Origin of the sequence: Roseovarius sp., assembly GCF_048262375.1 — a bacterium.
GTDB lineage: Bacteria > Pseudomonadota > Alphaproteobacteria > Rhodobacterales > Rhodobacteraceae > Roseovarius.
On record NZ_JBLXFE010000007.1, the window covers coordinates 110820 to 167865 of the forward strand.

Annotated in this window: 54 protein-coding genes, 1 tRNA gene and 1 pseudogene (2 of these 56 only partly in view); 37 read left to right on the plus strand and 19 right to left on the minus strand. The window is 59.8% G+C overall.

Features of this window, described 5'->3' with window-relative positions; translation table 11 throughout:
• From ACN0SW_RS10075 to ACN0SW_RS10095, 5 genes are all read right to left on the minus strand, one after another.
• A protein-coding gene (locus ACN0SW_RS10075) for an ABC transporter permease (protein ID WP_417727797.1) crosses the window boundary here: on the minus strand, positions 1-492 show its 5' portion. Its footprint begins 399 nt before the window's first position; 492 of the gene's 891 nt are visible here — the first part of the coding sequence; the start codon lies at positions 490-492; its stop codon lies beyond the left edge, outside the window.
• Positions 489-1577, minus strand: coding sequence for an ABC transporter ATP-binding protein (locus tag ACN0SW_RS10080; protein ID WP_417727798.1), 1089 nt, complete (start codon positions 1575-1577; stop codon positions 489-491). The genes ACN0SW_RS10075 and ACN0SW_RS10080 overlap by 4 nt, the downstream gene beginning before the upstream one ends.
• 78 nt (positions 1578-1655) lie before the next feature.
• Positions 1656-2696, minus strand: coding sequence for an ABC transporter substrate-binding protein (locus ACN0SW_RS10085; RefSeq protein ID WP_417727799.1), 1041 nt, complete (start codon positions 2694-2696; stop codon positions 1656-1658).
• A 95-nt stretch (positions 2697-2791) separates the two neighbouring features.
• Complete coding sequence (locus tag ACN0SW_RS10090) at positions 2792-4114, minus strand: NAD(P)/FAD-dependent oxidoreductase (protein WP_417727800.1); 1323 nt, start codon at positions 4112-4114, stop codon at positions 2792-2794.
• 115 nt (positions 4115-4229) lie between these two features.
• Entirely contained in the window at positions 4230-5708 is a 1479-nt protein-coding gene (locus ACN0SW_RS10095; RefSeq protein ID WP_417727801.1) for a PLP-dependent aminotransferase family protein, read from the minus strand.
• Positions 5709-6043: 335 nt separating this feature from the next.
• On the opposite strand from ACN0SW_RS10095, the gene ACN0SW_RS10100 reads away from it, so the two are divergent.
• From ACN0SW_RS10100 to modC, 4 genes are all read left to right on the plus strand, one after another.
• Positions 6044-6427: a winged helix-turn-helix domain-containing protein gene (locus ACN0SW_RS10100; protein ID WP_417727802.1), complete on the plus strand. Its 384-nt coding sequence runs from the start codon at positions 6044-6046 to the stop codon at positions 6425-6427.
• A gap of 69 nt (positions 6428-6496) precedes the next feature.
• Entirely contained in the window at positions 6497-7282 is a 786-nt protein-coding gene (gene modA, locus ACN0SW_RS10105) for a molybdate ABC transporter substrate-binding protein (protein ID WP_417727803.1), read from the plus strand.
• A gap of 3 nt (positions 7283-7285) precedes the next feature.
• Positions 7286-7984, plus strand: a complete 699-nt coding sequence (modB, locus tag ACN0SW_RS10110; protein WP_417727804.1) for a molybdate ABC transporter permease subunit — start codon at positions 7286-7288, stop codon at positions 7982-7984.
• The gene (modC, locus tag ACN0SW_RS10115; RefSeq protein WP_417727866.1) at positions 7984-9066 is read left to right on the plus strand and encodes a molybdenum ABC transporter ATP-binding protein; all 1083 of its coding nucleotides are present in this window, start codon (positions 7984-7986) and stop codon (positions 9064-9066) included. The genes modB and modC overlap by 1 nt, the downstream gene beginning before the upstream one ends.
• 13 nt (positions 9067-9079) lie before the next feature.
• Here modC and ACN0SW_RS10120 read toward each other — a convergent pair whose 3' ends face one another.
• Entirely contained in the window at positions 9080-9766 is a 687-nt protein-coding gene (locus ACN0SW_RS10120; protein WP_417727805.1) for a GntR family transcriptional regulator, read from the minus strand.
• Between the two features lie 126 nt (positions 9767-9892).
• Between ACN0SW_RS10120 and ACN0SW_RS10125 the strand changes: the two genes are divergently transcribed.
• The 7 genes and pseudogenes from ACN0SW_RS10125 (at position 9893) to ACN0SW_RS10155 (ending at position 16437) form a co-directional block, all read left to right on the plus strand.
• Complete coding sequence (locus tag ACN0SW_RS10125; RefSeq protein WP_417727806.1) at positions 9893-10591, plus strand: aspartate/glutamate racemase family protein; 699 nt, start codon at positions 9893-9895, stop codon at positions 10589-10591.
• 21 nt (positions 10592-10612) lie between these two features.
• The gene (locus ACN0SW_RS10130; RefSeq protein ID WP_417727807.1) at positions 10613-11989 is read left to right on the plus strand and encodes an NCS1 family transporter; all 1377 of its coding nucleotides are present in this window, start codon (positions 10613-10615) and stop codon (positions 11987-11989) included.
• Between the two features lie 82 nt (positions 11990-12071).
• Positions 12072-13160 (plus strand): annotated as a pseudogene (gene puuE / locus ACN0SW_RS10135) (allantoinase PuuE); the annotation flags it as partial.
• Between the two features lie 62 nt (positions 13161-13222).
• A complete protein-coding gene (locus tag ACN0SW_RS10140) occupies positions 13223-13720 on the plus strand; it encodes an ureidoglycolate lyase (protein WP_417727808.1) in 498 nt (165 codons plus the stop codon).
• On the plus strand, positions 13717-14535 hold the full coding sequence (locus ACN0SW_RS10145) for a bifunctional allantoicase/(S)-ureidoglycine aminohydrolase (protein WP_417727809.1): 819 nt from the start codon (positions 13717-13719) through the stop codon (positions 14533-14535). Before ACN0SW_RS10140 ends, ACN0SW_RS10145 begins: the two co-directional genes overlap by 4 nt.
• Positions 14536-14633: 98 nt before the next feature.
• Complete coding sequence (locus tag ACN0SW_RS10150) at positions 14634-16076, plus strand: NCS1 family nucleobase:cation symporter-1 (protein ID WP_417727810.1); 1443 nt, start codon at positions 14634-14636, stop codon at positions 16074-16076.
• Between the two features lie 285 nt (positions 16077-16361).
• Positions 16362-16437, plus strand: a tRNA-Val gene (locus ACN0SW_RS10155).
• Positions 16438-16795: 358 nt separating this feature from the next.
• Here ACN0SW_RS10155 and ACN0SW_RS10160 read toward each other — a convergent pair.
• On the minus strand, positions 16796-17677 hold the full coding sequence (locus ACN0SW_RS10160; RefSeq protein ID WP_417727811.1) for a helix-turn-helix transcriptional regulator: 882 nt from the start codon (positions 17675-17677) through the stop codon (positions 16796-16798).
• A 306-nt stretch (positions 17678-17983) separates the two neighbouring features.
• Between ACN0SW_RS10160 and ACN0SW_RS10165 the strand changes: the two genes are divergently transcribed.
• Positions 17984-20923 (plus strand): invasin domain 3-containing protein, encoded by a 2940-nt coding sequence (locus tag ACN0SW_RS10165; protein ID WP_417727812.1) that lies wholly within the window; start codon positions 17984-17986, stop codon positions 20921-20923.
• 445 nt (positions 20924-21368) lie between these two features.
• Positions 21369-22343: a quinone oxidoreductase family protein gene (locus ACN0SW_RS10170; protein WP_417727813.1), complete on the plus strand. Its 975-nt coding sequence runs from the start codon at positions 21369-21371 to the stop codon at positions 22341-22343.
• A gap of 21 nt (positions 22344-22364) precedes the next feature.
• Here ACN0SW_RS10170 and ACN0SW_RS10175 read toward each other — a convergent pair whose 3' ends face one another.
• A complete protein-coding gene (locus tag ACN0SW_RS10175; RefSeq protein ID WP_417727814.1) occupies positions 22365-23465 on the minus strand; it encodes a mandelate racemase/muconate lactonizing enzyme family protein in 1101 nt (366 codons plus the stop codon).
• A gap of 230 nt (positions 23466-23695) precedes the next feature.
• Between ACN0SW_RS10175 and ACN0SW_RS10180 the strand changes: the two genes are divergently transcribed.
• The 17 genes from ACN0SW_RS10180 to ureG all read left to right on the plus strand — a co-directional run bounded on the left by ACN0SW_RS10180 (position 23696) and on the right by ureG (position 39178).
• Positions 23696-24757: an extracellular solute-binding protein gene (locus ACN0SW_RS10180; protein WP_417727815.1), complete on the plus strand. Its 1062-nt coding sequence runs from the start codon at positions 23696-23698 to the stop codon at positions 24755-24757.
• Between the two features lie 55 nt (positions 24758-24812).
• Positions 24813-25916: an ABC transporter ATP-binding protein gene (locus tag ACN0SW_RS10185; protein WP_417727816.1), complete on the plus strand. Its 1104-nt coding sequence runs from the start codon at positions 24813-24815 to the stop codon at positions 25914-25916.
• Positions 25916-26773 carry an ABC transporter permease gene (locus tag ACN0SW_RS10190; protein ID WP_417727867.1) on the plus strand — a complete coding sequence of 286 codons (858 nt, stop codon included), beginning with the start codon at positions 25916-25918 and terminating at the stop codon, positions 26771-26773. Before ACN0SW_RS10185 ends, ACN0SW_RS10190 begins: the two co-directional genes overlap by 1 nt.
• A 1-nt stretch (position 26774) precedes the next feature.
• Positions 26775-27635, plus strand: coding sequence for an ABC transporter permease (locus ACN0SW_RS10195; RefSeq protein WP_417727817.1), 861 nt, complete (start codon positions 26775-26777; stop codon positions 27633-27635).
• Between the two features lie 323 nt (positions 27636-27958).
• A complete protein-coding gene (gene urtA / locus ACN0SW_RS10200) occupies positions 27959-29239 on the plus strand; it encodes an urea ABC transporter substrate-binding protein (RefSeq protein WP_417727818.1) in 1281 nt (426 codons plus the stop codon).
• Between the two features lie 67 nt (positions 29240-29306).
• Positions 29307-31280: an urea ABC transporter permease subunit UrtB gene (gene urtB, locus ACN0SW_RS10205; protein ID WP_417727819.1), complete on the plus strand. Its 1974-nt coding sequence runs from the start codon at positions 29307-29309 to the stop codon at positions 31278-31280.
• 3 nt (positions 31281-31283) lie between these two features.
• Positions 31284-32468, plus strand: a complete 1185-nt coding sequence (urtC, locus tag ACN0SW_RS10210; protein ID WP_417727820.1) for an urea ABC transporter permease subunit UrtC — start codon at positions 31284-31286, stop codon at positions 32466-32468.
• Positions 32465-33205 carry an urea ABC transporter ATP-binding protein UrtD gene (gene urtD / locus ACN0SW_RS10215; protein WP_417727821.1) on the plus strand — a complete coding sequence of 247 codons (741 nt, stop codon included), beginning with the start codon at positions 32465-32467 and terminating at the stop codon, positions 33203-33205. Before urtC ends, urtD begins: the two co-directional genes overlap by 4 nt.
• A 3-nt stretch (positions 33206-33208) precedes the next feature.
• A complete protein-coding gene (gene urtE, locus ACN0SW_RS10220) occupies positions 33209-33904 on the plus strand; it encodes an urea ABC transporter ATP-binding subunit UrtE (protein ID WP_417727822.1) in 696 nt (231 codons plus the stop codon).
• 129 nt (positions 33905-34033) lie between these two features.
• Positions 34034-34846, plus strand: a complete 813-nt coding sequence (locus ACN0SW_RS10225) for an urease accessory protein UreD (RefSeq protein ID WP_417727823.1) — start codon at positions 34034-34036, stop codon at positions 34844-34846.
• Positions 34847-34858: 12 nt separating this feature from the next.
• Entirely contained in the window at positions 34859-35161 is a 303-nt protein-coding gene (locus ACN0SW_RS10230; protein ID WP_417727824.1) for an urease subunit gamma, read from the plus strand.
• 12 nt (positions 35162-35173) lie between these two features.
• Positions 35174-35332, plus strand: coding sequence for a hypothetical protein (locus tag ACN0SW_RS10235; RefSeq protein WP_417727825.1), 159 nt, complete (start codon positions 35174-35176; stop codon positions 35330-35332).
• A complete protein-coding gene (locus tag ACN0SW_RS10240) occupies positions 35329-35634 on the plus strand; it encodes an urease subunit beta (protein WP_417727826.1) in 306 nt (101 codons plus the stop codon). Before ACN0SW_RS10235 ends, ACN0SW_RS10240 begins: the two co-directional genes overlap by 4 nt.
• Before the next feature lie 66 nt (positions 35635-35700).
• Positions 35701-37410 carry an urease subunit alpha gene (ureC, locus tag ACN0SW_RS10245; RefSeq protein WP_417727827.1) on the plus strand — a complete coding sequence of 570 codons (1710 nt, stop codon included), beginning with the start codon at positions 35701-35703 and terminating at the stop codon, positions 37408-37410.
• Between the two features lie 9 nt (positions 37411-37419).
• Positions 37420-37887, plus strand: a complete 468-nt coding sequence (locus ACN0SW_RS10250) for an urease accessory protein UreE (protein ID WP_417727828.1) — start codon at positions 37420-37422, stop codon at positions 37885-37887.
• Positions 37888-37889: 2 nt separating this feature from the next.
• Positions 37890-38519 (plus strand): urease accessory protein UreF, encoded by a 630-nt coding sequence (locus tag ACN0SW_RS10255; RefSeq protein WP_417727868.1) that lies wholly within the window; start codon positions 37890-37892, stop codon positions 38517-38519.
• Positions 38516-39178 carry an urease accessory protein UreG gene (gene ureG / locus ACN0SW_RS10260; protein WP_417727829.1) on the plus strand — a complete coding sequence of 221 codons (663 nt, stop codon included), beginning with the start codon at positions 38516-38518 and terminating at the stop codon, positions 39176-39178. The genes ACN0SW_RS10255 and ureG overlap by 4 nt, the downstream gene beginning before the upstream one ends.
• Here the strand turns inward: ureG and ACN0SW_RS10265 are convergent.
• The gene (locus ACN0SW_RS10265; RefSeq protein ID WP_417727830.1) at positions 39175-39996 is read right to left on the minus strand and encodes a TetR/AcrR family transcriptional regulator; all 822 of its coding nucleotides are present in this window, start codon (positions 39994-39996) and stop codon (positions 39175-39177) included. The genes ureG and ACN0SW_RS10265 overlap by 4 nt on opposite strands.
• On the opposite strand from ACN0SW_RS10265, the gene ACN0SW_RS10270 reads away from it, so the two are divergent.
• Together ACN0SW_RS10270 and ACN0SW_RS10275 are read left to right on the plus strand one after the other, a co-directional pair.
• On the plus strand, positions 39988-41112 hold the full coding sequence (locus ACN0SW_RS10270; protein WP_417727831.1) for an efflux RND transporter periplasmic adaptor subunit: 1125 nt from the start codon (positions 39988-39990) through the stop codon (positions 41110-41112). The genes ACN0SW_RS10265 and ACN0SW_RS10270 overlap by 9 nt on opposite strands.
• A gap of 23 nt (positions 41113-41135) precedes the next feature.
• Complete coding sequence (locus tag ACN0SW_RS10275) at positions 41136-44240, plus strand: efflux RND transporter permease subunit (RefSeq protein ID WP_417727832.1); 3105 nt, start codon at positions 41136-41138, stop codon at positions 44238-44240.
• A 35-nt stretch (positions 44241-44275) separates the two neighbouring features.
• Here ACN0SW_RS10275 and ACN0SW_RS10280 read toward each other — a convergent pair whose 3' ends face one another.
• Positions 44276-45889 (minus strand): GMC family oxidoreductase, encoded by a 1614-nt coding sequence (locus ACN0SW_RS10280; protein ID WP_417727833.1) that lies wholly within the window; start codon positions 45887-45889, stop codon positions 44276-44278.
• 116 nt (positions 45890-46005) lie between these two features.
• Here ACN0SW_RS10280 and ACN0SW_RS10285 point away from each other — a divergent pair, with 116 nt between their 5' ends.
• From ACN0SW_RS10285 to ACN0SW_RS10300, 4 genes are all read left to right on the plus strand, one after another.
• Positions 46006-47241, plus strand: a complete 1236-nt coding sequence (locus ACN0SW_RS10285; RefSeq protein ID WP_417727834.1) for a TRAP transporter substrate-binding protein — start codon at positions 46006-46008, stop codon at positions 47239-47241.
• 98 nt (positions 47242-47339) lie between these two features.
• Entirely contained in the window at positions 47340-48008 is a 669-nt protein-coding gene (locus ACN0SW_RS10290; RefSeq protein WP_417727835.1) for a TRAP transporter small permease, read from the plus strand.
• Position 48009: 1 nt separating this feature from the next.
• On the plus strand, positions 48010-49368 hold the full coding sequence (locus tag ACN0SW_RS10295) for a TRAP transporter large permease (protein WP_417727836.1): 1359 nt from the start codon (positions 48010-48012) through the stop codon (positions 49366-49368).
• A gap of 13 nt (positions 49369-49381) precedes the next feature.
• The gene (locus ACN0SW_RS10300) at positions 49382-50146 is read left to right on the plus strand and encodes an IclR family transcriptional regulator (protein ID WP_417727837.1); all 765 of its coding nucleotides are present in this window, start codon (positions 49382-49384) and stop codon (positions 50144-50146) included.
• Between the two features lie 7 nt (positions 50147-50153).
• Here ACN0SW_RS10300 and hemF read toward each other — a convergent pair whose 3' ends face one another.
• From hemF to ACN0SW_RS10345, 9 genes are all read right to left on the minus strand, one after another.
• Positions 50154-51044: an oxygen-dependent coproporphyrinogen oxidase gene (gene hemF, locus ACN0SW_RS10305; protein ID WP_417727838.1), complete on the minus strand. Its 891-nt coding sequence runs from the start codon at positions 51042-51044 to the stop codon at positions 50154-50156.
• Between the two features lie 28 nt (positions 51045-51072).
• A complete protein-coding gene (locus ACN0SW_RS10310; RefSeq protein ID WP_417727839.1) occupies positions 51073-51873 on the minus strand; it encodes an SDR family NAD(P)-dependent oxidoreductase in 801 nt (266 codons plus the stop codon).
• A gap of 45 nt (positions 51874-51918) precedes the next feature.
• Complete coding sequence (locus ACN0SW_RS10315) at positions 51919-52911, minus strand: class I SAM-dependent methyltransferase (protein WP_417727840.1); 993 nt, start codon at positions 52909-52911, stop codon at positions 51919-51921.
• A gap of 1 nt (position 52912) precedes the next feature.
• On the minus strand, positions 52913-53230 hold the full coding sequence (gene clpS / locus ACN0SW_RS10320; protein ID WP_417727841.1) for an ATP-dependent Clp protease adapter ClpS: 318 nt from the start codon (positions 53228-53230) through the stop codon (positions 52913-52915).
• A gap of 124 nt (positions 53231-53354) precedes the next feature.
• Positions 53355-54029, minus strand: a complete 675-nt coding sequence (locus ACN0SW_RS10325) for an SOS response-associated peptidase (protein WP_417727842.1) — start codon at positions 54027-54029, stop codon at positions 53355-53357.
• Positions 54030-54389: 360 nt separating this feature from the next.
• Positions 54390-55046 (minus strand): nitrile hydratase subunit alpha, encoded by a 657-nt coding sequence (nthA, locus tag ACN0SW_RS10330; RefSeq protein ID WP_417727843.1) that lies wholly within the window; start codon positions 55044-55046, stop codon positions 54390-54392.
• Entirely contained in the window at positions 55036-55314 is a 279-nt protein-coding gene (locus ACN0SW_RS10335) for an SH3-like domain-containing protein (RefSeq protein WP_417727844.1), read from the minus strand. The genes nthA and ACN0SW_RS10335 overlap by 11 nt, the downstream gene beginning before the upstream one ends.
• Positions 55307-55645 carry a ScnB-like protein gene (locus tag ACN0SW_RS10340; RefSeq protein WP_417727845.1) on the minus strand — a complete coding sequence of 113 codons (339 nt, stop codon included), beginning with the start codon at positions 55643-55645 and terminating at the stop codon, positions 55307-55309. Before ACN0SW_RS10340 ends, ACN0SW_RS10335 begins: the two co-directional genes overlap by 8 nt.
• 40 nt (positions 55646-55685) lie before the next feature.
• On the minus strand, positions 55686-56738 hold the full coding sequence (locus ACN0SW_RS10345) for a flagellar motor switch protein FliG (RefSeq protein ID WP_417727846.1): 1053 nt from the start codon (positions 56736-56738) through the stop codon (positions 55686-55688).
• Positions 56739-56862: 124 nt separating this feature from the next.
• Here ACN0SW_RS10345 and rnr point away from each other — a divergent pair, with 124 nt between their 5' ends.
• On the plus strand, positions 56863-57046 hold the 5' end (the start) of the coding sequence (rnr, locus tag ACN0SW_RS10350; RefSeq protein ID WP_417727847.1) for a ribonuclease R. It continues 2072 nt past the right edge of the window; 184 of the gene's 2256 nt are visible here — the first part of the coding sequence; the start codon lies at positions 56863-56865; the stop codon falls past the right edge of the window.

Sequence of the window (57046 nt, forward strand, 5' to 3'; positions counted from 1 at the left end):
GGTGCCGGTCATATTGTGCACAATCTTGAGCGGCTCGTCCCAAAGACCCAGCGAGATTGCCCAATTGTTGATCAGACCTTGCTTTTGCAGCAGCACCAACCACGCATAGGTGCGCACCAAGAGCGAGGTCCAGAACGGCAAAAGCACGGCGATGAGACAGAGATTGGCCAGCCTGTTGGACAGTTGCGACATGAAATAGGCCAGTGGATAGCCGATCAGAATGCACAGCCCGGTGGTCAGAAGGCTAACCTGAAATGTGGTGACAAAGATCCGCGTATAAGAGCGACGGCTGATCAGCCGCGCGTAGTTTTCCAGCGAAAACTGACCGTTCGCGCCAATGAACGACACATAAAACAGCCAGCCCACAGGAATGATCAGGATCACGAGAATGAGCAGGATTGCAGGAGAACTCAGACCAAAGAGCTTGAGCCATTCGAGCCGCTCGTCGCGGCGCAACCCGTCTTGGTTAAGGCGTGCGGTCTGCGAGGTCATGCGCCGCTCCCGTCGATCAGCACCGTGTCTTCGGGGGCCAGTGTCAGGGTAACGCTGTCGCCCACCTTGGGCAGAGATGTCGCATTGCTGCCACGCACCGCCCCGCGCAGTGTGATCGTCTCGCCGGTCTGTAGCCGTGCGTTCAACAAATAGCTGTCGCCCTGATAGACCACATCGCTTGCGGTGGCTGCGAAATTGTTGGCCCCCTCGCGCGGCCCACCGGGCGAGAGCACGACACGTTCCGGCCGGATCATCAGTTGCAGTTCCGGCACATCGGGCAATGTTCCGGAGTAAATCAGCGGGACGCCGGAAAAGGCCACGTCGACACCGCTGCGGCTGACAGGCAGAAATGTGGAATCACCGATGAAATCGGCAACAAAGCGATTGGCGGGATGCTCGTAGAGGTCGCGCGGCGTTGACAGCTGCATGATGCGCCCATGGTTCACCACGGCGATCCGATCCGACATGGTCAAGGCCTCACGCTGATCGTGGGTGACATAGACGGTGGTCATGCCAAGCTGTTCGTGCAAATGGCGCAGCTCGATCTGCATCTGGTCGCGCAACTTCTTGTCGAGCGCCGACAGTGGTTCGTCCATCAACAGAATGCGAGGTTCAAAGACAATGGCGCGGGCCACGGCGATGCGCTGTTTCTGTCCGCCCGACAACTGGTCGATGCGCCGGTTGCCAAAGCCGCCAAGTTGAACCGTCTCAAGTGCCTTTTCGACACGTTCGGCAATCTCTGCCTTGGGCCGTTTGCGCAGGCGCAGTGGGTAGCCCACATTGCCTGCCACGGTCATATGAGGAAACAGCGCATAGCTCTGAAAGGTCATGCCGACATCGCGCAGATGGGGCGGGGTGCGGATGACCTCACGGTCGCCGAACCTGAGACTGCCGCAGTCGGGGCGGGTAAAGCCCGCAAGCACCATCAGCAGCGTGGTTTTGCCAGACCCGGACGGGCCCAAAAGCGTCAGGAATTCACCACTCTTGACCTCGAGCGACACGTTGTCGAGTGCATTAACCGATCCGTAGGTCTTGGTGATATTCTGCACTGAGATGGGCAGCGCTTCCGTAGTGTTGAGGGTCAAACTGTAGTCCTCCGCATGCGTCCTATGGCACAGACGGGCGCCGCAGCGCCCGACTGATCTTATATGGCAACAACCAAGTTACTCGGTCAGCATTTCCTGATACATCTCTGCGGCAATGGTTTCCCATTCCGCATACCATTCAAGCGAGACCGGAAGTTGCAGAGCCGCATTTTCAGGTGAGGAAGGCAGGTTGGCTGCTACATCTGCACTGATTTCGCCGGTGCTGTATGCGGCTTTGTTGGTCGGGCCGTAGGTGATGTATTTGGGCAGATCGTCCTGATACTCCGGCTTGGAGATTTCGGCCAGAAACTGCATCGCGGCATCCTTGTTCGGTGCGCCCTTGGGAATTGCGAAACAGTCATAATCCAACAATGCCTGATTGAAGCTGTAAGCCACCTTGGCCCCATCGGCGGCGGCATTGTCAAAACGGCCATTCCAGCCGGTTGTCATGTCCACCTCGCCGTCCTTCATCAACTGGGCGTGCTGCGCGCCGGAGGACCAGAACACCGAGATATTGGGCCGCAGTTCGCGGATCTTGTTGAGCGCGCGCTCAATGCCCTCTTCAGAGCTCAGCACCTCGTAGACCTGATCCAGTGGCACGCCGTCCGCCATCAGAGCCGGTTCCAAAGCGCCTGCGACAGAGCCGCGATAGGCGCGCGAGCCGGGGAATTTTTCGACGTCAAAGAAATCTGCCCAGCTCTGTGGGCCATCCGCGCCATAGGTGGCAGTGTTCCATGCATAGACCGTGGAGAACACATCGCCGCCGACGCAGAATTCGGAATAGAGGCTTGGGTAGAAGTTGGACACGTCGATCACATTGTAGTCCAGCGGCTCTAACAGCCCCTCTGCCCCCGCGCGCGCCGCAGAGCCAGAGCCGCTGGCGACGATATCGAGGGTCACTTGCCCGGTCGAGACCTGAAGGCGCACGTCAGCCATGCCGCCATAGGTTTCCTGCTTGACCGTGACGCCGGTCGCTGCGGCGGCTGGCTCGAACAGGGCCTTGCTTTGTGCGTCCTGATAAGAGCCGCCCCATGACGCGACCGTTATCTCTGCCCCCAGAGCAATGGTTGCGCTGCCAAGAAGCGTGGCTGCAACGGTGAGTGAAAATGTTTTTCTCATCTTGTCTTTCTCCTGTTGGAATGCCGCGAAATGGCGACGTTTGCCGAGTGTTGTCATGTTTCGCTGACCCGGCATGTGCAGCGAAATTTCTAGGGCTAGGACGAGTTCGCGATCGCAGCCCGTCGGGTCTGAAGCCTGTCCACCCATCGGTACCAAGCGACGGTAGCAGGCAGAAACCATGGCTTGCCCGTGTAAAGCGGGCGGGTCGGATGCGGCAGGTCGTCAAAGGCGGTCTGCCCCTCTGCGAGACCGAGCACTTTTTGACCCATGCGCATGCCCAGATAACCGGCCATCGACACACCCGAGCCACAATATCCCATGGCATAATGCACCCCGTCATGGATGCCGGTATGGGCCATCTCATCAAAGCTGTAGGCCACGGTGCCATGCCATGAATGCGATATCGCATAGTCCCGCAACTGCGGAAAAATGCGGACCATGCTCTCAAAAAGCAACGGTGCGCTGACCGAGGTATCGGTTTCCGCCGCCGAGACCCGACCGCCAAACAGGACCCGCCGCCGGTCGGGTGACGCGCGGTAATAATACAGCACCTTGCAGGTATCGCTGGCGATCCGGTCGGTTGGAAACAGCTCGTTCATCAACGTTTCGGGCAATTCCTCGGTGGCGATGATATAGCTGCCGATTGGAATGACGCGCCGCTGTAACCATGGGGTCAAGGCCCCGGTATAGCCATTGGTGGCCACGATCACGTCGCGCGCGCGCACCTCGCCTTTGGCGGTTTGCACGCGAAAGCCTGTGCCGGTGTGTTCGATCCGGCCGACGGGACAATGCGCCACCACCTCAGCGCCCGCCTTGAGGGCCGCCATCAGCAGGCCGAGATGATACTTGGCCGGATCCAGCGAGCAATGTTTGGTGTAGGCCACCCCGCCATAGTAGCTATCGGTGCCCAATTCACGATGCTGTTCCGCGCGCGGCACGGCAAAGCTCTCGATGCCCTCATCCTTGCGCATCCGGTCTGCATCACGCACCAGCGCCTCATAATGGGCGGGCGTATGGGCCGCGTGAAATCGGCCTGCGCGCTTGAAATCGCATGCGATGCCCTCTGTCTCGATGAAGTCACCGATCCAGGCCAACGCCTGTTCGCCTTCGCCGCGCACTGCGCGTGCTTTCTGAGCTCCGAATTTGGCCGTCAGCTTTTCAAGCGAGGGTTTTACGCTGGTGCTGATTTGCCCGCCGTTGCGGGTGCTGCATCCGAATCCAGCGGCTTCGGCGTCGATCACCAGCGTCTTGCGCCCGCCGCGTGCGGTTGCGATTGCCGCACTCAGCCCGGTATAGCCCGACCCGACGATGAGCACGTCCGTCTCGCGCGGCGGATCAACGGGCAAGACCGGCATCGGGCCGACCTGATCATGCCAATAGGGATGGTGTTGGGTTATTTCGGATGTCGTTCGGGCCATCGCGTTACTCCGTTTGCAGCGCAAGCCAAGGCGGTGCCCTGCAGGTGCGAAGGTTAACGCTAGGGCAGCATTGGATATTCTTTCATATCCATTTTGACAAAAAAAACATACCAATTTAACGCAGGGCGGGCAGGCTTCGCAGGATCTCCATTCCGCGCCGGATGTCCTCGGGGGGGGCGCTGCCGAATCCAAGGACCAGCCCGGAACGGTCGATGGGGCTGAGACAGTATTTCGAAATCGGAGCGAGGACGACGCCGCGTTCTGCCGCTTGCGCCACGACTTTTTGTGCGTCGATTCCCGGATCAAGATAGGCCGGGGTGTGGAATCCGCTGGTGGTTTCCTGCACCGCGACACTTTGCGGCAACATCTTACTTGCCTCCATCAACGCTTCGTAGCGCGCCTTGTACAGCCGTCGCATCAGCCGAATATGGGTGGCGAAATGCCCCTCATCCATGAAATCGGCCACAATGGCCTGAGTTGCTGTGGGTGGGCCGCTGGCCCAGAACCGGAACATGCGATCGAACGCCTCAATCAGCTGTTCCGGCACCAAGACAAAGCCCAGTCGAAGCGACGGGAAGAGCGATTTGGAAAACGTGCCGACATAGAGCACACGCCCGGAAGTGTCGGTGCTGCGCAACGCAGGCTGGGGCGCGTTGCCATAGTAGAATTCCCCGTCGTAATCATCCTCGACGATCAGCGCTTGCGCTGCCTCTGCGGCCTGCAACAACTCGAACCGGCGGGTCAGTGACATTACATGACCCAGTGGTTGTTGGTGCGAAGGGGTCACAAACGCTAACCGGAAATGCGGCGCTTTGGCCAATCCGTCAGACACAATAATTCCCTCATGATCCACATCCACCGGCACCAATTCGGCACCTTCGGACAAAAGGGCGTTGCGCGCGCCCGAGGCCCCGGGGTTTTCCATCCAGACCCGATCCCCGGGATTGAGCAGCAGCCGACCGATCAGCGCAAAGGCATGCTGCGCGCCTGAGGTGATAAATACCTGTTCATGGTGGCATTGGATGCCCTTTAGCACGCTTAAATGCATGGTGATGGCCCGGCGTAAAGGTTCGTATCCCTTTGGCTGTCCGTAGCCCATCACCGTCCCCCGCGCCCCGCGCAGATGCCGCGCCGACAGGCGCGACCAATGCGCCATTGGAAAGGCGTCAAGTGCAGGCAGCGCCGTCACAAAGGCGCGCGCCTCATGTGGCAGCCAGTTGCGTTGGGCATAGGTCTTTTCGGCATGGCTGATGGTGTAGGAAACCCGTGGTTTTGCTGCGCCGGTATCGGGGGCATTGCCCGGAACCGGCGCTGGGCGCTGATTCTCAAGAGTGCCACTTACATAGGTGCCGGCCCCCACCCGCGACACCAACATGCCCTCGGCCACCAACCTGTCCACCGCGTCAATCACCGTGGTGCGCGACACGCCCGTCTCACGCGCCAATGTTCGCGTTGCCGGTAACCTCTCTCCGGCGCGCAACCCGCCTGAGAGAATGATGTCGCGCATCGCCATATAAAGCTGCACGCTCATGCCCTTGTGCGAGGACCGGTCGATTTGGATCGAGGACAAAAGCGCCCCGCCTGCCTGCTTCATTTCTCAATCCTCAAAATTGGTATGGCGATGATAGGAAAATATAAACATGAAACAAGCCAATTTATTGCCGCCCTGCAGTCGACCTGCAATGCGTTCCGAAAGCCCCCTAACATCCCTCGCGGTGCGCGGTGCACACGGGGTCCGCGTTTCGCCCGTGATGTCGCGCCCAAGAAAGCTGCGACCCTTGCTGGGGCTGTTCACCTCTGTAGTGCCGCTGATTTGACCATTATATCCTATCGGAAATATCCGGAGGGCGGGATGCCTGTCCAAGAGGCTCTGGATTGCTCTGTGATATCACTTGCGCGGGTGAGCGTGGCTTTGGCATAAGCTTTGCCATGGCAACGACAGACGCATCCCAGATCGCTACCCCAAGCCTTCGCATCCGCATTGTGTTTGGCGAAGATGCCATGCTGGGCCCCGGAAAGGCTGATCTGCTGGAGCGGATTCGCGAAACGGGTTCTATTGCGGCGGCGGGACGCGCCATGTCTATGAGCTATAAGCGGGCTTGGATGCTGGTTGACGAGATGAACAATGCGTTCCGTGATCCTTTGGTGGACTCGACGCGTGGCGGGGCAAAAGGGGGCGGCGCACGATTGACCGAGGCAGGCGAAGAGGTGTTGGTCAATTATCGCAAGCTTGAAGATATCATGGCAGAGGCGGGTGCGGCCCGGATCGGGGTCATTCGGTCCATGCTCAAGGATATTTCCGAGGGAAAATAACGCTTGATCGTGCTGGGTTCAGTTGCGATATGTTTTCCTGGCTATATCAACCTGTTGGGAGCCAGCCCCATGTTTCGTTTCACATTGCTGCGTTCCCGGTCCTGCGCCGCCAGTCTTGCGGCAAGCTTTGTCGCACTTGCCCCTGTGGCGGGCCACGCAGACGAGGTTGTCGTATTCGCGGCGGCCTCAATGGCCAATGCGCTGAGTGAAATTGAAAAGAATTTCGAGGTAGCGAGCGGGCATGAGCTGATTGTGTCGCTTGCAGGGTCCTCAGCCCTTGCGCGCCAAATCCAGCAGGGCGCGCCCGCGGACGTCTTCATTTCCGCCAGCCCCGATTGGATGGACAGGGTCGAGGCGGATGGGTTGATCGAAGAGGGCTCTCGGTTCGATCTCTTGGGCAATCGTATCGTGTTGGTCGCCTTTGGCAAGGCTGACCCGGTCGAGATCGGACCGGACCTTGATCTGGTGGGGCTGTTGGGGGGCGGGCGGCTGGCCATGGCGCTGGTCGAGGCGGTGCCTGCGGGCATCTATGGCAAGGCGGCGCTGGAAAGTCTGGGGCTCTGGCACGATCTCGGGCCGCAGATTGCGCAGGCCGATAATGTGCGCGCCGCCCTCGCCTTTGTCGCAACGGGCGAGGCGCCTTATGGTATCGTCTATGCCACCGATGCGGCGGCAGAGGAGCGTGTTAGCATCGTTGGCACCTTCCCCGAGGACAGCCATCCGCCCATCGTCTATCCGGTCGCGGATCTTGCCAACCGTGACACCCCGGCCGAGGCGGACTTTCTTGCCTATCTGCGCGGCACCGAAGCGCGGGCCGCGTTTGAGCGGCAGGGCTTTGCCCTACTGGTGCAATAGCCCATGACCGACTGGCTGACTTTTGCGGAATGGGACGCGGTGCGCTTGTCGTTGCGGGTGGCCTTCTGGGCGACGCTCGTCAATATTCCGGTGGGCATACTGCTGGCCTATGCACTTGCGCGCGGGCGCTTTCCGGGGCGCAACCTGTTGAACGTGGCGGTGCATCTTCCGCTCATCATGCCGCCGGTGGTGACGGGATACCTGCTCTTGCTGGGCTTTGGCGCACGCGGACCCATCGGCGGCTTTCTGGAGAGCACCCTTGGCATCAGCTTTGCTTTCAGATGGACGGGCGCCGCGTTGGCGGCTGGTGTCATGGCGCTTCCTTTCATGGTGCGCGCCGTGCGGCTGTCGATCGAGGCGGTGGACCCCAGGCTGGAACAAGCGGCGGCCACGCTTGGGGCCTCGCGGATCTGGGTATTTCTGACGGTAACGGTGCCATTGATCATTCCGGGCATCGTCGCGGGGACCGTGCTGACCTTTGCCAAGGGCATGGGGGAGTTCGGCGCGACGATCACCTTTGTTTCCAACATTCCGGGCCAGACCCAGACCATCCCTCTGGCGATTGATCTACTGCTGGAAACGCCGGGGGGAGAGGCGCGTGCCGCACGGCTGGCAGGGCTGTCGATAGCGCTGGCGGCGGCGGCGCTTGCCCTGTCAGAGTGGCTTTCACGGCGGGTCGCGGCCCGCGTGGGGGGGCTATGATGCTGGATGTCTCGATCCGCCACGCCCTTGGGGCCTTTACGGTCGATGTGCAGTTTCGCGCGCCGCCCGGTGTGACGGTTCTTTTCGGGCGCTCCGGCTCTGGCAAGACGACGATTGTCAACGCTGTGGCGGGGTTGCTCATGCCCGACGAAGGGCGGATCGTGTCGGGTGGGCGGGTGCTGCTTGATCCCGGGGCCGGGGTTCGTCTGAAGCCGCATCGCCGACGGTTGGGGTATATCTTTCAGGAGGGGCGGCTATTCCCGCATCTCACCGTACGCCAGAATTTAGGCTATGGCGCGTGGTTCGCGCCCAAGGGGGCTGTGCGCGAGGATATGGGGCGGGTGGTCGATCTTTTGGGCCTCGGCGCGCTTCTCGACCGTCGCCCCGGTGCGCTCTCGGGGGGGGAAAAGCAGCGGGTCGCCATTGGCCGAGCGCTTCTCTCGGCGCCGGGCCTCATCCTCGCTGATGAACCGCTCGCCGCCTTGGACGAGGCGCGCAAGGCCGAAATCCTGCCTTATTTCGAGCGGCTGCGCGATGCGGTGAGTGTGCCGATCCTCTATGTCAGCCATTCCGCGTCAGAGGTGGCGCGACTGGCCACCACGGTGGTGGCGCTTGAAGCGGGCCGAGTGATCGCGCAGGGGCCCGCCGCCCAAGTGCTGGGAAATCCCGCCGTCCTGCCTGCCGGTGCGCGCGAGGCGGGCGCGGTGCTGAGTGCGCGGGTCATAGCCCATCACGCCGATGGGTTGTCAGAGCTTGAGGCGGGCGGCATCCCCCTCTTTTTGCCAAGAGTCGCCGCAGCACCCGGTGCCAGCCTGCGTATCCGCATCGCCGCCCATGACGTGATCCTGTCGCGCACCCGGCCTGAGGGTCTTTCGGCGCTCAACATCCTGCCCGGGATCATCCACGAAATCCGCCCCGGCGGCGGGCCCGGTGCCATCGTGGCCCTTGATACCGTGGCGGGCCGGGTGCTGGCCCGCGTCACGCGCCGTTCGGCCGGGGTCTTGGACCTAGCGGTGGGTCAAGAGGTGCATGCCGTGGTCAAGGCGGTCGCGGTTGCCACTACGGATATCGGTGCGGCCTGAACCTTTGCAGGTGTCACCCCGCCGCGCGGTCCGGGGGAAAGATCATTGACAGCGGTCCTACCCTCGGAGCCTCTTGGCCAAACTCGATCTCGCCTTCGATGTGCCGTAGGTGGCGATCCACCATCTCTTGCGCGGTGATCTCGTCACGGTCGGCAATGCTCTGGACGATGCGTGCATGTTCGTCGTCAGAGCATTGGCTGGAATTGTTCGAGCCATAGAGCCCGATGATCAGCGAGGTGCGCATGGTCAATTCCGCTAGGTAATGTTCCAAGACCGAATTGCGCCCGATCTGGGCCAGCAGCATATGAAAGGCGCGCGAGGCGCGAATCGCCTTGGGGCGATCATTTTGTTGCCTGATCTGGTCTTCGGCTGCCAGATGCGCCCGCAAGCTGTCGATATCTGCCTCGTTGGCACGCCGCACCACGTTGCGGATGATCGTCGCCTCTATGGCCCGGCGTGCCTGAAACACGTCGCGGGCCTCATCCTCTGAAGGGGTCGAGACAAAGGCCCCCCGGTTCGGGATCAAATCAACCACCTGATACGCGGCCAAGGTCGCAAGCGCGCGGCGTACATGCGCGCGATTGCAGGAAAAAAGATCGCTGAGTGCCTGTTCGCCCAGTTTCGTTCCGGCCCGAAGCCGCTGGTCCGATATGGCGTCCAGCACATGCTCGACGAGCACATTTTCGGGCGTTTCGGACATATTCGGGCTCCCTGCGTTGTTTCTCGGAAAGTGCCATTTTTGATGATCGGAATCGACCATAAAAATTGTCTATTTAAATTGTTAACAATTTGTGTTAATAAAATGGAAATTCAAGTGGAGGAGCTTATGAAAATCTTTGTCATCAACCCCAACTCTACCACGAGCATGACCGACAAGATCGCCGCCTCTGCGCGGGCGGTCACGGCGCCCGGTGTCGTGATTGAGGCGCGCTCGGGAGTGGGGGCACCGGCCAGCATTGAAGGGCATTACGATGAGGCGATGGCGGTGCCGCGCCTGCTGGCGCAGGTCCGTGAGGCCGAGGCGCAGGAGGCCGATGCCATTGTTGTGGCCTGCTTTGACGATCCCGGCATAGGGGCGTGCCGCGAGATTGCAACGGGTCCGGTGATTGGGATCTGTGAGGCCGCAGTTAAGGCCGCAAGTATGATCGCCACCTCCTTCAGCGTGGTGACGACGCTGCCGCGCTCGGTACCGATCATCGAGGAGTTGGTGCGCCGCTACGGGCTGGATCATCAATGCCGCCGCGTGCGCTCGGCCGCCATTCCGGTTCTGGCGCTGGAAGAGCCCGGATCGAATGCCCGCCAATTGGTGCGCGCCGAAATCCTCAGGGCGATCGAGGAGGATCGTTGCGAGGCCGTGGTTCTGGGCTGTGCCGGCATGGCCGACCTTGCCGCATGGCTGACGGAAGAGACCGGTATTCCCGTCATCGACGGCGTGACGGTGGCCACAAAATTCGCCGAAGCCCTGATCGGGGCGGGGCTGAAAACCAGCAAGATCGGCGCCTACGCGCCACCAAACCCGAAATAATGCATCTCAGGGAGGAGAGACATGACAATTTCCGATACAAACGGGGCCGCTATACCGCATGAGAGGCATATGCCCGAGGTGATCGAACACAAGGGTCTGGGCGAGGAATCGCTGGCCCCACAGAAAACGCGGATCATGGACCCGTGGTCCTATCTCTTTGCGTGGCTGGGTGGGTGTGTGTCGATCGGCACCTTCACCATCGGTTCGGGCCTTGTGGGCACGCTCAATCTGCTACAGGTGTTTCTGGCCATCGCCATCGGCTGCACGGTGATTGGCCTTGCGCTGATGATCAACGGGGCGGCAGGCCATAAATACGGCATCCCGATGATGGTGCAATTGCGCTCGGCCTTTGGGTTTTCGGGCGCGCGCGTTCCGGCGCTGGTGCGCTCTGTCCCCGCGCTTGTCTGGTTCGGATTTCAAAGCTGGATTGGCGCAGGCGCGCTCAATCTGGTGAGCGAGACACTGTTTGGCTATTCCAATATCGTTGTGTTCTTTGTCGGGTTTCAGGCGCTGCAGATCATGCTGTCAGTGCTGGGGTTCCACGGCATCAAGTGGCTGGAAAACATCGGGTCTGTGTTCATCATCGGCGCGCTGATCTACATGTTCACCTCTGTTATTGGTAAATATGGCGACGAGATCAGCACCAACTTGATCAATGTCGAGGGCACATGGGGTGCGCCGTTCTGGGGGGCGACCATGCTCTTTCTTGGCATCTATGCCACGATGATGCTGAACGTCTCGGACTACAGCCGAGAATTGCGGCAGGATGTCGGGCGGGTGCGCCAAGTGGTGATCTACGCCAACTCGATCCTGCCTGCGACGCTCTTCATGGGGCTGATCGGCCTCATGGTGTCGAGTGCCACCGGCGAGGTCGATCCGATCCGCGTCTTCTCGAACGCGGTCGATAACAAGCTCTTGCTCGTCATCACATTGCTGTTCATCGCTTTTGCGCAGGTGACGACGAACATTCTCAACAATGTCGTGCCACCCGCCTATGCGCTGATGGATGTGTTCAAGCTGAGCTACAAGACCTCTGCCGTGCTGGTCGGTCTGCTGGCCTTTGCCACCTTCCCTTGGGAATTGGTCAAGAACGAATCCGCTGCCGGTCTAAACCTCTTTATCCAGACCTATAGCGCCTTCCTGGGGCCGATCTTTGCGATCCTCGTGGTGGATTACTATGTGCTGCGCCGTCAGACGCTCGATCTTGATAAACTCTATGACGAGACCGGCGATTATGCGGGCTATAACCCCGCCGCCCTGATTGCCATGGCGGTGGGTGTGGTCGCGGCGCTGACCTTCTCGGCGGTGTCATGGTATGCCAGCCTGATCCCGGCGGGTGTAACCTACTACTTGCTGATGCAGCATCTGCCCGCCGCGCGCCGGTTCCTCGACCGCTGAGGCGGACCAGACCTGAGCAGGGGGCGTCACGCGCCCTCTGCCGCACGATTTTCCTGAACAAACCCGACCCAAAGGTGCAGTGATGACCCGCTATCCCAGAGACCTGCGTGGCTATGGCCCCCAAACCCCTGACCCCAAATGGCCCGGTGGGGCAAAGATCGCGGTGCAATTCGTACTGAATTACGAAGAGGGCGGCGAGAATTGCCTGTTGCATGGTGATGCCGCCTCAGAGGCGTTTCTGTCAGATATTCCGGGGGCGGCCCCATGGCCCGGACAACGCCATTGGAACATGGAGTCAGTCTACGACTATGGAGCGCGCGCCGGATTCTGGCGGCTCTATCGCCTCTTTACCGGGGCAGAGATACCGCTGACGATTTACGGAGTTGCCTCGGCACTGGCGCGCAGCCCCGAACAGGTGGCCGCGATGCAAACAGCCGATTGGGAGATTGCCAGTCACGGGCTGAAATGGGTCGAGCATAAGGACATGCCCGAGGCCGAGGAACGCGCCGCGATTGCCGAGGCAGTGCGCCTGCACACCGAGGTTGTCGGAGAACGTCCGCGCGGCTGGTATACGGGGCGGTGCAGCGTCAACACCGTGCGTCTTGTCGCCGAAGAGGGCGGGTTCGACTATATCTCGGATTGCTATGATGACGACCTGCCGCATTGGCATGAGTTCGGAGCGCGCGATCAGCTGTTGATCCCCTACACGCTCGAATGTAACGACATGCGCTTTGCCGCCTCGCCCGGTTGGGTGACCGGCGGCGATTTCGAATCCTACCTGACCGACACCTTTGATACGCTCTATGCCGAGGGGCAGGCGGGCGCGCCCAAGATGATGACCGTGGGCCTGCATTGCCGCCTCATTGGCCGCCCCGGCAAGATCGCGGGCCTGCGCCGTTTCCTCGAGCATGTTCAGAGCCATGCAAACGTATGGTGCCCGCGCCGGATCGACATTGCAGAACACTGGGCGAACACCCATCCGCACGGCCGCCGCGAGCGGCCCAGCCAGATGGACCGCGCCCGCTTTGCCGAGGTGTTCGGCCCGCTGCTCCCCGCCCCGTGGATCGCGGACCGCGCATGGCAGATGGAGCTTGGCCCGGCCCATGACAGCGCGGTGGGGTTGCTCAATGCCTTCAGCCGTGCGCTGCGACAGGCCACACCGTCAGAGCGCGGCCCTCTCAGCTGCGCGCAGCTTGAGGCTGACACCCTGCCCCGGTTGCAGGCGCTCTTGCCATGAGCGGCGCGTGCATCGTGGCTGAGCCGCTGACCGCGCAGGCCTTTGCCCCTTACGGTGATGTGCTCGAAGTGGCGGGCGCGCCCGACCGGATGATCAACGCAGGTCTTTGTGGGCGCTTTCACGACCGGGCCCGGCTCGAGTTTCTGGAGGGGCGCGCCGGGATCAGCCTGTTTGAGGCCAAGGCGCGGTATCTGCCCTATACGCTCGACCTGATGGAGCGGCATCCGATGGGCTCTCAGGCTTTTGTGCCGCTCGACGGGGTGCCGATGCTGCTTTGCGTGGCTGGGGATGAGGGCGATCGCCCCGCCGCCCTGCGCGCTTATCTGAGCCAGCCGGGGCAGGCGGTCAATCTCCTGCGTAATGTCTGGCACGGCGTACTGGCCCCCATCGGGCGTGCCGGGCGTTATGCCGTGATCGACCGGATCGGCCCCGGCGACAATCTAGAAGAAGTCCATTTTGACCAGCCTCTGACCGTGAAAGGACCGCGCCCATGACTCAGCGCAGCTATTACGCCCCCAAAGGGGGCCTGCCGCCGCAAACCCAGCTTTTGACCGGACGCGCCGCCTTTACCGAGGCCTATGCCGTCATCCCGCGTGGCACCATGAGCGACATCGTAACGAGCTATCTGCCCTTCTGGGACAAGGCGCGGTTCTGGGTTCTGGCGCGGCCCCTCTCGGGCTTTGCCGAGACTTTCTCGCAATATATCGCCGAGGTGCTGCCGGGCGGCGGATCAGACCACCCCGAGACCGAGGAGGGCGTCGAGGCGGCGCTTTTTGTTGTCGAAGGCGCGCTGCGGCTGACCATTGAGGGGCAGGCGTATGACATGACCGAGGGCGGTTTTGCCTTTATCCCGCCGGGAACCGTGTGGACGCTGCACAACGCCGGTGAGACCCCTGTCAGGTTCCACTGGCTGCGCAAGGCGTATCAGGCGGTCGCCGGTCTCGATCACCCTCCGGCCATGGTCGTAAATGAAAACGACATCGCCCCGGTGCCGATGCCCGACACCGATGGCGGTTGGGCCACGACGCGTTTCATGGACCCTGCCGACCTGCGCCACGACATGCATGTGACGGTCGTCACCTTCCAACCCGGCGCGGTGATCCCCTTTGCTGAGACCCATGTGATGGAACACGGGCTATATGTGCTGGAGGGCAAGGCTGTCTATCGGCTCAATCAGGATTGGGTCGAGGTCGAAGCGGGCGATTTCATGTGGCTGCGCGCCTTTTGTCCGCAGGCCTGTTACGCGGGCGGGCCGGGGCCGTTTCGCTATCTGCTCTACAAGGATGTGAACCGGCATATGACACTCTGAGCCTCCGTGTGGGGGCGCTGCCCCCACACCCCCGAGGTATTTAGGGCCAGATGAAACGTCACGGATAATCTAGAATTCGATCGGTCAGGGAGGAAAAAATGACAGCAATCGAACACGGGCATGTGCCCAAAGGCAATACGATGGACCCCGAGGGCAATACCCTCAACCCGGTCGGGGCGGATGAGAAAACATGGGGCTGGTTCGCCATCTTCAACGTCTGGGCGAATGATGTGCAGTCGCTCTTTGGCTACTCGCTGGTGGCCTCGCTCTTTATCTCTTACGGGGTTAGCGGCTGGACCGCTTTTGCCGCCCTCATCGCAGCCGGGCTCTTTACCATGTGGATGGTCAACCTCTCGGGGGCTGCAGGCGAGAAATATGGCATCCCCTATCCGGTGCTGGCGCGTGCCAGCCTTGGCACCAGCGGTGCAAAACTGCCTGCGATCCTGCGCGCGACGGTGGCGGTGTTCTGGTACGGTGTTCAGGTCTATTTCGCCTCGACGGCTGTCGCGCTTCTGATCCGGTCGATCACCGGGGCGAGCGGCGGCGCGGAGATCCTTGGGTTGACGGGCATCGACTGGGTGTCATTCGTGATCGTCTGGGCCTTTCACATTGTGATCTTCTGGCGCGGCATGAACTGGGTCGAGACCTTTCTCAACATCGCGGGGCCATTCGTTTATCTGGTGATGATCGGTCTCGTCATCGTGCTCTGGCAACGCTCTGACGGACAGCTATTGTCCGCTGCGGGCACCATATTTGCCAATCCGGACGCAACCTTTGCCAGCGAATTCAACGGCTTTGTTGCCATCGTCGGCACTATGGTGGCCTATTTCGCGGCGGTGATGATCAATTTCAGCGACTTTTCCCGCTATGCCAAGGACAAGCCGACCATGCTCTTGGGCAACCTCACCGGCTTGCCGCTCAATATGATCCTGTTCTCGGCGCTGGCGCTTTTGACCACGGCTGGGGCGGCGGTGGTGTTCGGCGAGGAAATCACCAACCCGAGTGAGATTGTGGAACGCACCGACTCTGTTCTTTTGGGCGTCATCGCGGCGATTACCTTCTTTGCCGCAACCGTTGGCATCAATCTGGTCGCCAATTTCATCCCAGCGGTGAACGGCATCGCCAACCTTGCCCCCGGCAAGATCAGCTTTCGCAAGGCCGGGCTTATCACCTCGGTTTTTGCGTTGATCATCGGCGGGCTCTGGACCAGCTTTATCAGCGAATTCGGCATTGGCGGTTTCGTCAATACGCTCGGGGCCACACTTGCGCCGATCTTTGGCATCATGATCGTGGACTACTATGTTCATCGCAAAGGGCATCTTGATCTCGACGATCTTTATGACGTGCAGGCCGGTCGCTATCATTATGAGAATGGGTGGAACCGGACGGCGGTCACCGCCTTTGCGCTGGCTGCGATTTTCTCTGTGGCAACCGTTTGGGTGCCGTGGTTCGGGTTCCTTTCCGGTTACAACTGGGTGATTGGTGCGGTGCTCGGGGGTGCGATCTATAACCTCTTGGCCAAAGGTAAGATTAGGGTCTGATCCGCACAGGAGAGCGGGCTGACGAGGTGGAGGTGCCTTGTTAGCCCCTCTCTGGGTTGGCCTTTTACCATGGGCCTGCCCAAGCTTGGATGCGCCAAGGCGAGCCCTCCGCGAGCCAGCGGGGAGATGGTCGGAGCGCAGCCACCGTGGGTGGCTAAATCTCACGCCTTCTTGAGCCAACAGGTTCGCGCGTAGGGCCAGTGTTGATTAAACCAGCGCTGATTTGCGTTCGATTGCGCAAAGCCTCTTGCGCAGGCGGAACGGCTTGGCTATCACGCGCGGCACGGGTGATTAGCTCAGTTGGTAGAGCGCTTCGTTTACACCGAAGATGTCGGGAGTTCGAGTCTCTCATCACCCACCATCCCAACCTCTTGATCTTGCTAATGTATTGATATTTAAGGACCTGATCCGCCTCAACCGGTACATAGAGGTGGTACATCATGGGTCTTGCGATGCCGAATCCATCCTGAGCCGGAAACCTGTATTGTCGGCGGGTAAATGTGCCCTCAGATGTTAAAGATCGCGTAAAGGGCACCCGAGTTCGCCAATCGGATGCTGGACAGGCAGGCAAATGCTTGGGCCGCGGACAAGGGCGGCCGTGCTCGATGGAAGGCTCAGCGTGTTGTGCGGCCGAAATGCTGCATGACCCCCAACTTCTTGCCACTCTCCCTGATTAAGTGTCAACAGGCCCTAGTTGTCATCCGTCTGACACCACCCCGTCACATAAAGCCGGCGCGGTATTTTTCACGGATTACAGGGCTTTTCTTCCCCCAAAATGAATTGGCAACGCTAGGCCCGGTGATCCTGAACACATCGGCCAATCCTTCTGAGGGAGCACGTGGATGGCGATGCACGTGTTCCATTCCGATCAACTCACACAGACGCTTACCTTCGAAAGAGAAGGCGGTCGCGCAGCAATCCTCAATCAGGATATCGTTCTTGGCAAGGTCGCTCAAAGTCTTGCTCAGCGCAGATAACAGCAAGTTGAGCGTCGTGGCCCCCCGATCTTGGGAACGTACCGCAATGATCGGCATATATGCTTTGTAACGCCCCTCAACCACAGGGAAATCGAGCATCTCGACAAAGATTTCAGAGTCTACAATCGAGCCTTCCAGGATAGCTTTGTAGAAGGTGTCTTTCACGCACACGAACTGCCAATATCCGACAATTTCATCTCCATTGACAATTATTCGCCAAGTATAGGGGCTGTGAAAGAATATTGGGGCCCACTGCTGAGGCGTCCCTTCATGTTCAGAACAGATGCCTGCGATTGTCGCCTCATCCAACGCAATTAAGTCGGTCAAGAAGGCTTCGTAGTCACCATTGTATTTGGACGCCACAAATTCATGGCCCGCAATGCGATAGTTCTTTTCCCCATGGCTGTTTCCGAACCAGTCTTCCAGTAGTTCGACGATCTTACCTTCTCGCCAATCAAAAAAGCGCTTGAGTTCCGTCAGACTTTCCTTGTCAGGCAGATGCCGGTCTTTGACCCAAGAGGTGACGGTGTTGTTAGATACACCAATGTTCTCTGCGAGACCACTTTGGCTCATGCCTTTTTGGTGTAGGCCTGCCCGTATCGCAGCAGAAAGCTTGGATGTCATCGATGCTGCCCCTCCGCATGAAACTGTGTGCGAGTAACGGCTAACAGGTCCACTTGTAAAGTGCTTGTATTCGAGGTTGCCCTCGATTCTGTGGCGATGTCCCGACTGATCTTCCGATGTACGATTGTGAGAGGTTTGGAATGAAGTCGAAGTGCGCACGAACGGGTTGCTGCACTAATCGATTCGTCTGACCACAGTCAGGCTTCCGAGGGTGATAATGCCGCGTCCAATCCAACGCATCTCCACAGCACACCATGACCTCAGACGAACGCTGCAGCTATCCCGATAACAATTGGATCCTACCCCATGACTTCAGAAACCGTTTCCTCTCTCCGAGCGCTTTTCGCGAAAATTCTTGTAATCACATGCTTCTGGCTCCTGACTGGGGGAGGCGCGACAGCCCAGCAGACCCGCGTCAGCGTCGGGTTCGAAGATGGTTTCCTTGGAGAGTATGCGAACCAAGCTCATGCGCCAACCCAAGCCCAAACTTTCGCCACTCTGGGCATCCAGTCTGCCGTAATTTCCCAATTGACCGACAACGGACAGTTTGGTGGGTCGCAAGGTAACGACTTCGTTGTCGACGTAACTATGCTTTATACAAACGGCAGCACTTCTTCCTTTGCAGCCGCCGTGAACTGGCGGGACACGCAAGGCAGCAGCGTCTATGGGATTGGCCTGATCGGGACTGATTCAGCAGGCAATCCGATCGCAGATCCGGCGGACGGTTCTGGTTATCCGCTCTCAACGGGTTTGTCGAAAACCTATGTGTTCCAGTTTATCGGCTCTCCACGGGCGTATCAGGACACTGCTGTTGGGGCCGCCGAACCCAGTGTGAGCGGCAACGCCGCCACCGCTGGGCTTCTTGATGCGCTGAATGCTTACCTGGCTAGCTCCACGCCCGGAACGGAACCATCACCGTTGACGTCGACAATCACCGCAGCGGACATCCAGATAGATGCTGATGGGGTGACAACGACTCTTGTAACGATCCAGTTGAAGGACGTTAACGGAAACAACATCACGATCGGTGGTTTTCCGGTGACCCTTGCAACATCGGCCGGCGTTCTGATTGGATCGCTACAGGACAACGGTGACGGTACTTACACGCAGTTGCTGCAATCTTCTACCACGGGCGAAACCGCAATTCTGACCGGAACGCTTGACGCGGATGGGGCTGGCGGCAATCCCGCCGCCGAAATCAATGACGACGCCACCGTTGAGTTCGTTCCGAATTCCCCCGAGATCACGGGCGAGAAGACGGTTGTGCTGGACGACCGCGACAGCTCGGGCGGTTTGAGCGCGGGGGATGTGCTGGTCTATACGATCACGGCGACCAACACAGGCAACGTGACGTTGACCGGGGTGACGGTTGCGCAGGACACGCTGTTGCGGGCGGATGGATCGGCCCCGGCGAACGCCTTTGGCGCGGGTGATTTCACCACCGGCGATTCGACGACCTTGGCCCCGGGTGGAAGCGCGGTGTTCACCGGGTCCTACACGGTGGCGCAGGCCGATGTGGACGCGGGTGGGCTGAGCAACAGCGCGCGGGTGGCAGGGACGCCCTCGGGCGGAGGTACGCCGGTCGAAGACGTAACGGACAATGGCGACGATAGCGACGGCAACACCGAGGATGACACGACGGTCATCGCGGCGCCGCCCCCGACACCGGCGCTGGAACTGGTGCTTCTGGAAGACATCGCGCCCCTGGGTGTAATCCAGCCGCTGATCCCGGGCACGAGCGTGATCGATATGGACGGCGACGGGCGGGTGAGCCCGGGCGACCGGATCTATTACGTCTATCATGTGACCAACACGGGCAATGTGACGCTGACCGGCATCGGCATCAATGATCCGGACGCAGTGGTGACCGGCGGCCCGATCGACCTGGTGCCGGGGCAGGCTGATACTGCGACCTTCTCGGGTTACCAGGAGATCACGCAAGCCGATATCGCTGCGGGTGAACTGGCCAACCAGGCCACAGCCACCGGCACGAGCCCTGCGGGCAAGGATGATGTCAGCGACGTCTCCGACGATGTAGGCCCCGGAAGCGATGCCACGGTGACGAGACTACCCGCACAGGCAGCGCCCGCCCCAATCTTGCCGCAGATCGAAGAGAGTGTGCGGGAAATCCTGGAAGAGGATCTCGAGGACACCGTACGAACGCAACTGACCCGTTTTTCCAGTTTGTCAGCCGCCGGTTTGGGACGTCTGCGCGAAGGCGAAGATTTGGACGCTGATTGCGGCAGCCAAGGTGAGTTCGATCCAGACGGGAGTTTCCTGATCGAAGGAACAACTCTTTCGACGGAGGTGGGTTCAGAACGTGTAATTCGTGATTGTGGACGAGATCTATGGATCATCCGCCAATTCGATCTGAGATATGACCATAACGATGATTTGGGACATCGGTTTGATCTGTTTTTTGGCGAGCAGCGCGAACGGTTCATTTCGGACGGTCAACTCCGAGGCTGGTTCTGGGGAACGTCGGCAAGCCAGACGAAGGTTGACAGCTCACAGCATTCGGCAACCGGTGAAATTCTAGGGTTTAGCGGACATGTCGGAGTGTATGGTGCGGAACGATATGAGTCGGGTCTTTTTCTCGACTTCTACGGTGCGCTCTCCGCCGGCCAGAAACGCTATGAGCTAAAATTTGATCTTTCGAGCGATATCGAAGCGAATGGAGACTATCTTTATGCAGCTCTCTTTGCCGGTGTTGGACTAAGTGGTGAAACAAAGTTCGATGACTGGACTGTCGCGCCAGCGATCCGCCTGGACGTTGCGCATGCCTTTGCCGGTGATGCTTCAGTGTCAGCACAGTATGCTTCGCTTCCCAATTACGAGGAAAACGCTTCGATTCAATTGGATGATAAAGCAATAGTGCGCCTTTCCGCGGAAGTCCTCTTTGGGAACGATCCTTCATTTGCAGGCGACGGGGTGGGTTTCTGGGACAAAGTCGGCGGGCAGTTTGTTTTCGCACCCCGCCTATTCTGTGACCTTATGCTTGACGGCGGTAATACTGATTGTGGCCTGGGAGGCTATCTTGAATATTTAGAAGCTGATGACGGCAGTAAGGACGAAACAGCATATCGTCTCGACTATGAGCGCAGATCCGAGGGGGACTATAGCATTGCGGGCCAGATCAGCCACCGGCAGAGAATCGTAAACGGAAAAGGCACGTTTGAAAACGCGCTGTCTATTAGCCAAGATGGGGCGGCGACAGTTAGTTCAAATGTTGAAATCGAGTTCTAGAAGGGTCAAGCGTGACCTGATGGAGCCGTTGCGTTAATGTGGTGACCGCGCCTTGGGCAGGAGGTATTTTCAGAGCTGTTGCAGGCGCGTCGCCGGGTGCAACACAAGAGGTCTTGAGCGTTTGCAGATTTGAATAGCAGTCGCTGACCCTTGGTTTCACTTCGTGAAGCTGCCTCCTTCATGGCTATCGTGCGTCCCAGTTCATTACCACGTTCCTATCAGGCTTCCGAGTACCGCTTGGGCTTTCTATATTTCTCGAGAGAGATTCAGGACCATCCGCCATGATGTCTTGCACCTCTTTTGATGGATACAGGCGCGACCCGTCGTGATCGCGGGCCATTCCAACGCCTGCTTGGGATTGCCTTTCGTGGTCGGCTGCCCTTTAGTCGGGCAAAGCCGCTGTGATGCCAAGGGTCGCATCACAGGCATTGTAGGGAGCAAAATCATGGCGCGAACGGTTATCATTGAAAAGGCAGGCGGAGCGGAAGAGCTGAAGCTGGTCGATCTGGACGTGGGCGAGCCGGGACCGGGCGAAATTCGGATACGCCACAAGGCCTGCGGGTTGAATTTCATCGACGTATACCAGCGTACTGGCCTCTATCCGATGACCTATCCGCATGCCTTGGGTATGGAGGCTGCGGGTATAGTCGAGGCGGTGGGCGAGGGGGTGACGCACCTCAAACCCGGTGACCGTGCCGCTTATGCCGCGACCCCACCGGGGGCCTACGCCGAGGCGCGCGTGATGCCTGCGGCGCAGGTCTGCCCGCTGCCGGATGGCATTTCCTTTGAGGATGCGGCCTCGATCATGTTGCAAGGGATGACGGTGGAATATCTCTTTCACCGGGTCTGGCCGCTGGAGGCGGGGCAGACGGTGCTGTTCCATGCCGCTGCCGGGGGCGTGGGCCTGCTCGCCTGCCAATGGGCGCGCTCTGAAGGCATCACCCTGATCGGCACCGCGGGCACGGATGAGAAATGCAGGCTCGCGCTGGAGAACGGGGCGAGCGCCTGCATCAATTACCGCGATCGAGATTTCGTGGCGGAGGTCAAGGCCCTGACCGACGGCAAGGGGGTTGACGTGGTGATGGACGGGGTGGGCAAAGATACGTTCACAGCTTCGCTTGATTGTCTGAAACCGCTGGGCATGATGATGTCCTTTGGAAATGCCTCGGGTCCGGTCGAGCCGGTCAGCCTGCTGACGCTTGCTGCCAAGGGATCGCTCAAGCTGACGCGCACCACGCTGTTCACGTTCCTCGCGGATCATGCACGCTGTCAGGATATGGCGCGGCATCTGTTTGCCAAGGTTGAGAGCGGCGCGGTCAAGGTGAACATCGGTCAGACCTTTCCGCTGGAAAAAGTTGCCGATGCGCACCGCGCGCTGGAAGGGCGTCAGACGACAGGATCGACGATCCTGACCCTCTGAGATCGGGGCAGGCAGGGGCTGCTAACGTTCGGAGACTTGATAGGTTGCGGCCTCTAGCCAAGCAGGTGAGATTTCGACGCCCCATCCGGGGGCGTCAGTGACCGTGGCGTGCCCCTCGTCGATCCGGTAGGGATCACCGAGAAACAGGCCCTCTTGCCATGGGTAATAGTCCGGCCCCTCGATTGAGAACTCAAGATATTTTCCGGCATTGGGAATGGCGCGCAAGAGGTGCATGGTGCACATGGTGACCAGCGAAAGGTTGGCGGCATGTGGGGTCACGGGCAGGCCCGCGCGCGCGGCCATCCGGCAAACCTCAAGGGTGCGGTGCATGCCCCCCATGTACATCACATCCGGTTGCACGATATCGACGGCCTTGCGGTCCAGCATCAATTGCCAGCTCGAATATTCGCAATCCTGCTCGCCGCCTGCAACATCAAGCAGGAGCGCGGCGCGTGTAGCGGCGGTTTGGTCGTATTCCCAATAGGGGCAGGGTTCCTCGAAATGGCCGATGCCATGATCCTGCAGCAGCTTGCCCACTTCTATGGCGCGGGCGGGGGAATAGCAGGAATTGCCATCCACGAGCTTGTCGATGCCGTCCCCAAGTGCGTGAGACACGGTTGGCACAACTGCCTCGGTACGACCAGGCCATTCGTCGTGATTGCGCCCGGCCTCCGCGCCGACGCGCCATTTGAACGCGGTAAACCCCTTGTCGTCGCGCAGTCGGCAAAAACGGGCGGCCTCGTCCTCGGGGCTAATGTCGCGGCGCATAGAACTGGCATAGGCGCGCACCTTTCCCGGCGTGCCACCGAGCAGGGATACGACGGGTTTCCCCTCAAGCTTGCCCCGCAGGTCCCACAGGGCTGTGTCGAGTCCGGTCATGGCGCGGCGTAGGTAGCTGCCGGGAAATTTCAGCTCACGTTCATAGATCAGGTTCAGGGTGTCGGCAAAATCGAGTGCATCGGTGCCAAGCGCATGTGGCGCGATCTGGCGGTGAAAGATCGTGCAGGTGATGTCGGCGTTATAAGTCGAGACCTGCCCCCAGCCCTGCGCCCCGCTATCCGTCGTCGCGCGAACGAATCCCACGAATTCGTTCGTAAAAGTCTCAAGTCGGGCAATCCGCATGTCAGCCTCCAGATGTGGTTGCTGATTATGCTGGCGTCGGATTGGAATGGGAGCAAGCTCCACTCTAGGATGCCGCAGCAGTCCATTTTAGGACGTTGTGTGGATATATTCGCGTGATTTCCTGAACGGGTCGACGTCTGATAAGCGTTTCTTGACGCGCGCACTGCGACGACTTAGCGTCTCGGCAGGAAAACAATCCCGGAAATCGGGCGATACACAGGGAGTAGACGATGAGAAAGCTGATAGGAACAATCCTGACCAGCGCAAGCTTTGCGCTGTTGGGCACCGCAGGGTCGGCAGAGACCTTGCGTCTTTTGACATGGGGGGGCTATGCCCCTGAATCCGTGATTTCGGCTTTCAAAGCGGAAACCGGAATCGATGTCGAAGTGACGTTGTCGAACAACGAAGATATGATTTCCAAGCTGCGCGCCACAGGGGGCGCAGGCTTTGATCTGGCGCAGCCCAGCCAAGATCGTATCCTTGGACCGCAGCAAGAATTCGGCATCTACAAGCCGCTTGATCTGAGCCAGATCGACAAGTCGCAATTCATTGGCGATCTCTATGAGGCCTCAGTCGCGGCAACCACGGTGGATGGTGCCGCCTATGGCGTGGCGCATATCTGGGGGGTGTCGGGTTTTGCGGTGGACCGGTCTGTGGCGGGGGATATCAAGACCTATGCCGATCTTTGCTCGGCCGACTATGCCGGTAAAATCTCCATGAGAACCAAGCGCATAGCGCTTTTAGGCTTTGCTTTTGCGGCGGGCGAAGATCCGTTTGCGGCCTATTCCGATCCTGCCAAATACGCGGAAATCATTACCGCCGCAGCCACGGCAATGGGTGAATGCAAGGCCAATGTAAAAGCCTATTGGACTGGTGCGGACGACCTCTTGGCGATGATGCGCTCGGGTGAAGTTGTTGCGGCAGAGGCTTGGGATGCGACCGGGTTCAAGTTGAATGGAGAGGATGCAAAGTGGAATTTTGTGGCGCCTTCGACCGGGGCGCTGGGCTGGATTGATACCTTTGCCATTCCGGCCAAGGGCGAGAATGATGCAGCGGCGTACAAGTGGATCAATTTTGTGATGCGGCCAGACATCGCCGCGCAGATCGTCAATCAGGCGGGATCATTCTCGGCCTCCCAAGGGTCGGATGAGTTGGTCGACCCGGCGTTGCGCGCGGCCTATCAGGAAGCATTCCCGCCGGAGGTGATTTCCAACATCAAATGGTTCCCGCCAATTCCCGCGGGCCTTGAGGACATCGAAGGCCGTCTGCTGGACCAAATCGCGGCTCAATAACGCAAATGTGATGCGGCAGAGGGTCTGCCGCATCACCCAAAAAGGTAGAGCAGACGTGGACAGTATTTCTTCGGCCGATCTTGAATGCCGCAACCTGATCAAGCGGTTTGGCAGCTTCACGGCAGTGGACGATGTGTCCTTCGCAATCCCCAAGGGATCGTTTTTTTCCATCCTCGGCCCGTCGGGCTGTGGCAAGACCACATTGCTGCGAATGATGGCAGGGTTCGCACAGCCCGATATGGGCGATATTCTGATCAAGGGTGCATCGGTTCTGAATACCCCGCCAAACCGCCGACCGGTGAACCTTGTGTTTCAGCATCTGGCGCTCTTTCCGATGATGACGGTGGCGGAGAATATCGCCTATGGCCTGCGCCGTCGCGGTACGCCACGCGCGGCGATCTCAAAGGCGGTGTCGGATGTGCTGAGTAGGGTTGGGCTACCAGATGCCGGACCAAAGCAGATTGATCAACTGTCGGGCGGCCAGAAGCAACGGATCGCAATCGCGCGAGCGATGGTGCTCGATCCTGCAGTGCTGTTGTTGGATGAGCCACTGGGCGCGCTGGACCTCAAACTGCGTGAGCATATGAAGATCGAGCTGAAGCAATTGCAGCACGAATTCGGGACAACCTTTGTCTATATCACCCATGACCAATCCGAGGCGATGATGATGTCGGACCGGGTGGCCGTGATGAATGCCGGACGGTTCGAACAGGTCGGCACGCCGGAAGAGTTGTATTTCCGACCGCAGACCGCTTTTGTTGCCGGGTTCGTGGGCGATGCCAACCGGCTGCGGGCAAAGGTGATCGCGGCGGATGGTGCCGGATGCAAACTGACCACGGACCGAGGGCTAACGTTGGTGGCGGGTCCACCACGCGCAGGAAGCGCCGCGGCGGGCGAGCTGGTTGACGTATTTATCCGACCCGAGTCAATCGCAGTGGGGGCTGGCGCGCAAGACAGCACCAACCGGCTGGAGGCGGTGGTCGAAGATGTGCTCTTTAATGGGGCGCAGAGCCGCATTCTGGCGCGCTTGCCCGGAGGAGATGTAATCGAGGCGCTGTTGCCACAATCAGGAGAGGCAGAACCGTTGCGGCGCGGGGCTCAGGTGTCACTCGGGCTTGGGCCGGGGGCGGTCGTGTCCTTTGCGGCGGCGGTGGCATGATGCGGGAAGGCAAGCTGGTGTTCTGGTTGCTCTTCGCGCCCTTTGCGGCGTGGATCGCGCTGTTGATCGTGATCCCGCATATCGACATGCTGATCCTTTCGTTGCGTGAAAAGGTGGCGCCGCGAGTCTATGAAACCGGATTTCGGAACTACGGTGATTTTCTGGCCTCTTGGGTTTATCCGTGGACCCTGTTCCGCACGGTGGTTTTCTCTGTGATTGCGACCGTCCTGACCTTTCTCATCGGGTTTCCGGTAGCCTATTACATTGCCAAGATCGCGCGTGGTCGCACCAAGGCGGCGCTTTTCATGCTATGTCTCTTGCCGTTCTGGGTGTCAGAGATCGTGCGGGTCTTTGGCTGGATGTTGCTGCTCAGGGAAACCGGCTTGATTTCCAATGCGCTACAGGGTTTGGGGATCATCTCGGGGCCAGTGGAGTTTCTTTATAATGATGCGGCCATTTTGATCGGGTTGGTCTATACCTCGATGTTGTTCATGATCGTGCCGCTGATTTCGACCATCGACGGGATGGACGATGCGCTGATCGAGGCGGGCTATGATCTGGGCGGCAACGGTTGGAACGTGCTGACGCGAATCGTCATTCCCTATGCCATGCCGGGGATCATTGCAGGCTCGATTGTGGTTTTCATGCTGGCGCTTGGCAATTATCTGACGCCGACCTTGCTCGGGGGCAAGAGCGGGCAATGGTTCACCGCGCAGATCTATTCGCAATTCATCACGCGGTTTAATTGGGAGTTGGGTTCGGCCTTTGGCTTTATCCTGTTGGCCACGTCAAGCGTGATTGTCTGGCTTTTGCTGCGGCTGTCCGGACAGTCGCTCTCCAACACTTTGGGGCGCTAAGATGCTGGCGTCGCTCCCTCGTCCACCACTGCTGCGGTTTGCCTATGCGGCCTATGTGGCGCTGTTCTTTGTCTATATGGCGATGCCGCTGGCCGTGGTGGCGGTATTTGCCTTCAATGACAGCCAGTTTCCAGGCTTGCCGTGGGAGGGGTTCACGCTCGACTGGTTTATCGGGGCGGAGCAGCCCCGGCTTGGCTTGATCAATGACCGGCGTATCGTCGCGGGCTTTTTCAACTCGGCTTTCGTGGCATTTTGGGTAACGCTCTTGTCGCTGAGTGTCGCAACCACAACGGCCTTTCTGTTTGACCGCCATGATTTCCGATTCAAGGAATTCGCCTATCTGATGATGCTGGCCCCGCTGGTCGTTCCGGGGGTGATCTTGGGGATTTCGATCCTCGTGTTTTCCTCGACACTGGCGGAAGCGGTGAACACCATAACAGGTTTGGAAATCGGGGCGTTGCGACCGGGGCTGTTTCTGGTCATCCTCGGGCAATTCTCGTTCATCACGACGATCGCAACACTGGTGATTGCGGCGCGTCTGCGCCGTTTTGACCGCACGCTGGAAGAGGCGGCGCTGAACCTTGGGGCGAGTCCGGCAATCGTGTTTGGCACCATCACCCTGCCGTGGTTGCGCCCCGCGCTGTTTGGCGCAGGCATCATATCGTTTCTCATCTCCTTCGAGAATTTCAACACCACGTTGATTCTGAACGGATCGAATGCACCGTTGACCGTGACGATGTTCGACCGGATGCGCGAAGGCTCTACCCCGGTGCTCAATGCCGTTTCGGTGACGTTGATGGTGGGGTCAGGACTGCTTGGCCTTTTGGCCATCCTTGTGCAGGGCCGAGGGCAAAAACCCTGACATAAGCTATGCCGCAATGCGGCATAGCTTTCTGCAAACGCAAATAAATTATGCGTCCTGCCGGAAATCCGCCCAAAAAGCGGCAATCTTGGTCAGTGGACAGCATTGGCGCACGGTGTTGCTAGAGCAATTGGCGCCGAGCCTGTTTGCTTCTTCATGCCCGAAATGGCTCATAACCTCACGCAGTGGCAGCGGTTCAGGTGGATCGCTCATCCCTGTGGAGAGGTGCAACCTGAATGCTGCGTCGCCAAAATGACGGTGGGGGACCCGAAATTGAACAACGCCACGACGCGCGCAGCCCGGACATGGGAGTTCCGAACGAAATGACAAAAACTACATTTATGGCGAGCCTTGCAGCGACCACTTTTCTTGCGACAGCACCTGCGCTGGCTCAGGATTGCCCTGTCAAGGTGGGTGTGCTGCATTCGCTGTCTGGCACGATGGCGATTTCCGAGACGACGCTCAAGGACACGGTCCTGATGCTGGTCGAGCAGCAGAATGCCAAAGGCGGGCTGTTGGGATGCGAAATTGAAGCGGTTGTGGTCGATCCGGCCTCTGATTGGCCGCTCTTTGCCGAAAAGGCGCGCGAGCTGCTGACCGTGAACGAGGTCGACGTGATCTTTGGCTCATGGACCAGCGTGAGCCGAAAATCGGCACTGCCGGTGCTGGAGGAACTCAACGGGTTGATGTTCTATCCGGTGCAGTATGAGGGTGAGGAGTCCTCGAAAAATGTGTTCTACACTGGTGCCGCGCCCAATCAGCAGGCGATCCCGGCAGTGGATTATTTCCTAGAAGAGTTGGGGGTCGAGAGCTTTGCCCTTTTGGGGACCGACTATGTCTATCCCCGCACCACCAACAACATTCTTGATGCCTATCTGAAATCCAAGGGGGTCGCGGAGAGCGACATCTTTGTCAACTACACCCCGTTCGGGCATTCAGACTGGGCGACGATCGTGGCTGATGTGGTTGCGTTGGGCGCGGGCGGCAAGAAGGTGGGGGTGATTTCCACCATCAATGGTGACGCCAACATCGGGTTCTATAAGGAACTGGCCGCCGCAGGCGTCAGCGCGGATGACATTCCCGTCGTCGCGTTTTCGGTGGGTGAAGAGGAACTGTCAGGTCTCGATACCACTGAACTGGTCGGGCATCTCGCGGCGTGGAACTATTTCCAATCCGCTGATACCGAGATCAACGCCGAATTCGTCAAGGCATGGAAGGCCTATGCCGGTGAGAACCGCGTGACCAATGATCCGATGGAGGCACATTACATCGGCTTCAACATGTGGGTGAACGCGGTAACGGCGGCAGGCACCACCGATGTGGATGCGGTTCGCGCGGCAATGTGGGGGCAGGAATATCCCAACCTGACAGGCGGCACCGCCGTCATGCTGCCCAACCATCACCTGACCAAGCCGGTGCTGATCGGAGAGATTCGCGCCGATGGGCAGTTCGACATTATCAGCCAGACCTCAGAAGTGCCGGGCGATGCCTGGACCGATTATCTGCCTGCGAGTGCGCCGCTCAAGAGCGACTGGAAGGATCTGGGGTGTGGGATGTACAACACCGAGACCGAGACCTGCGTGCAGATGACCTCGAACTACTGATGCAGACCGGGTGCGTGCGTGGGGAAGCCCGCGCGCGCCCTTACCCCTGATCAAGGCCTTCATTCAGATGCGTTTCATTCCTTCCTTCGCCCGGCTTGGGGCGACAATGCTGATCCTTGCAATTCTTGCGCTTCTGCGGCCCGGTGGGGCACTGGCGCAAGAGGCGCTGCAACCGCTGTTGCAAGAGTATCAGGCCGAGATTGCCAAGCCGTCGCGCAGTACGGTTGATGGCGTATTGGCCGCTCTTTTGGCTGCTGATCTTCCCGGGACAGCCGAATTTTTGCTGCGTTGGCAGGATCGCGGAGTCTATGAGCGTACCGAAGACGGCTTGTTTTTCTTTGCCGAAGAGGCGGGTAACGGCCTGCGCTTGATTGACTTGGATAGCGGAGCGGCGGTGGCCGATGTGACCAGCCGTGAAGTGAACCAGATCCGGCCCAATTCAGGGGTCCGCAGTGTGATTGCAGCGGCGCTTGTGCCCTACGAGTTGAACGCGCCCGCACCTGAACGTCGGGCGGCTGCGTTGGATGCCATTGCCCGCAGTTCTGAGGCAAGCCAAATCGCGCCGCTCAGAAAATCCATCGAAACTGAGAGCGATCCGGGACTAAAGCAACGCAAGGAGCGGCTCTTGACGTTGCTCACCGCGCAATTCGCGACGGCACTGCCGTATCGGTTGGCTGCGATAGAGGGATTGGCGGGTGATACCAGCATTGAGGCGCGCAGCGTGCTCAACCAGTTGACGGCGCGCGTGCCGGGGGTTGGGATGGTCGCGCCAGAGGGGGCAAACATCGCCCGCGTGCTGGAGGTCGGCGTGGATATATCCACGGTCGAGGCCTATGATCGGCTGGTGGCTGCCAAGCTTGCCCCGCCTCGTCAGAGCGCAACAGATCGTCGTGACGTGCTGGCGCAACATATCGTCGATGGGGCGGTGGGCGGTGTACCCCTGCATCAGCTGAACACGGATGCCGCCCGCACCCGTGCCTATGAGGTGCTGGAGGCGGCGGGCACCGTGCCGCCCCGCGCTGCCGAGGATGAGGTCGCGCGCGCCGTGGCCACGCATGTTTTCTACGAGGTGTACAGCGAGCCCACCTCTGAGGTGACAACCGCCGCCGAGGCGGCGCTGGCCGCGACCTCGCGCGCGCTTGGCCTCTATCAGACACTCGATCTAGTGCTGGACGGGCTGTCGCTGGCGTCGATCTTCTTTCTCGCGGCCATTGGTCTTGCCATCACCTTTGGTGTGATGGGGGTGATCAACATGGCGCATGGCGAGTTCATCATGATGGGGGCTTATACCGGCTATGTGGTGCAGCTTTTTATCCCTGATTACACCATCAGCCTGATCATCGCTCTGCCGCTGGCCTTTGTGGTGACCTTCGGTGCGGGCGTGGCGATGGAGCGGCTGGTGATCCGGCATCTCTATACCCGGCCCTTGGAAACGCTGCTCGCAACCTTTGGCATCTCGATCGCGTTGCAACAACTCGCCAAGAATATTTTTGGTACGCAGGCGCGGCCCCTTACGGCACCCGATTGGCTGAGCGGGGCGCTGACGCTGAACGATATCGTGAGCATCAGTAATATCCGGGTGGCGATTTTCGTCCTTGCCCTGATCTTTCTGGCACTGCTGCTTTTCATCCTCAAACGCACGCGATTGGGGCTAGAGGTGCGGGCCGTCACGCAAAACCCCGGCATGGCGGCCAGTATGGGCATCGACCCGGACCGCATCAACATGCTGACCTTTGGTCTGGGCTCTGGCATCGCGGGGATCGCGGGTGTGGCCATTGGCCTCTATGCACAGGTCACGTCAGAGATGGGGGCAAATTATATCGTCCAGAGCTTCATGACCGTTGTTGTGGGCGGCGTCGGCAATGTCTGGGGCACGCTGGCGGGCGCCTCGATGATCGGTTTTCTGCAAAAGGGGATTGAATGGTTCAACCCCTCCAACACGCTGGCGGCGCAGACCTATATGGTGCTTTTCGTCATTCTCTTCATTCAATTCCGGCCCAAGGGCATCGTCGCCCTCAAGGGCCGCGCAGCGGGGGACTGAGCCATGAGCACACCCGATATTGCTCCGCGCAAGCGGTTTCTGGCGGAAAACCCGTCGGTGCTTTGGTTTCTTGGTTGTCTCGCCCTCTTCACCCTTGGTGTGACGGTTCTGGCGGAGGGGTTCGGGCTTGCGCTCTTTTCAACCTCGACGGTCAAAATTCTTGGCATGACGCTTTGCCTGTGCCTGATTGCGGTCGCGATGGATGTGGTCTGGGGCTATTGCGGTATCCTCAGCCTCGGGCATTTCGCCTTCTTTGGTCTGGGGGGATACGCCATCGGCATGTGGCTGATGTATGCCCGCACCCAAGGAATCGTGATCGGCTCGCTCTCTGGTGCGCCGATTCCGCCCACCCAAGGCGAGATCGAGAACGCCATCGCCAAGCAAATTTTCGGCGTGGTGGGCAGCAATGAATTGCCCATGCTCTGGGGGTTTGCCCATAGTCTGACGCTGCAACTGATACTGGTGGTGCTGGTGCCGGGTCTTTTGGCGCTGGTGTTTGGCTGGTTGGCATTTCGCAGCCGGGTGACCGGGGTTTACCTGTCCATTCTGACGCAGGCGATGACATTGGCACTGTCGCTCTACCTGTTTCAGAATGACACCGGGTTGCGCGGCAACAATGGCCTCTCGGGGTTGCAGAACATTCCCGGCCTTGATCATTTGCCGCAATCCACCCTGTCGCTGTGGTTCTTCTGGGCCTCGGCGCTGGCACTGGGTCTTGGCTATCTCTTGTTCGCGTGGTTGGTGTCGGGCAAGTTCGGATCGGTCACCCGCGCCATTCGCGACAACGAGGCGCGGGTGCGGTTTCTGGGCTATGATGTTGAGAGTTACAAGCTGGTGATCTTCACCTTGACGGCAGTGGTCTCGGCCATCGCGGGTGCGCTCTATTACCCGCAGGCGGGGATTATCAACCCGGCTGAAATTGCACCGATTGCATCCATTTACCTTGCGGTTTGGGTGGCTATCGGTGGGCGTGGGCGGCTCTATGGCGCGGTGATTGGCGCGGCGGTGGTGTCGCTCGCGTCGAGCTGGTTTACCGGTGGCGGCGCGCCCAATATCAATCTCGGGTTCTATACGATCAACTGGACCGATTGGTGGCTGGTGCTGCTGGGGCTCGGCTTCGTCGCCGTAACACTGTTCTTTCCGCGCGGCATCGGCGGCCTCTTTGACATGATCGTGAGGAAACCATGACCACGCTTCTCGAAGTCTCGGGCGTTTCTGTAACCTTTGATGGGTTCCGGGCCATCAACAATCTTTCGATCCAGATTGCAGAGCCGGAATTGCGCGCCGTCATCGGCCCAAATGGCGCGGGCAAGACGACCTTTATGGACATCGTCACCGGCAAGACGCGGCCCGATGAAGGCCGGGTGATCTGGGGTGAAAAAAACGTCTCGCTTTTGGGTATGACCGAAAGCCAAATCGCGCGGGCAGGCATCGGGCGCAAGTTTCAGAAGCCGACGGTGTTTGAGGCGCAGACCGTACGCGAGAATCTCGGCATGGCGCTCAAGAACAAGCGCGGGCCATTCGATGTGTTGTTCCACCGCCGTTCAAGCCGCGGTGCTGCCCGAATTGCAGAACTGGCTGAGGAAATCGGCTTGCTGGATGCGCTGCCGCGCCGCGCCGGGGAATTGAGCCATGGGCAAAAGCAATGGCTGGAGATCGGCATGCTCTTGGCGCAGGATCCGCGTCTCTTGTTGGTGGATGAACCCGCCGCTGGCATGACCCCGACCGAGCGCGAGCATACGACGGATATTCTCAAACGTGCGGCGCAAACCCGCGCCGTGGTGGTGATCGAGCATGACATGGAATTCATCCGCCGTCTGGGCTGCAAGGTGACGGTGCTGCACGAAGGCGCGGTGCTGGCCGAAGGCAGTTTGGATCATGTGACACGGAACCAGCAGGTGATTGATGTCTATCTGGGGAGATGAGAGATGCTGAACGTCGAGAGCCTGACGCTGCATTACGGTGCGTCGCAAATCCTGCACGGCGTCAGCCTGACGGCGCGACCGGGGGCTGTGACGGCGGTGATGGGCACCAACGGGGTGGGCAAGACCAGCCTGTTGAAGGCCATCGCCGGGCGGCATCCCTATTCGGGCGGGCGGATCGCGCTGGACGGCGTGGTTTTGGATCATCTGAGCGCGGCGCAGGCGGCGCGCGCTGGCATCGGATATGTACCGCAGGGGCGTGAGGTGTTTCCGCTCCTGACCGTGACCGAGAATCTCGAAACAGGCTTTGCCTGTCTGCCGAAATCCGAGCATGTGATTCCGCCGCGTATTTATGACCTCTTCCCGGTGCTGGCGCAGATGAAGGACCGGCGTGGCGGCGATCTGTCGGGCGGGCAGCAACAACAGTTGGCGATTGCGCGGGCGCTAATTGCGCGCCCCCGCGTGCTGCTCTTGGATGAACCGACCGAGGGCATCCAGCCCAATATCATCACGCAGATCGGCGAGGTGATTGGCCTGCTGCGCGACGAGGGGGACATCGCCATCGTGCTGGTCGAGCAGTATTTCGATTTCGCCTATGGGCTGGCGGATGAACTGGTGGTGTTGAACCGGGGTGAGGTGCGGCTGTCCGAACCTGCTGCAATGGTGGCGCGCGAACGGCTCTTGCGTGAAGTGTCTATTTGATGGGCGCACTGCGGTAAAATTAGGCAGATATGTGTGGCGCGGCGATCTGAAGTCGGGCTGGTGCACCGGGCCACTGGCGGGCCCTGACACAACAGCTAGCCTATGGTTTGTCACAAACCGGAATCATATATGACCGCCTGTCCTGTCCCCCAGCATCAGCGTAGCCATGGCACAGCGCATGTCGGCCTCTTGCGTGGCCCTGTGGGTGCGCGGCTCGACCGGCTGCATCAGGCGGGATCGGCCAAGGCGTTCGTGCATCCCGGCACCTCTGGTCCCGAGGTGGTGTTTCTCAATACCTCTGGCGGGTTGGCGGGGGGCGATACGCTAGCCTATCGCCTTGATCTTGCGGACAGGTGTCGGGCCACGGCCACCACGCAAACGGCCGAGCGCGCCTATTGCAGCACGGGCGGTGCGGCGCATGTCTCGGTGCGGCATGTGGTTGGCTCTGGCGCTCATCTGGATTGGCTGCCGCAGGAAACCATTCTCTTTGACGCAAGCCACCTGACCCGTGATACCGCGATTGATCTGGCGGAAGGGGCCTCCTGCCTGATGCTGGAGTCAGTGGTGCTGGGGCGGGCGGCCATGGGTGAGACGCTGGCAGAGGTCGCGCTGTGTGATACCCGCCGGATCAATCGGGCGGGCCGGCCGGTTCTGATTGAACCGCTGCATCTGACGTCTCAAGGCCTGAGCGCTGGCCCCGCTGTCCTGAACGGCGCACGTGCCTTTGCCACGCTGGCCTTGGTGGCACAGGGGGCAGAGGATAGCGTGGGTCGGGTTCGCGCGCTATTGGATGAGCCGGGTGTGACGGGCGGTGCCTCAGGTTTTGACGGCAAGCTGATGATCCGCTTGATCGCCGCCGATGGCTGGCCGCTCAGACGTCAAATAATACGGCTGTTGGGTATCTTGCGCCCCGGCCCCTTGCCCCGCGTCTGGCAACCCTAGGAGAGACACGCGATGAACCTCACCCCCCGCGAAAAGGACAAGCTACTGATCAGCCTCGCCGCGATGGTAGCGCGCGGCAGGCTTGCACGCGGCGTCAAGCTCAACCATCCCGAGGCGGTGGCGCTGATTACCGATTTCGTGGTCGAGGGCGCACGCGATGGACGTTCCGTGGCCGATCTGATGGAGGCAGGTGCGCATGTGATCACCGCCGGGCAATGCATGACGGGCATCCCCGAGATGATTCATGCCGTACAGGTCGAGGCGACATTTCCTGATGGTACCAAGCTGGTGACCGTCCACACCCCAATTCGCTGAAAGGATCCGATCATGCGTTATCCTGTGGCCTTTTTTCTGCTTACGCCGACGCTGGCGCTTGCCCATTCAGGACCGCATTTGCACCCGCATGGAATTGGCGCGATGTGGCTTGCTGGTGTGGGTGTGATCGCGGTGGCGGGTGGGTTCCTGCTCGGGCGGAGGCGGAAATGATCCCCGGCGAGGTTTTCCCCGCTCCGGGGGATATCATCCTGAACGCCGATGCGCCGGTGACCGTTCTGATGGTCGCCAATACCGGCGACCGACCCGTGCAGGTGGGCAGCCATTACCACTTTGCCGAAGCCAATAGTGGGCTCTCGTTTGACCGCGATGCGGCGCGGGGTCAGCGTTTGGATATTCCTGCTGGCACCGCCGTCCGCTTTGAGCCGGGGCAGACCCGTGAGGTGCGGCTGATTCCTTACGGGGGCGCGCGGCGGGTATTCGGGTTCAATGGGCAGGTGATGGGGGATTTGTGATGCAAGGGATTGGTACAAAGCGCCCCTTGCCTGGCAGCGCGCCCGACGCGAAGGGAGACCTCTGAGATGCCATATTCCATCCCCCGCGCGGCCTATGCCGCCATGTATGGCCCCACAACCGGCGACCGGTTGCGCCTTGGAGATACCGATCTGATCATCGAGGTGGAACGGGATTTGACCACTTACGGCGAAGAGGTGAAATTCGGTGGCGGCAAGGTGATCCGCGACGGGATGGGGCAGGCGCAGACGCCCCGCGCAGGTGGGGCGATGGACACGGTCATCACCAATGCGCTGATCCTTGACCATTCCGGCATCTACAAAGCCGATGTGGGGCTGCGCGACGGTCTGATTGCTGCGATTGGCAAGGCTGGCAATCCCGATACGCAATCCGGTGTCGATATCATCATCGGGCCGGGGACAGAGATCATTGCCGGAGAGGGCCGCATCCTCACCCCCGGCGGGTTTGATGCGCATATCCATTTCATCTGCCCACAGCAGATTGAGGACGCGCTGCATTCGGGCATCACTACCATGCTGGGCGGCGGCACTGGTCCCGCGCATGGCACGCTCGCCACCACCTGCACGCCGGGGGCTTGGCATATCGGGCGGATGCTGCAATCGCTGGATGCCTTTCCAATGAACTTCGGTATCTCGTGCAAGGGAAATGCGAGCCAGCCTGCCGCGCTGACCGAAATGGTCCGTGCGGGGGCCTGCGCCATGAAATTGCATGAGGATTGGGGCACCACGCCCGCCGCCATCGACTGTTGTCTCAGCGTCGCTGACGATATGGACGTTCAGGTGATGATCCATACGGATACGCTCAACGAGAGTGGATTTGTGGAAAATACCCTTGCGGCGATGAAGGGCCGCACGATCCATGCCTTTCACACCGAAGGCGCGGGAGGCGGACACGCACCGGACATCATGAAGGTTGTGGGATATGAGCACATCCTGCCGTCCTCGACCAACCCGACGATGCCCTACACGGTCAACACCATCGAAGAGCATCTCGACATGCTGATGGTCTGTCACCACCTCGACAAGACGATCCCCGAGGATGTGGCCTTTGCAGAGAGCCGCATCCGGCGCGAAACCATCGCCGCCGAAGATATCCTGCACGACATGGGCGCGTTTTCGGTCATGGCGTCCGATAGTCAGGCGATGGGGCGCGTGGGCGAGGTGATCATTCGCACCTGGCAGACTGCCGATAAGATGCGCAAGCAGCGCGGGCGACTGACTGAGGAGACCGGCGATAACGACAATATGCGGGTGAAACGTTATATCGCGAAATACACCATAAACCCCGCGATCGTGCACGGGATGAGCGCCCATATCGGCAGCGTTGCCTCCGGCAAGCGCGCCGATCTGGTGCTGTGGGACCCGGCATTTTTTGGGGCCAAGCCTGAGATGGTGTTGATGGGGGGGACCATTGTGTTGGCGCAGATGGGCGATCCCAATGCCTCCATACCCACACCACAGCCGGTCTACTCACGACCGATGTTCGGAGCTTATGGACGGTCGGTCGAGCGCTCAAGCGTGATTTTTGTGAGTGCTGCGGCGCAGGCCGACGGGATTGGCGCGGCACTGGGGCTGGCGAAATCTACGTTCGCGGTGTCGAATACACGCAGCATTGGCAAGCGCGACATGATCCACAACAGTCTGACGCCAGTGGTCGAGGTGCATCCCGAAACCTATGAGGTGCGCGCCAATGGTGAGGTTCTGACCTGCGAACCGGCGCGCGAATTGCCTTTGGCGCAGCGATATTTTTTGTTCTGAGGGATGATGATGACCAAGTTGCCCACGTCCCGCCATCTCTTGCATAGCCCGCCCGAGGCTGTGGCTGATATCGTCGTGCTGGACTATGATGCGCGGCTGATGCGGCGCAGGCGGTTGGTCGGCAGGGGTGGGTTGGAGTTTCTGGTCGATCTGGCAGAGGTCACGAACCTCGACGATCACTGGGGGTTTGCTCTCGACGATGGTCGTGCCGTAGGGGTGGAGGCGGCCCCTGAGAATCTGGTAGAGGTGCGCGGAGACCTTACGCGCTTGGCTTGGCATATTGGCAATCGGCATACGCCCTGCGAGATTTTGACGGATCACCTGCGCGTTCGCCATGATCATGTGATCGAGGCGATGCTGGTGCAATTGGGTGCAGAAGTGCGGCGCGTCACCGGCCCGTTCCATCCCGAAGGTGGGGCTTATGGCAAGGGGCGCACCATGGGGCATGATCACGGCCCGCATGATCATCACGCCTGATGCTGACGCCTGCGCATTTCACGCTCATTCAATGGCTCTCGCCCGCGTTTCCCACAGGGGCGTTTGCCTATTCGCATGGGCTGGAGCGCGAGATTGCGGCGGGGGTTGTTCACGACGCAACTAGCCTAGAGGTCTGGCTGAGCAATATCCTGCGATTTGGAGCGGGCTGGCAGGATGCGGTTCTGCTGGCCCATGCGCTGGAGGGCGACTGCGCTGTGCTGGATGATCTGGCGCGCGCGCTGCAACTCTGTGCCGAACGGTTGCAAGAAAGCCGCGAACAGGGCGCTGCGTTTGCGCGGGCCGTGGCGGGGATCACCGGGCGCGCACTGTCGGCACGCCTGCTGCCGGTCGCAGTGGGTGAGGCGGCAAGGGTATTGAACCTGTCCACATCGGACGTTGTTGGTCTTTATTTGCAGGGCTTTGCCGGAAATCTTGTGACGATTGCAGTTCGTAATGTGCCGTTGGGGCAAACCGAAGGGCAAGGGGTTCTGGCGCGAGTTTTGCCGATCACTCGCGCGCTGGCCCACCGGGCCGCAAAGGCAACGCTTGATGATATCGGCACCTGTGCGCTTGCTGGTGATATGGCGGCTTTGCAGCATGAGACCCAAGATGTGAGGATATTCCGGACATGAGCCAAACAGGCATGAATGGTCCACTGCGGGTGGGCATTGGTGGCCCGGTGGGTGCGGGCAAAACGACGCTGACCGAGGGCTTGGCGCGGGCGCTGGCACCGTGCTGTTCCATGGCGGTGATTACCAATGACATCTACACCCGCGAGGATGCCGAAGCTTTGACGCGCGCGCAGGTGCTGCCTGCGGACCGCATCCGTGGCGTCGAAACCGGCGGCTGTCCGCATACCGCGATCCGCGAGGATGCTTCGATCAATCTGGCGGCCGTGGCGGACCTGAATAGCGCCTTTCCCGATCTCGACCTCATCTTGATCGAATCGGGCGGCGACAATCTGGCCGCCACCTTCAGCCCGGAACTGGCGGATCTGACGATCTATGTGATCGATACCGCTGCCGGACAGGATATTCCGCGCAAACGGGGGCCGGGGTTGACGAAATCCGACTTTCTTGTGGTGAATAAGACCGATCTGGCGCCACATGTGGGCGTCGATCTTGCGCGTCTTGACGCAGACACGCGACAGGCACGAGGGGTAAAGCCGTACGTCCTTGGGCAATTGCGCAAGGGGGTGGGCATTGAGGCTGTCATTGATTTCATTGTGCAGGAGGGTGGGCTGCAGTTGCAGGCGTTTGACGCTGCGGGGGCCTTGAAAGGCGGTGCTTAAGTATCCAGTGCGCAGGTGGAGACCCCGTTGAGAAAGACCTTGATCGCAAGATGTCGCCGCGCGGCAAAGGCATCCGGGGTGGCCAGACGCGCGGGATCGAGCAGAGATTCTATCGGCCAAGGTCGTACCATATCCAGCAGTAGCGCTGCTGCGCTTGGGATGTGCTCTAGGGTGATTTCACCGCGCGCAACGCCGCGTTCAAGTTCTTGGGCCAAAATTCGCAAATCGCGGTTCAGCAACCGTTCGACCACATCGAGCCCAATTTCAGGGGTGGTGGGAACCTGAGACATGAATGTGCGCAAAATTTCGAGTGGCAGACCATATCCCTGATGCCGGGCATTCTGTGATAAAACGCGATCGAGCCGCGCAGCGATCGGCAAGTCTGTGTCGGATGCCGATAAGGGGCGAATGAACTGATCTGTGACCTTGTCGAGGTAACACCGCAAGAGCGCGGTCCGGCTGGGAAATGCCTCGTATAATGTGCGTTTGGACATGCCTGCGCGCAATGCGATGGCCTGCATCGTGGCTGCGTCGAGTCCGGTTTCGGCATGGACCGCCTCAAGTGCGGCGAAAATCGCCTCGCGCCGCGCGTCACAGGTGAGAGCAATAGGGCGCCCGCGCCTTATCTTTTCATATGTCGCACCGTTTTGCGTGCTATCGCGCATTTTATATGTCTCAATTTCGCACAGACGTTGTGCGGGCTTAATTGCGATCTTGCCATTTCCGGGATTGTCATATTTACAAAACCCAAGCGTTTTATAAATCAGCCGATGTAACTTTGCCACGGCTTTATCGTGAAAGGGCTTCTGATGGCTCATCTTCCCAGAATACTCCTCTCGCTCGCTGTCTGTGCCGGTATTTGGCCTGTGCTTGCGGAGGCACAGCAGGGGCAGGGACCTACCCCCGTCACCGTAGTGACCCTACAGCCGCAGGATGTGACGTTGACGTCGCTCCTGCCGGGGCGTGTGGCGGCGTCGGCAGAGGCCGAGGTTCGCCCACAGGTCAACGGGATCATCACTGAGCGCCTGTTTGAAGAGGGCGCGGATGTGGCAGAGGGCGATCCTCTCTATCAGATTGACATGGCGACCTATGAAGCGGCGGTGCGGCAGGCGCAGGCCAGCGTGGCGCAGGCAGAGGCACAGCTGCGCGCGGCGGAGCGCGAGGCACAGCGTCTTGTGGAACTGCAGTTGCGCAATGTGGCCAGCGAGCAGGCGCTGGATGAGGCAACGTCGACCCGTGATGCTGTGGCGGCCGGGCTGGAACTGGCGAAAGCGCAGCTCAATTCAGCCGAGATCGAGCTGTCGCGCACCACCATCCGGGCGCGGTTGTCGGGGCGCATCGGGCTCTCGCTGACGTCACAGGGCGCGCTTGTGACCGCAAGTCAGGCGCAGCCCTTGACTGTGATCCGCAACATCAATCCTGTCTATGTCGATGTGACGCAATCGGCTGCTGACCTTTTGCGTTGGCGACGCGGTGAGACGGCGCGTGACCTTGAGGGGGCGGATTCTACGGTTCGACTCAAGCTGGCGGATGGCTCGGATTACAGCGAGACCGGGCAACTCAAGGCGGCGGAACCGAATGTGAACCCTCAGACCGGCGTCGTGACGCTGCGGATGCAATTCGACAATCCTGATCTGCTGCTGTTGCCGGGGATGTATGTGCAGGTAGAAGTGCCTGTCGAGGTGGTCGAGGCGGTCTTCCTCGTTCCGCAAGAGGGCGTGGTCCGCGACCGACGCGGTCGGCCCTTGGCCTGGGTGGTCAATGCTGAGGGCATGATCGAGGAACGCGCCATTAATGTCATTCAGGATCGCGGCAATGCTTGGGTGGTGGACGAGGGTTTGAACGCTGGGGACCGTATCGTTGTGGCGGGATTTCAGAAAACCGCACCGGGGGCGCCCGTCGCGCCCGAAGAACGCAGCGACGCGCTGCAATAGGTATCGGGCAGAGGATATAACGAATGGCCAGCTTCTTTATCGACCGCCCGGTGTTTGCATGGGTCATCTCGATTCTCATCATGGGGGTCGGGGTGCTGGCCATCCTGATCCTGCCAGTTGCACAATATCCGCAGATCGCGCCGCCATCGGTGACGGTTTCGGCCAGCTATCCGGGGGCCTCTGCCGATACGGTTGCCAATACGGTCACGCAGGTGATCGAACAGCAGATGACCGGGCTGGACGGGCTGCGCTATTTTTCGTCGCGTTCAACCTCGTCAGGCAGCGCAGAGGTCACGCTGACCTTTGAAACCGGGACCGATGCCGATATCGCGCAGGTGCAGGTGCAGAATAAATTGGGGCAGGCCACGCCGCTTTTGCCTGAAATCGTGCAACGCCAAGGGATAACGGTAGAAAAGTCGTCAGCCGGATTTCTGATGGTGGTGGGGATGATCTCCACCGATGGAAGTCTCGAACAGGTGGACCTGTCGGATTACATGGTCACCAATCTGGTGGATGAATTGAGCCGTGTCGAAGGTGTCGGATCGGTTAGTGTGTTTGGCGCGCAATATGCGATGCGGATATGGCTCGATCCGTCCAAGTTGGCGGGCTTTGGCCTGACACCATCCGATGTGGTCGCAGCAGTTTCGGCGCAAAACGCACAGATTTCTGCGGGCTCTTTTGGTGCCCGCCCGGCGGTGGAGGGCCAGCAACTCAACGCCACGATCACAGCGCAATCGCTGTTGAGCACACCCGAGGATTTCCGCCAGATCGTGCTGCGGGCCGAAACCGATGGTGGTCTGGTGCTGTTGGACGATGTGGCGCGGGTTGAGATTGGGGCGGAGAACTATGCCACAACAGCGCGGTTCAATACTGACCCGGCGGCGGGCATGGCGATCACGCTGGCACCGGGGGCTAATGCGCTCGATACCGCCCGCGCAATCAAGGATCGGATGGCCGAGTTCGCGCGCTTCTTTCCTGAGGGCGTCGATTATGTGATCCCCTATGACACCACGCCCTTTGTCGAGATTTCGATCAAGGAGGTGGTCAAAACGCTGTTCGAGGCGATTGGTCTCGTGTTTCTTGTGATGTTCCTCTTTTTGCAGAACCTGCGCGCCACGCTGATCCCGACGCTGGCAGTGCCGGTCGTGCTGTTGGGCACGTTCGGGGTGCTGGCGGCGGCAGGGTTCTCGATCAACACGCTGACCATGCTGGCCATGGTGCTGGCGATCGGCCTTTTGGTCGACGATGCGATCGTTGTGGTAGAGAACGTCGAGCGGATCATGGAAGAAGAAGGGCTGGGGCCGCGCGAGGCCACGCATAAATCCATGGGCCAGATCACCGGCGCGCTGGTGGGTATCGCTATGGTGCTTTCGGCGGTTTTCGTGCCGATGGCGTTCTTTCCCGGCTCCACCGGCGTGATCTATCAGCAGTTCGCCATTACCATCGTGTCCGCGATGGCGCTGTCTGTGGTGGTCGCGATCACGTTGACACCGGCGCTCTGTGCTTCGCTGCTCAAGGCAAAGGGGCATGGGGCCACACGCGGACCGTTCGCTTGGTTCAACAAGGGCTTTGCCGCGCTTACCAATGGCTATGGCGGCACGGTCGGTTGGTCTGTACGCCGTCCGGTCCGGGTGTTTGTCGTGTATCTGGCACTGGCACTTGGTATGGCGCTGATGTTCCTGCGCACGCCCACCGGGTTCCTGCCCGAAGAGGATCAGGGCATTCTGTTCACTCTCATCCAGACCCCCACCGGGTCGAGCGCCGAGCGCACGCTGGAGGTGGTCAAGCAGGTCGAAGACTATTATCTCGAGCAGGAATCCGAGGTGGTGAATTCCATGTTCGGTGTGGTCGGTTTCAGTTTTTCCGGCAACGGGCAGAATATGGGTCTGGCCTTTGTGCAACTCAAAGACTGGGAAGAGCGCACCGAACCGGGCCAGAGCGTACAGGCTCTCGCGGGGCGGGCGTTTGGTGCGTTTAGCCAGATCCGCGATGCGATGGTGTTCCCGGTGGTGCCGCCTTCGGTGATCGAACTGGGCAATGTGTCAGGATTCGATTTTTATCTGCAAGCGCGCGGTGGGCAGAGCCATGCGGATCTGATGGCGGCGCGCAATCAACTGCTGGGCATGGCGGCGCAAAGTGAACTGATCGCCTCTGCGCGCCCCAACGGCCTTGAGGATGCGGCGCAGTTCAATCTGGATATTGATTGGCGCAAGGCAGGGGCGATGGGGTTGACACCCAACGATGTGGGGCAACTGCTTCAGGTCGCTTGGGCGGGTACCTATGTGAACGACTTTCTGGATCAGGGGCGGATCAAGCGTGTCTATGTGCAGGGCGAGGCCGAGGCACGCGCGCAGCCCACGGATATCGAGAAATGGCGCGTGCGCAATGCCAGCGGTGGCCTTGTGCCATTCTCGAATTTCTCCGAGGGAGAATGGGATTACGGTGCGCAGGGGCTCTATCGTTACAACGGCATTCCCTCGGTGCAGTTGCAAGGCTCGCCCGCGCCCGGCGTGTCCACCGGTGAGGCGATGGCCGAGATGGAGCGGCTGGTTGCGCAACTGGGGGCGGAATATGAACTGGCTTGGACGGGGCTATCCCTTGAGGAACGCGAATCCGGCAATCAGGCGCCACTTCTGTACGCGCTTTCCTTGGCGGCTGTGTTCCTGTCCCTGGCCGCCCTTTATGAGAGCTGGTCGATCCCCTTTGCGGTGATGTTGGCCATGCCCATCGGGATCGTAGGGGCGCTCACCGGCGCGTGGCTGGGAGGGTTTGAGAATGGCGTGTTCTTCCAGGTGGGCCTGTTAACGGTGGTGGGCCTTACGGGCAAAAACGCGATCCTGATCGTGGAGTTCGCCCGAGAACGCTATGAGGCTGGCGAGAGTATTCTGGACGCTGTGATCGAAGCGGCGCGTCAGCGCTTCCGACCGATCATCATGACCTCTATGGCGTTTTCCCTTGGGGTGCTGCCGCTCGTACTGAGTTCTGGTGCCGGTTCTGGCGGGCGTAATGCCATCGGCTCGGGCGTTCTCAGTGGGACGATCTCGGGGACCGTTCTGGGCGTGGTTTTTGTGCCCCTCTTCTTTGTTATCGTGACACGCATGTTTGGACGGGCCAAACCGGGGCAGTGATTTCTAGAACGGGGCGCGGCGGGGACTGGATGCGTTCAGCCCGCCGCGCGATCCTCAAGAATCATGTCCGAGGCCTTTTCGCCGATCATGATTGCGGGGGCGTTGGTATTGCCCGACACGATTTCGGGCATGATCGAGCAATCCGCCACGCGCAGCCCGGCGATGCCATGCACCCGGAGCCGGGCATCGACCACAGAGCCGGTGCCCGAGCCCATCTTGCAGGTGCCCGTCGGGTGATAGATCGTTGTCGAATAGCGCCGTGCCCAATCAAGCGTGCCCTCGTAATCCTCTAGATCGAGCGTTCGGTCAGGGCGGAATTCCTCGGATATTTTGCTGGTCAAAGGTGCGCACCGGCCTATGCGGCGGGCAATCTTGATGCCTTCTACAATGGTTCGACAATCGGTTTCAGTGGACAGGTAATTCGGATGGATCTTGGGATGGCGCCCCGGATCAGCAGAGGCGAGGCGGATTTCCCCCCGGCTCTCAGGCCGTAACTGACAGACCGACATGGTAAAGGCCGAGAACGGATGCACCCCCTCGCCGGGACTGTCGGCGGACCAAGGCTGGACGTGAAACTGGACGTCCGGTGTCTCTACATGATCACCGGTGCGCATAAAACCAGTGGCAAGACTTGCGGCCATCGCCATCGGGCCGCTACGAAACAGCGCATATTTCAACGCGATCCGTGCCTGATTGGTCAGGCTGCGCACTTCGTCGTTCAGCGTAGGCTCATTGCATTTGAACACCAGCCGTGCCTGTAAATGGTCCTGCATGTTGCGGCCAACTGCGGGTAGATCATGGCGGACATCAATTCCGTGATCCTGCAAATGCGCGGCCTCACCGATACCGGACAGCATAAGCAGTTGCGGCGAACCAATCGCACCGGATGACACGACCACTTCTGCGCCCGCCTTGGCCACCTGTTCCCGGCCTGAACGGTCACGATAGGCGACGCCGATGGCGCGCGTGCCGTCAAAGAGAATTCGGCTGGCCTGCGCATGTGTTACAATGGTCAGGTTCGACCGGGTTCGCGCCGGGTTGAGAAAGGCCACAGCCGCAGAGCAGCGCCGCCCTTTGCGCGTGGTTAATTGGAAATAGCCGACACCCTCTTGAGTGGCGCCGTTATAATCGGCGTTGAACGGATAGCCTGCCTCTTGGGCTGCCGCGACCCAAGCGTCACAAATGGGGCGTTGCAGGCGCATGTTTGACACCCAGAGCGTGCCTTGGTCGCCGTGAAAATCATCTGCGCCGCGTTCTTGCCGCTCTGAGCGTTTGAACAGCGGCAGAACGTCATCCCAGCCCCAGCCCGGATTGCCCATCTGAGCCCAGCGGTCGTAATCCTGCGGCTGACCCCGCACATAGAGTAACCCATTGAGAGAGGACGAGCCCCCCAGAACCTTGCCGCGTGGCCAGTCGAGCGCGCGACCGTTGAGCCCTGGATCGGGCTCTGTCCGGTAGCACCAATCGACGGTCGGGTTGTGCATCGTCTTGAAATATCCGACTGGAATATGGATCCATGGGTTCCAGTCGCGCCCCCCGGCCTCGAGCAGAACGACCTTGATCCGTGGGTCGGCCGAGAGGCGATTCGCCAAAACGCATCCGGCAGAGCCCGCGCCGACGATCACGTAATCCGCTGAAATCTCCGACATTCCCGGTGACCCTCCCTATGTCCTGACGTGAGGAAAAAAATCTCCTTGCCAGATCAAGGATAATTCGATCAATATTGAGACTGCAAGTATCAATATTGCAAAATAGGGAGGAGACCATGAAAGTATCGAAAGTCCTGAGCGGGATTTCTCGCAGGGACCTGTTCCGTCTGTCGGGTCAGTTTGGCCTGTCATCCGTGGTATTGGGCGCGGGTGCGTTGACAGGAGCGGTCTCGCTCCCGTCTTTGGCGCGTGCCGCCGAGAGCAGCTATGGCAAACGGTTCGGCAAAGAGCCCAAGCATACGCTCAAACTGGGGGCTGCGGGTTTCAACGCGCGCAATCTGTTGATCGAACGCGCTGGTGTTCTGGAATTCGCCCGCGATCTGGAGGAGCGGACCGACGGCGAAATTCGCGTGGAATTCATCGGTGATAACCAGATCTGCGGTCAGCTCAACTGTGTGGAAAAGACCCAGTTGGGTGTGGTCGATATGTATGCTGCCTCGACCCAGAACTCTGCTGGTGGCGCGCCCTATCTCAACGTGCTGGATTACGCCTATATGTTCCCCAGCCGGGCCGCACAGTATCATTTCCTCTACAGCCCCGCCTCGCAAAAAATCCTGCGCGAACCGCTGGAAAAACGGCACGGGTTGAAGTTCCTGTTCTCGCATTGCGAATTGCGCGGTCTCCAGATGGGGCAATCCTTTGCGAACAAGCCGACTGTGACAAAACTGGAAGAGCTGTTTGGAACCAAGAACCGTGTCACGGGCACGCAACTCGGACGCATCGCCATGCAGTTGTTGAACCTCAACCCGGTTCCGGTCGCGTGGGAGGAAACGCTGGACGGGCTCAAGCAGGGTCTCATCGACGGCGCGGAAACATGGGCCTCGGCAGTGGCCTATGCCAATATGTCGCCGGTGGTCAGCCAGTCGGTCGATCTCAAGTTTTTCTGTGGGACAGAGCACACTTCCATGTCGGCCAAAGTGTTCGACGCGATGGAGGGGCACTTGCAGGATGCAATCATGGAATCCGCCTATCTGGCACAGGTCCATGTGCAGGCCGCCAACGAGGCCGCATTGGTCAAGACCGTCGGGTTCTCTGATCCGCAATTGCCCGGTACGATCTTTGCCGAGAACAACGTGCGTCCGGCCTTTCTGGCTGACGATCAGATTAAGATGGCTGAGGAAATGTGCTCGCCCGAGTTCAACCCCGAGCCTTGGGCGCAATGGCGTGAGCGGCTTAATGGCTGGGCGGGTGGAATCGATACCTATCAGGAGATCTATAACGTTGCGCGGGAAATCCCCGTGGATACGTTGCCCGAGAATGTCGAGCCGCGCCGCTGGTGGCGGTCCGCCTGATTTCCAGAGAAACGGACCGGGCTGCCCTCTGGGTGGCCCGGACGACAAAGCCGCCCAAGACGCGGTATGTGTAGGGCAACCCAAAGGGAGAAATGGGCATGACCGGCTGGTTTCAGGGCACGGGAGAGATTCTGAGTGCTTTCATGGCAGGCGATTCCTGGATGTTGAGTTCGGCGATGAACCAACCTGCGGTTTGGCCGCTTGGACTTGCTGCGATGTTGGTGCTGTCCCTGCTAATCCTGATGATCTATCGCTTCAGCCCTTGGGCAGAGCGTAATCTGGAACAGACGATCATGGTTGTCTCCTATCTCGCGATTGGTGGCATCATTTTTGTCGAGGTGTTCCGCCGCTTCGTGTTCTCGCAACAGGTACCGTGGTCCACGACCTTGCCGCCCTTTCTCTTTCTCATCATGACGTGGTTCGGATGCAGCTATAACGTGAAACTGCGCACCCATCTGGCCTTTGCCGAGTTTCGCACCGCCATGCCTCGCGCCGGGCAGATGGTCTGCCTCATGCTCGATGCCCTGCTCTGGATCGGGTTTTCTTGGGTTGTTGTGGTCACCTCGACCAAGGTCGTGGCCAATTCTGCTTCGAACTTTCAGATCATGCTTGGCACCGATAACGTCATGCAATGGTGGTTTTTGTTATCTGTGCCACTGGCCTTTACCACCCTCGTGGCGCGGGTGATCGAGAATGCCCTGACCGACCTTGCCAATTTCCGCAAAGGCGAAACCCTGATCACCCAAGCTGTGATCGGAGGAGATTGAGATGACTGACCCGACCCTCATCACCCTGATTTCCATTGCCGTAACCTTTTTGTTCATGCTTGGCGTGCCGGTGTTTCTGGTCATTGGATATTGGGTCATCGGCATCTCCTTTGTGCTGGGGATGTCCCTGCAGAATATCGGGGGGGCGTTGGCAGATGTGTTCACCGATGGCTTTGCCCTCTTGGCGATGCCGCTCTTTATTCTCACCGGGGATTTGATCAACCGTTCGGGTATCGCACGGCGGCTGAGTGATTTTGCCTATGCGTGCCTTGGCTGGATCCGGGGCGGGTTGGCCATGGCGGCGCTTGGTGCATGCGGGCTCTTTGCCGCGATTTCCGGGTCAAACTCGGCGACCACGGCGACCATCGGCTCGATGCTGCATCCTGAAATGGTCAAGGGTGGATATGACGCGCGCTTTTCTGCAGCCACAGCAGCGGCGGGTGGTACGGTAGGGATCATCATCCCGCCTTCGATCATCTTCATTGTCTATGGTTTTCTCCTCAATCTGCCGATTTCAGAATTGTTCGTCGCAGGGATCATTCCCGGGGCGCTGATGGTACTGGCGATGATGTTGGCCGCGTTCCTGATTTGCTGGCGCAATGGTTGGGGTATCCTGATTGCGCTCAGCCCGATGCGCGTGCTCAAAACCGCCATTGGGGCATGGCTCGGGTTCTTTGCCATCGGTCTGGTGCTCTGGGGTATTTACACGGGTAAGTTCTCTCCGACCGAGGCGGCCGGAGTGACCGTTGGGTTTTGTGTCATTGTCGGCTTTGTCAGCTTGCCACTTTACAAGTTCATGGGTGGGGCCAAAGGGCGCGATGTCAGCGAAAAGAAGATGTCGGAAATGCTGGTGGTCGAAGGCTTTAGCCCGATGGAGCTACCGTCGATCACCATGCGTTCGGCGCAGATCACCGGCATTCTGGCACCGCTCATCGCCGTGTCCGTGGTGATGCAACAGATCCTGTCGGTTTTGGGCGCACAGGAAACCATTGGCAATTTTGTGACCTCGATGGGCGGTTATCACGCAGTGCTCTTCACCTCGATGGCTATCGTCTTTGTCTGCGGTATGGTGCTCGAAAGCCTGCCGGTCACGATCATTCTTGCGCCCATTCTGGCCCCTATTGCGCATGGCGTTGGGATAGAGCCGGTGCAGTTTGCTGTGATCTTCTTGGTGGGGGCGTCTATCGGTTTCATCACGCCTCCTTACGGGCTCAATCTCTATGTGGCGTCGGGGGTGACGGGCGTTCCCTATTTCAAACTTTTGCGCTACACGGTCCCCTATCTTGTGGCGCTGTTGACGGTCTGGGTCCTTGTGGCGCTGGTTCCTGACCTATCGACCGCGCTTCTTCCGCAGCGGTAAAGACGGGTTCGGCATGGATGGCGAGGGCGCAACAACGATACCGACCAACCTGCGGTTGCTCATGGTGATTGAAGAGATAGCGCGCGCTGGCGTGCCAATCACACCCACCGAGATAAACGCAGCTCTTGGTCTGCCCAAACCCACGATCCACCGCCTATTTGCCACGCTGGAAGAGGAGGGATTTCTTCAGCGTGATCTGGATGGGCGCAGCTATTCGCCCGGCCCGCGCCTGCGCACACTGGCGGGCGGGGTTCTGTCGTCGTTGCGTATTCGCACGGCGCGTCAGGCGATTTTACAACAGCTAAGCCGCGAGATTGGCGAGACCTGCAACATCACACTGCCGGACCGGGACGCCATGATCTATCTCGAACGTGTCGAGACGCAATGGCCCTTGCGGATCCAGCTTCCCATTGGCACACGGGTACCGTTCTACTGCACCGCGAGTGGCAAGATGTACCTCAGCACGCTTACGCGCAGCCATCTGATGCGTTATCTGGCCGCAACGGAGCTAAAAGCGCGCACCCCCAACACGTTGACGGAACCAAACGCGCTTCTGGCTGAAATCCAGCAAGTGCGCGATCAGGGATATTCCCTGGATCGCGAGGAATTCATGCAAGATATGATCGCGCTAGCCGTGCCGATTTTTGACGTCAATGATCGGCTAATGGCGACACTCGCCTTTCACGCCCCGACACAGCGGTTCAGCGTCGACAAAGCGCTTCAGTATCTAGGCGCCATGCGTCAGGCGTCCCTTGATCTCTCAAAGCTCGTAACCTGAGGCCGTTTCAGACCCATTTTGCCATGGGAGGCAGGCTCATCAACACGGCATTGGCGTCATGGCCGGTCGCAAGGCCGAATTTCGTGCCGCGATCGTAAACGAGGTTATATTCCGCGTAGAGTCCCCGATGCACCAGTTGCGTATCCTTGTCGACCTCTGACCAAGGCTGCATCCGGCGTTTTTCCACCAGCGGCACATAGGCGGGTAGAAAGGCGCGACCGATGTCTTGCGTCAGAGCAAAATCGGCCGCCCAGTCGCCGGTGTTGCGGTCATCCATGAAAATGCCGCCGACGCCACGCGCGCGATGCCGGTGAGGTATATAGAAATACTCATCCGCCCAAGCCTTGAGTTTAGGATAAAGATCGGCGCCATGGGGATCAAGGTGCGCCTGCTGCTGGGCGTGGAAATGCGCCGTGTCCTCGGGATACTCTATGCACGGGTTGAGATCGGAGCCACCGCCGAACCACCATGCATGCGGTGTCCAGAACATCCGGGTGTTCATGTGGACAGCCGGCGCATGCGGGTTCTGCATATGCGCCACAAGGCTGATACCCGAGGCCCAGAACCGCGGATCGCTATCCATGCCGGGCACACCGCGCGCGGCCATTGACCGCTGCGCGGCCTCGCCCAAAGTACCGTAAACCTCAGAGACATTGACGCCGACCTTTTCGAAAACACGGCCCCCACGCATCACGCTCATAAGCCCGCCACCTGCGTCCGAACCATCATCGCTGCTGCGCTGTGTTTCTGTTACCTCAAAGCGTCCCGGCGTCGCATCTGACAGCGGCCCTATGGCATGGCTGTCCTCAAGCGCTTCAAAGGTGGCAACGATGTCGTTGCGCAACTGCCGGAACCACGCGGCGGCGCGGGTTTTCTCATCTCTAAAATCGTCGGCCATTATTCTAGTCCTAGCGCCATCTCTTTTATTAGTGCGCCGGGGCCGCGCAGGGGTCAAGCAGCGTGCGCCCGCCATCCACCGTCATGATCTGACCGGTCATGAAGGCCGAACCGTCACATGCAAGGTATTGTACCGCTTCGGCCAGTTCGGCGGCCGAGGCGATTCGTCCCAGCGGCGTGTGGCATTCGATATCGGCGCGGTAATCGCTGTGCTCGCGCAGGGTTTCCTTGAGCGAAGCACTCATCACCGAGCCAAAGGCCAGCGCGTTGACGCGGATCCGATGTGGTGCCAGCGCCAGCGCAAGGCCGCGTGTCATCTGATCAATTGCCGCCGTGGAAATCGAATAAGCCAAGAGATCAGGATGGGTGCAGCGCGCGGCGATGGACGAGAGGTTGACGATGGTGCCGGCGCTGCCTTCGGTCTGGCCTTCGGATTGCTTGATCATCCTTCGCGCGACCTGCTGGCTCATTCGCAGTGCAGTCAGAAGATTTTGTTGCAAGAGCATCTCGACCGCGTCGTCATCTGGGTTGAGCGCGTCCGACGGGGCAACCTGACGACAGGCATTGACCAGAATGTCGACTTGCTCAAAGGCATCAATCGTCGCTGACAAGAGATTGGCCTGTGTCAGCTTTTCGCGCAGGTCGCCCGCGAAGTAGCGAATATTGCTACTGTCCTCGTTCTCGCCCAATTCCTTAACGAGTCGCGCCTCATCCATATCGGCAAATACGACATTGGCGCCCTTGTCAGCGAAATGGCGGCCGATGGCGAGGCCAATCCCGTTGGCCCCTCCGGTGACAATCGCAGTTTTTCCGGTGATGGAGAATGACATGCTGGGCCTTTCAAGCTGGGTCCGAGGCGTGTGCGTCGAACATGGCTAGCGGTTTTGACGCACGGGACGGCTGGCGTGGAGTATCTTGAAGCGGGTATCGCCTGCGGCCTCGGTGACCGAGGTGAAGGATTGGGCAAGTGTGGTCTCATAGGGCAGGTGCCGATTGGCCACCATCCAGAGCACGCCCGAGGGTTTGAGCATGCCCGCCGCGGCACGAATAAAGGCACGGCCCAAGTCGGGGTCGGCGGCGCGGCTCTCGTGAAAAGGAGGATTCATGATCACAGCATCGGCGCGCGCATCAGGTTGCCAGCGGAGCGCGTCAGCCCAATGAAACTGTGCGCGCGGATCCTGCACGTTTTGCCGCGCGCAGGACAGCGCCGCATGATCGGCCTCGACCAGATCGAGCCGCAAAATGCTATCGCGCTCTAGCGCGCGAGCGCTCAGATAGCCCCACCCCGCACCCAGATCAATGACATGCGCGCCAAGTTTCGGGGGCAGGCTGTTGGCCAGAAAATTGGATGCCGGATCAACGCCATCCGCCGAAAAAACGCCCGGCGCGGTTACATATCCGCCCGCGATTTCTTGTGGCGCATGCGCAGCCCAGTCGTTGAATTCTGGCCCTGCAATAAAGCTGAAGATTTTGCCATGCGCTTTGGACAGCGGTGCGCTGACCGGGACGCGGCGGCGGCAATCGCGCAGCACTGATTCGATGCCGTCGGTTTTCAACCCGTCGACGATCACCGGCCCATCTGTCACCGATGCCGCCTCTGCCAGTGCGGCATGGGCGCGCGCCTTGGCGCGGGGCAGACATAGGAGAGCTGCACAATACCGGCCTTCGGGTGACACAGCGCAATCATATCCAAGACTTGCGAAGTAATCATAATCGGGCTTGAGGGGGGTGATCACTTGCACACGCTCCTTCGGTAACGCCGAGAGATCAGCATCCGCGCGGGGCGTAAACACAGCGATGCGGCCCGCTTCGGGCAGGGTCGCAGTCCCATCAGCGAGGGCAAGGGTTAGGCGTGTTGCAGTGGTCAAGCTACTCTTTTTCCATTGTGCATTGCAGCGGGTGCTGGTGGCGGCGGGCAAAGTCCATGACCTGCGCCACCTTGGTTTCGGCGATCTCATGACTGAATACACCAACGACCGCGAGACCCTTTTTATGCACGGTCAACATGATCTCAAACGCCTGCGCCTGCGACATCCCGAAAAAGCGCTCAAGTACCGCCACGACAAACTCCATCGGTGTGTAGTCGTCATTCAGCAGCAAAACCTTATACAGAGGCGGGCGCTTGGTCTTGGGCCGTGTCGCCACCACGACAGCAGGATCGCCCACGTCTTTGTTGGGCCCGGTCATTGAAATCGGATGCTGGATCATTTGCGTCGCACTATCGGGGTGTTGCTATCTGACAGGGTCTGTTTCATCTCGTGTATATATCTTTTGACCCTGATTAGAAAAGGGTCGGTGTTAAAGAAGCGGATCAATCCGAAGCGTCAGCCATTGGGGCGATCAAGTTGGAGCCGCTGGCGCGGTTTGAATTGACCATTGGATCGACGCGCCACATCTCTAGCGTGTCGTCGGGGGCGGGGCGCATGAGGCGCGCGGCTCCGTGTCCGGCCTCGCCCAACCAGAGCGGCCAATCGACGGCCCCGAGTATGACCGGCATGCGATGATGCACCTGCGCCATGGTTTCATTCGCAGCACAGGTCACAATCGCGCAAGTTTCAATCCGCTCTGCCTCGTGTGCCCAGCTTTGCCAGATCCCGGCCATCACGAGCGGTGCCGCATCGCGCCGACGTATGAACCACGGAAGCCGGACATCCCCATCGCGTGTCCATTCGTAAAAGCCAGTGGTGGGGATGAGACAACGGCGGTTGCGCACCGCCTCGCGAAACGCTGGCTTGTCGGCGATGGTCTCGGCTCGGGCGTTGATCAGCAGCGGGCCGTTGGAGGGGCTGTCGTACCATGACGGTAGAAAACCCCATCTCAGTGCAGAGAGCCGTCGGCGGCCGTCCGGACCTGCACGCACGACGACGATACGCGCCGTCGGACAGACGTTGTAATCGGGCGGTTCTGGTAGATCATTGTCAGGGGCTGCCCCAAAGAGCTGCGCCATGGCGTCATTGGGGTGGGTGATGACGAAACGTCCGCACATCGTTGCCTAGCGCCCCGGCTTGGTTTTGGCCGTTTGGGACAGGGTGCCGGGATCGGCTGGCCACATTGCGGTTTCTGCGGTAATATTGAAAGTGCAGTCTTTTTCGGGCCGAATGCCCCGAGTGCGCAGCAAAAAGCACGCCGAGAGACAGGTCATCGGCGCAACGCGAACGGCACAAGGAAAGGTGTTGGATCGTCCGATGGGCGCATACATGGCCGTGCCCGCCACAGTGTAGCTCTGGTAGGGTCTGACGCGGGCGCGCTCGTCACGCACGGCGATGCGTGACTTGCTTGGCCACGCAACGGATCCCCGAGTATCGGATCGCAATATTGCAAGGTTTGGCCTGTCAGTTCCCACCACTTAAGGGCGACGCGGCAGGCCGGTGCCGATCATCGAATCCCGGGTGACGAGACTGGCCAGTTGCGCTTGGTCCATACCCTCGGTGCCATCAGGCCGTGCTGGCAGCACGACATAGCGCATGTCGGCGGTGCTGTCATGCACGCGGACCGTAACACCGTCAGGAAGATCAAGGCCGAACTCCCGAAGTACCGCGCGGGGTTCGCGCACCGCGCGACTGCGGTATTCCCGCGTTTTGTACCAATCGGGCGGCAGACCCAAAAGATTGCGCGGATAGCACGAACACAGCGTGCAAACGATGAGATTATGGGTTTTGGCCGTGTTTTCGACCGCGATCAGGTTGAGCGGCCCGATGTCGAACCCCATTTCGCGGCTGGCAGCAGAGGCATCCGCCAGCAACCGCTGCTTGAATTCTGGGTCCACCCAAGCGCGGGCCACCACTGCCGCACCATTGGCCGGGCTGCGGGCATCCATCGCCTCGATCTGCGCGGCGATCTCGGCGGGGGTGAGTTTTCCCTTCTCCACCAACAGTTCACGGACGGCGATTTCCATACGCTGCCAATATGTCAGCGGGCTGTCATTGTCCGCGCGGTAGGGATGTCCCGAAGGGCTCATTCCCTCATGATGGAAATGATCGTGATCATGGTGGTCATGGGGCATGACTGTCCACCTTTTCCAGCCAGTGGGCGTAAATCTCGGCATCAAGCGTGTCGTCGGGGTTTTCTACGGACTCGCCCCAGATTTCCGCCATTGTAAACCGCACGCGGTAAAGTGCTTTCTTGGTGGCGGTTAGGCCATAGGCAAGCTGTTCCGGGTTGTGGAACTCTCCCAAGCTTCGCTCGATCAGCCCGAGTTTGCCGCGCAGATACCATGGCGCACGGACATGGCCCGGCGGGGTCAGTGTCTTGACGCGTACACGTTCAGCCATCCTGCGCCTCGGCATAGGTCGGGCCGCGCGCGGCAACAACATCCAGTCGCGCCGCCAACTCTTCGATCGTATACACTCCCGCTTCGAGCAAATTTTGATTCACAGCGGCGATCCAGCGTTCATAATAGCTGTATTTTTCGAACGCATCCTCGCCCATGTCCTCAATCGCGCGGCGCAGCCCATCGACCGTAAACAGCCCCTTTTGCCCACAGAGCACCATCAGCGCATCTACGCGCTTTTCCCAAAGGGCAAAATCATGACCGTCCATCGGCACAGGCCCTGCGGCCTGTCCGCCCATGTCGTGCCAGCGGCGTCCATCCCAATCACTCATGGATCAAAGCCTATGTCTGCATCGGCAGCTTGTCCAGTGGTCAGTCGTGGCTTTGCTCCTCCTCGTCTGCCGCGACATAGGTGATCTCGCCTGCCGCCTCAAGCGAGCGCACGGCATTGACCACGGCGGTCATCGCCTCTTCGGCATCGCGCAAGCGCACGCGGCCGCGTTCCTGCATCTCCTCCCGGATCGCCTCGGCCATGCGTTTGCCCATATTGCTCAGGATAAAGTCTGACGCCGGGGTCAGGCCGCTCGTGACCGCCCCGGCGAGGGCAGTCACCAGAATGGCCTGATCGACCTCACGGGTGATGCGAGGGATATCGGTGGGTTTTACCCGGTCGGGAATGTGCACAAAGGTAAAGATCGCGCGGCGAACGAGGGCTGCAAATTCCTGATCGGTTTCATCCAGCCCGGTCAGCACGTCATCGCGGGTGGCGGCGGGAGAGAAGTTGAGGATTGCCCCGACACGTTCCACAGCCCCTTGGGCAAAAGCTGTTTCAGGAATGTCATGGAGTTCTGCAGCCAAAGCAAGGCCGATCCGGTCCACAGCTTCGGGGCTGACCGATCCGGTTTGTGAGACCGCATAGGTGATCCGTCGCGCCAAATCGCCCCGCAGCTTGCCCAACAGGTCGGCGGCGCGCGAAACATCGAGCTTGGACAAAAGAACCGCCGCGACCTCGATGCTCTCACGTTCGACAATCGGGACGAGGGCGGATAGATCCGCCTCTTTTATCTGGTGCCAAGGATCACCGTATTGCCGCACGCCCGCCTCTTTGCGCAGACGCGCGGCAGTTTGCGGGCTGATCCGGCCACCAAGCGCGGAAAGCGCGCCCGCTACGCCGCGCGGAAAGGTCAACCCCATGCCTTCGAGTTCCTGAGCGAATTCTGCGACGACATCGGCCAGCGTGCCGCGATCGACATAGCGCATCGAGCCCATTTGTGTGGTCAGCCGCGCCTGTAACCCATCGGGCAGGTCGGTCAACGCAATTTCTGCCCCTTCATTGATCAGGAACCGCACGATGATTGCCGCCTTTTGCGCGCGGGTCAGGCGGGCCGCAGCGCCGCTTCGGGCCAATGGGGTGATTGCTTTCATCTAGGGCCTCTGTTCGCGTCTTGGTCGACCTTAGGGATCAAAGCGTGAATAAATCTCTAAACACGGCCCAGCTTTTCATGGTTTCACGGATGACGCCGGTTTCGCTTCGTGCTAGGGGCGGGACATGAGCCAGATGCCCAGCAAAACCGAGATCCTGCAATGGATCTCGGATAATCCGACCCTCACCGCGAAACGTGACATTGCCAAGGCTTTTGGCATCAAGGGAGCTGCGCGGATCGACCTCAAGCGCCTGCTCAAGGAGCTGGAGGAAGAAGGGCATCTGGAAAAGCGCAAAAAGACGTATCGCG

Bases quoted from the DNA above. Each gene is read 5' to 3' on its own strand.
- ACN0SW_RS10085 (WP_417727799.1), bottom strand. From the start codon at position 2,696: ATGAGAAAAACATTTTCACTCACCGTTGCAGCCACGCTTCTTGGCAGC.
- ACN0SW_RS10090 (WP_417727800.1), bottom strand. From the start codon at position 4,114: ATGGCCCGAACGACATCCGAAATAACCCAACACCATCCCTATTGGCAT.
- ACN0SW_RS10095 (WP_417727801.1), bottom strand. From the start codon at position 5,708: ATGAAGCAGGCAGGCGGGGCGCTTTTGTCCTCGATCCAAATCGACCGG.
- ACN0SW_RS10100 (WP_417727802.1), top strand. From the start codon at position 6,044: ATGGCAACGACAGACGCATCCCAGATCGCTACCCCAAGCCTTCGCATC.
- modA (WP_417727803.1), top strand. From the start codon at position 6,497: ATGTTTCGTTTCACATTGCTGCGTTCCCGGTCCTGCGCCGCCAGTCTT.
- modB (WP_417727804.1), top strand. From the start codon at position 7,286: ATGACCGACTGGCTGACTTTTGCGGAATGGGACGCGGTGCGCTTGTCG.
- modC (WP_417727866.1), top strand. From the start codon at position 7,984: ATGCTGGATGTCTCGATCCGCCACGCCCTTGGGGCCTTTACGGTCGAT.
- ACN0SW_RS10120 (WP_417727805.1), bottom strand. From the start codon at position 9,766: ATGTCCGAAACGCCCGAAAATGTGCTCGTCGAGCATGTGCTGGACGCC.
- ACN0SW_RS10125 (WP_417727806.1), top strand. From the start codon at position 9,893: ATGAAAATCTTTGTCATCAACCCCAACTCTACCACGAGCATGACCGAC.
- ACN0SW_RS10130 (WP_417727807.1), top strand. From the start codon at position 10,613: ATGACAATTTCCGATACAAACGGGGCCGCTATACCGCATGAGAGGCAT.
- ACN0SW_RS10140 (WP_417727808.1), top strand. From the start codon at position 13,223: ATGAGCGGCGCGTGCATCGTGGCTGAGCCGCTGACCGCGCAGGCCTTT.
- ACN0SW_RS10145 (WP_417727809.1), top strand. From the start codon at position 13,717: ATGACTCAGCGCAGCTATTACGCCCCCAAAGGGGGCCTGCCGCCGCAA.
- ACN0SW_RS10150 (WP_417727810.1), top strand. From the start codon at position 14,634: ATGACAGCAATCGAACACGGGCATGTGCCCAAAGGCAATACGATGGAC.
- ACN0SW_RS10160 (WP_417727811.1), bottom strand. From the start codon at position 17,677: ATGACATCCAAGCTTTCTGCTGCGATACGGGCAGGCCTACACCAAAAA.
- ACN0SW_RS10165 (WP_417727812.1), top strand. From the start codon at position 17,984: ATGACTTCAGAAACCGTTTCCTCTCTCCGAGCGCTTTTCGCGAAAATT.
- ACN0SW_RS10170 (WP_417727813.1), top strand. From the start codon at position 21,369: ATGGCGCGAACGGTTATCATTGAAAAGGCAGGCGGAGCGGAAGAGCTG.
- ACN0SW_RS10175 (WP_417727814.1), bottom strand. From the start codon at position 23,465: ATGCGGATTGCCCGACTTGAGACTTTTACGAACGAATTCGTGGGATTC.
- ACN0SW_RS10180 (WP_417727815.1), top strand. From the start codon at position 23,696: ATGAGAAAGCTGATAGGAACAATCCTGACCAGCGCAAGCTTTGCGCTG.
- ACN0SW_RS10190 (WP_417727867.1), top strand. From the start codon at position 25,916: ATGCGGGAAGGCAAGCTGGTGTTCTGGTTGCTCTTCGCGCCCTTTGCG.
- ACN0SW_RS10195 (WP_417727817.1), top strand. From the start codon at position 26,775: ATGCTGGCGTCGCTCCCTCGTCCACCACTGCTGCGGTTTGCCTATGCG.
- urtA (WP_417727818.1), top strand. From the start codon at position 27,959: ATGACAAAAACTACATTTATGGCGAGCCTTGCAGCGACCACTTTTCTT.
- urtB (WP_417727819.1), top strand. From the start codon at position 29,307: ATGCGTTTCATTCCTTCCTTCGCCCGGCTTGGGGCGACAATGCTGATC.
- urtC (WP_417727820.1), top strand. From the start codon at position 31,284: ATGAGCACACCCGATATTGCTCCGCGCAAGCGGTTTCTGGCGGAAAAC.
- urtD (WP_417727821.1), top strand. From the start codon at position 32,465: ATGACCACGCTTCTCGAAGTCTCGGGCGTTTCTGTAACCTTTGATGGG.
- urtE (WP_417727822.1), top strand. From the start codon at position 33,209: ATGCTGAACGTCGAGAGCCTGACGCTGCATTACGGTGCGTCGCAAATC.
- ACN0SW_RS10225 (WP_417727823.1), top strand. From the start codon at position 34,034: ATGACCGCCTGTCCTGTCCCCCAGCATCAGCGTAGCCATGGCACAGCG.
- ACN0SW_RS10230 (WP_417727824.1), top strand. From the start codon at position 34,859: ATGAACCTCACCCCCCGCGAAAAGGACAAGCTACTGATCAGCCTCGCC.
- ACN0SW_RS10235 (WP_417727825.1), top strand. From the start codon at position 35,174: ATGCGTTATCCTGTGGCCTTTTTTCTGCTTACGCCGACGCTGGCGCTT.
- ACN0SW_RS10240 (WP_417727826.1), top strand. From the start codon at position 35,329: ATGATCCCCGGCGAGGTTTTCCCCGCTCCGGGGGATATCATCCTGAAC.
- ureC (WP_417727827.1), top strand. From the start codon at position 35,701: ATGCCATATTCCATCCCCCGCGCGGCCTATGCCGCCATGTATGGCCCC.
- ACN0SW_RS10250 (WP_417727828.1), top strand. From the start codon at position 37,420: ATGACCAAGTTGCCCACGTCCCGCCATCTCTTGCATAGCCCGCCCGAG.
- ureG (WP_417727829.1), top strand. From the start codon at position 38,516: ATGAGCCAAACAGGCATGAATGGTCCACTGCGGGTGGGCATTGGTGGC.
- ACN0SW_RS10270 (WP_417727831.1), top strand. From the start codon at position 39,988: ATGGCTCATCTTCCCAGAATACTCCTCTCGCTCGCTGTCTGTGCCGGT.
- ACN0SW_RS10265 (WP_417727830.1), bottom strand. From the start codon at position 39,996: ATGAGCCATCAGAAGCCCTTTCACGATAAAGCCGTGGCAAAGTTACAT.
- ACN0SW_RS10275 (WP_417727832.1), top strand. From the start codon at position 41,136: ATGGCCAGCTTCTTTATCGACCGCCCGGTGTTTGCATGGGTCATCTCG.
- ACN0SW_RS10280 (WP_417727833.1), bottom strand. From the start codon at position 45,889: ATGTCGGAGATTTCAGCGGATTACGTGATCGTCGGCGCGGGCTCTGCC.
- ACN0SW_RS10285 (WP_417727834.1), top strand. From the start codon at position 46,006: ATGAAAGTATCGAAAGTCCTGAGCGGGATTTCTCGCAGGGACCTGTTC.
- ACN0SW_RS10290 (WP_417727835.1), top strand. From the start codon at position 47,340: ATGACCGGCTGGTTTCAGGGCACGGGAGAGATTCTGAGTGCTTTCATG.
- ACN0SW_RS10295 (WP_417727836.1), top strand. From the start codon at position 48,010: ATGACTGACCCGACCCTCATCACCCTGATTTCCATTGCCGTAACCTTT.
- ACN0SW_RS10300 (WP_417727837.1), top strand. From the start codon at position 49,382: ATGGATGGCGAGGGCGCAACAACGATACCGACCAACCTGCGGTTGCTC.
- hemF (WP_417727838.1), bottom strand. From the start codon at position 51,044: ATGGCCGACGATTTTAGAGATGAGAAAACCCGCGCCGCCGCGTGGTTC.
- ACN0SW_RS10310 (WP_417727839.1), bottom strand. From the start codon at position 51,873: ATGTCATTCTCCATCACCGGAAAAACTGCGATTGTCACCGGAGGGGCC.
- clpS (WP_417727841.1), bottom strand. From the start codon at position 53,230: ATGACCGGGCCCAACAAAGACGTGGGCGATCCTGCTGTCGTGGTGGCG.
- ACN0SW_RS10325 (WP_417727842.1), bottom strand. From the start codon at position 54,029: ATGTGCGGACGTTTCGTCATCACCCACCCCAATGACGCCATGGCGCAG.
- nthA (WP_417727843.1), bottom strand. From the start codon at position 55,046: ATGCCCCATGACCACCATGATCACGATCATTTCCATCATGAGGGAATG.
- ACN0SW_RS10335 (WP_417727844.1), bottom strand. From the start codon at position 55,314: ATGGCTGAACGTGTACGCGTCAAGACACTGACCCCGCCGGGCCATGTC.
- ACN0SW_RS10340 (WP_417727845.1), bottom strand. From the start codon at position 55,645: ATGAGTGATTGGGATGGACGCCGCTGGCACGACATGGGCGGACAGGCC.
- ACN0SW_RS10345 (WP_417727846.1), bottom strand. From the start codon at position 56,738: ATGAAAGCAATCACCCCATTGGCCCGAAGCGGCGCTGCGGCCCGCCTG.